Below are 57,468 nucleotides of genomic sequence, written 5' to 3'. Positions count from 1 at the left end.
GAGGATGACATGGGGATCGCCGCGGGATCGCTGCGCTTCATGAGCCAGACCCACTCCGACAGGGTCGCCGTTCTGGACGGGACGGCGGGTGCGCCCGACGCGGACGGCATGATCTCCCCGCACGGGACCGAGCCGCTGGCGGTGCTCGTCGCCGACTGCGTGCCGATCGTCCTCGCGGACGTATCGCTCGCCGAGGGCGGCACCGGCGCCACGGCCGTGGTCCATGCCGGCCGTGCCGGCGTCGGCAACGGGATCATCGAGGGTGCCGTCCGCTCCCTGCGGGGCCTGGGCGCGAGGGACCTGTCCGCCTGGATCGGCCCGTCCGTCTGCGGTGCCTGCTACGAGGTCCCCGAGGACATGATGCGCGCCATGGCACGCACCCTTCCGGAGGCCGCAGCCAGGACGAGGACCGGGACGCCGGCGCTCGACCTGCCCGCAGCGGTCCGGCGACAGCTCGAGCAGTCCTCCGTCCGGGTCGAACCGGTGCGGGGGGAGTCCTGCACCCTGGAGAACCCCGCCCTGTACTCCCATCGCCGCGAACCGGGGGCCGGCCGCATCGCCGGCCTGGTGTGGCGGGCGTGACCGAGGACGGACGCGTGCAGCACCACGGCACCCGGGCACGGGACCTCGAGGCCCGGCTCGGTGCGGTGCGGAAGCGGATCGCGACGGCGGCAGAGGCTGCGGGGCGGAGCGCACCGGAGCTCATCGTGGTGACCAAGTACTTCCCGTCCTCCGACCTGCGCATCCTCGCCGACCTCGGGGTCCGGGACGTCGGGGAGAACCGCGACCAGGAAGCCGCCGCCAAGGCGGCCGAGCTGGAGGACCTCGCACTGGCGTGGCACTTCATCGGTCAGCTGCAGACCAACAAGGCGAAGTCGGTCGTCCGTTACGCGCACAGCGTGCACTCGGTGGATCGCGCCGCGCTGGTGGCGGCGCTGGGCAAAGCCGTCGCGGCCGAGCAGGAACGGCGGACAGCCGCCGGGCTCGGAGCGCGGGACGACCTCGAGTGCTTCCTCCAGTTCACGCTCGATGCCGAGGCCACCTCGGGCGGCCGGGGAGGAGCCCTTCCCCGCGAGGCCGGTGCACTCGCCGAGGCCGTCACGGCGACCGCGGGCCTGCGCCTCGCAGGCGTAATGGCCGTGGCGCCGCTCGGCACGCCGCCCGCGGCTGCGTTCGAGCGGCTGCTGCGCATCGCCGACTCGGTGAGGGCCGTCGACCCGTCCGCCACGGCCGTTTCGGCGGGTATGAGCGGGGACCTCGAGGAGGCCGTCGCGGCCGGGGCGACACACCTGCGGATTGGTTCTGATGTCCTCGGTCCGCGTCCGGCCGTGGGGTAGCGTCGAGGCTGTAACGGCGGCACGACGGGTAGCCGGGTGCGGCATGCGGCACGCACCGGAGTCCACGATCCACTCTCTCTCAGAACAGGAGTCACCATGGCTGGCGCACTGCGCAAGACAATGATCTACCTTGGGCTCGCCGACGGTGACGAGCACTACGAGCCCGAAGCGAAAAGCGCGCACAGCAGGAACGAGGACTATTCAGTGGATTACGACCGCGACGAACGCCATCTCGAGCCGGCTCCTGCCGCCCGGGTAGCCCCCGCCGAGGAATACCGTGCCCCCGTCACGCCGATCAAGCGCGCGCCGTCGTCCCGCGAGGACTCCGCCGCCCTGCGCCAGATCACCACGATCCACCCCCGCTCCTACAACGACGCCAAGCTTATCGGCGAGAGCTTCCGCGACGGGATCCCGGTCATCATGAATGTCACCGACATGGGGGAGGCCGACGCGAAGCGTCTGGTGGACTTCTCCGCAGGGCTCGTGTTCGGGCTCCACGGCAGCATCGAGCGGGTCACCAATAAGGTGTTCCTGCTGTCGCCGTCGTATATTGAAGTCCTCGGCGAGGACCTGAAGGCCAGCGAAGCGCAGACCAGCTTCTTCAACCAGAGCTGAGCCCAGCGGCCGTCACGGTCGCGTCCGACCCATCAAGGCCCGAAGGACTGGAACCGCTCTGTGAGTTTGGTATTTGCCCTGATCTACCTGGTACTGATGCTGTTCCAGCTCGCCCTGATCCTGCGGATCATCTACGACGCCGTCCAGGGGTTCGCGCGCGACTGGCGCCCGCAGAAGCTGGCCCTCGTGCTTGCCTCGGGCGTCTACTCGGTCACTGATCCGCCGGTCAAGGGCCTTCGCCGGCTCATCCCGCCGCTGCGCATGGGCGGCGTGCAGCTCGACCTCGCATTCCTGGTGCTCTTCATCCTGGTGCTGATCCTGATGTCCGTGTCGGCGGGCCTCGCAGCCTAGCGTCCCTCTCCGTTTCATGATGAAGTTCCAGAAGATATACGCTGAATTCCAGTTCGACGTGAGTCCAGCGGTTCATGTCCACAGTCCGGTACCGCAGCTCGGCCCCGCCAGCAGGCGGGCCGGCTCCTATCAGTATGAGGTGACCATATGGCTCTGACGCCAGAAGACGTTGTCAACAAGAGATTCCAGCCGACGAAGTTCCGCGAGGGCTACGACCAGGACGAGGTGGACGACTTCCTCGACGAGATCGTCGTCGAGCTCCGCCGCCTGAACGCCGAGAACGAGGAACTGCGCAAGGCCGCGGGAGGCTCCTCGGACGTCTCGCCGACGACCGCCGTACCGTCGCCGGTCGCCGCCAGCACGAAGACCGACGAGGTCCCCGCCGAGGACAACGTGCCGGCGGTCGCCGCCGACGTCGAAGAGCCTACGCCAGCTCCCGCTCCCGCCGCGTCGACCAACACCGCCGAGTCCGCTGCCGGTGTCCTCGCCATGGCCCAGCGCCTGCACGACGAGTACGTCACCGCCGGTCTCGAGCAGCGTGACAAGATCATCGCCGAAGCCCAGCTCGAGGCCAATGGCCTGGTCAACGACGCCCAGGACAAGAGCCGTACGATCCTCGGCGAGCTGGAGGACCAGAAGTCCGTGCTCGAGAGCACCGTCGAGCAGCTGCGCGGGTTCGAGCGCGACTACCGCGCCCGCCTCAAGGCCTACATCGAAAGCCAGCTGCGCGATCTGGACGCCCGCGGGTCCCTCGCGACCGACGCGGCGGCTTCCTAGCAGGATGTCCCGCCCGGTTCCGGCCGGGCAGCAGGAGAAGGGCCGGTTGCCGGGGCGCACACCCCGGGGACCGGCCCTTCCGCCGTTCCGGCCGCTCCCGCGGCACACCACCCAGCACCTACACCTTGGACAGATCGTGAACGAGCACCAGCCCGCCGAACCCGCTCCCGAGCCGCAGACCGGATCGTCCGCGGTCCCGGACGCCCAGCCCCCGCACGCCCAGTTCCCCCACGCCCAGTCCCCGGACTCCGCGCCGAGTCCAGTGGTCCCGGGCACAGCCGGCCCGGGGTCCGCCTCCCCGGAACCTGCGAGTCCGGAACCTGCGAGCCCGGAACCTGCGAGCGCTGGCCCGGCGGGCGGTGCGACGGCCGCCGGCGCGGCCCCGGGGCGGAGCCATGCCCGCCGGGTCCCGGCCCGGTACGGCGTCGTGATGCTCCTCTGCACGCTCACCGCCTACGTCATCGATCAGCTCACCAAGGCCTGGGTGGTGTCGACGATGAGCGAGGGCCAGATCATCCCCGTGCTCCCGCCCCTGCTCAACTGGCGCTTCATCCGGAATCCGGGAGCGGCCTTCTCGATCGGGACGGACTACACCTGGGTCTTCACGATCATCATGGTGGTCGTGGCCGTCGCCATCGCGCTGCAGGTGCGGAACATCGCCTCCTGGGGCTGGTCGGTGGCGCTCGGCCTGGTCCTCGGCGGGGCGCTCGGCAACCTCACGGACCGGCTGCTGAGGGAACCCTCGTTCGGCCAGGGCCACGTCGTGGACTTCATCGCGCTGCCGAACTTCGCCATCTTCAACATCGCGGACTCCGCCGTCGTGAGCGGAGTGGTGCTCATCTGCATCCTGACCCTGCGCGGCATCGGCATGGACGGCCGGCGCAGCTCGGACACGCAGGCAGCCGGACGGGCGGCCGACGCGCCGGAGGGCAGGACCGCGGAGCGTGATGGCGATGGCCGATGAGCACCAGGAGGTCTTCGTCCCCGAGTCCGACGGCGGCAGCCGCGCCGATGCGGCCCTCGCCCGCCTGCTCGGCGTCTCCCGCTCGGCGGTCGCCCAGTGGTGCGCCGACGGCAGGGTGCTGCGCGGCGGGACCCGCCTCGCGAAGTCGGACCGCGTCCACGCCGGCGACCGCCTCGACGTGGACCTGCCGGACCCCGAGGACAAGCACCGTGTGATCCCGGAAGCCGTCGACGGCATGGGCATCCTGCTCGACGACGAGGACTTCGTCGTCGTCGACAAGCCGGTCGGCGTCGCCGCGCACCCGTCCCCGGGCTGGGTGGGACCCACCGTCGTCGGCGCCCTCGCCGCCGCGGGATACCGGATCTCGACGTCGGGCGCGCCCGAGCGCGTCGGCATCGTGCACCGGCTCGACGTGGGTACCTCGGGCGCGATGGTGGTCGCCAAGACCGAGCCCGCCTACACCGCGCTGAAGCGTGCCTTCAAGGAGCGGACGGTCGAGAAGGTGTACCATGCCGTGGTGCAGGGCCTGCCCGAGCCGCTCACGGGGACCATCGATGCTCCCATCGGACGCCATCCCCACCACGAGTGGCGCTTCGCCGTGATGGAGGGAGGCCGGGACTCCGTGACCCACTACGAGGTGCTCGAGGCGTTCGGCCGTGCCAGCCTCGTGGAGGTGCACCTCGAGACCGGCCGCACGCACCAGATCCGCGTGCACTTCTCCGCGCTCCGGCACCCCTGCGCCGGTGACCTCACCTACGGCGCGGACCCGCGCCTGGCAGCCGAACTGGGCCTCACGCGGCAGTGGCTGCACGCCCACCGGCTCGGCTTCGCCCACCCCCGGACGGGCGAGCCGGTCTCGGTCACGAGCCCCTATCCAGTGGACCTGGCCTACGCCCTGACCGCGCTGTCCAGGGGCCTCGTGTGACACGCCGGGGCGACCTCGGAGGATAGTCCCGCGGCGGTCCCCCGGGCGCCGGCGCACTAGACTTGTCCGGTGGCTACTCCTGCATCGACCGACTCGTTCGTCCATCTCCACAACCACACCGAGTACTCGATGCTCGACGGCGCGGCCCGCCTGACGGACCTGTTCAGCCACACCGAGGAACTCGGGATGAGCGCCCTCGCCACGACGGACCACGGGTTCGTCTTCGGTGCCTTCGACTTCTGGAGCAAGGCCAAGAGCGCCGGCATCAAGCCCATCATCGGCGTCGAGGCGTACCTCACGCCGGGGACCGCCCGGAACGACCGCACCCGCGTCCAGTGGGGCGGCGGCGGGCGCGACGACGTCTCCGGCGCCGGAGCGTACACCCACATGACGCTGTGGTCCGAGACCACCGAGGGCATGCACAACCTGTTCCGGATGTCCTCGCTGGCGTCCCTCGAGGGCTACCTCTACAAGCCCCGCATGGACCGCGACCTCCTCCAGACCTACGGCAAGGGCCTCATCGCGACCACGGGGTGCCCGTCCGGCGAGGTGCAGACGAAGCTCCGCCTCGGCCTGTACAACGAGGCGAAGCAGGCGGCCTCGGACTTCCGCGACATCTTCGGCGCCGAGAACTACTTCTGCGAGCTGATGGACCACGGGCTCGACATCGAGCGCAACGTCAAGGCGGACCTGATCAAGCTCGCCCGGGAGCTCGGCCTGCCGCTCGTCGCCACCAACGACCTGCACTACACCCACGCCGAGGACTCCAAGGCCCACGCGGCGCTGCTCTGCGTGCAGTCCGGATCCACCCTCGCCGATCCCAAGCGGTTCAAGTTCGACGCGGACGAGTTCTACCTCAAGTCGCCGGCCGAGATGCGGGCGATCTTCCGGGACTATCCAGACGCCTGCGACAACACGCTGCTCATCGCCGAGCGGTGCGACGTCGACTTCAACACCAAGGCCAACTACATGCCGCGGTTCCCGGTCCCCGAGGGCGAGAACGAGCAGTCCTGGTTCGTCAAGGAGGTCGAGACCGGGCTGCAGTACCGCTACCCGGCCGGCGTGCCGGATGACGTCCGCAAGCAGGCGGAGTTCGAGGTCGGCGTCATCACCCAGATGGGCTTCCCTGGGTACTTCCTCGTGGTGGCCGACTTCATCAACTGGGCGAAGAACAACGGCATCCGGGTGGGCCCGGGCCGTGGCTCCGGCGCGGGCTCCATGGTGGCGTACGCCATGCGCATCACCGACCTCGACCCCCTCAAGCACGGCCTCATCTTCGAGCGGTTCCTGAACCCCGAGCGCGTCTCCATGCCCGACTTCGACGTCGACTTCGATGATCGGCGCCGCTCCGAGGTCATCCGCTACGTGACGGAGAAGTACGGCGACGAGCGCGTGGCCATGATCGTCACCTACGGCACCATCAAGGCCAAGCAGGCCCTCAAGGACTCCTCCCGCGTCATGGGTTACCCGTTCTCCACGGGGGAGCGCCTCACCAAGGCCATGCCGCCGGACGTCATGGGCAAGGGCCTCGCCCTCGCGGACGTCCACAACAAGGACGCCAAGCGCTACTCCGAGGCCGAGGAACTGCGGGAGCTCCTCACGAGCGACGCCGACTCCGCGAAGGTCTTCGAGACGGCCCTCGGCCTCGAGGGGCTGAAGCGCCAGTGGGGCGTGCATGCGGCGGGCGTCATCATGTCCTCCGACCCCCTGATCGACATCATCCCGATCATGCGCCGTGAGCAGGACGGCCAGATCATCACCCAGTTCGACTACCCCACGTGCGAGGGGCTCGGACTGATCAAGATGGACTTCCTCGGCCTGAGGAACCTGACGATCATCACGGACGCCGTCGAGAACATCACGGCGAACAAGGGCGTGGACCTCGTCCTCGAGGACCTCGAGCTCGATGACAAGGAGTCCTACGAGCTCCTGGCGCGCGGGGACACCCTCGGCGTCTTCCAGCTCGACGGCGGGCCCATGCGCTCCCTGCTGAAGCTCATGCGCCCCGACAACTTCGAGGACATCTCCGCCGTCCTGGCGCTGTACCGGCCGGGGCCCATGGGCGTGAACTCACACACGAACTACGCCCTGCGCAAGAACGGGCTGCAGGACATCGAGCCGATCCACCCCGAACTCGAGGGACCGCTCGAGGAGATCCTCGGCGGGACGTACGGCCTCATCGTGTACCAGGAGCAGGTCATGTCGGCCGCGCAGAAGCTCGCGAACTTCACGCTCGGCCAGGCGGACATGCTCCGACGGGCCATGGGCAAGAAGAAGAAGTCCGAGCTGGACAAGCAGCAGGCGGACTTCTTCGCGGGCATGAAGGCCAACGGCTACTCCCAGGCGGCCATGGACAAACTGTGGACCGTGCTGGAGTCCTTCTCCGACTACGCGTTCAACAAGGCCCACACCGCGGCCTACGGGCTGGTGTCCTACTGGACCGCGTACCTCAAGGCGCACTACCCCGCGGAGTACATGGCGGCACTGCTCACCAGCGTCGGCGACGACAAGGACAAGCTGGCGATCTACCTGAACGAGTGCCGCCGCATGGGTATCACGGTGCTGCCCCCCGACGTCAACGAGTCGAGCGTCAACTTCACCCCGGTGGGCAAGGACATCCGCTTCGGCATGGGCGCCATCCGCAACGTCGGCGCGAACGTCGTGGGAGCCATGGTGGGCGCACGGGAGGAGAAGGGCGCCTTCACGTCCTTCAGCGACTTCCTGCAGAAGGTCCCCGCCGTGGTGTGCAACAAGCGCACCATCGAATCGCTCATCAAGGCCGGTGCCTTCGATTCGCTCCGCCACCCCCGCCGGGCCCTCGCGATGATCCACGAGGAGGCCGTGGACTCCGTGATCGTCCTCAAGCGCAACGAGGCGGCCAACCAGTTCGACCTCTTCAGCGCGTTCGACGACGGCCCGGACGCGGTCGGCGGCCTGTCCGTCGAGGTCCCCGACCTGCCGGAGTGGGACAAGAAGGACAAGCTGTCCTTCGAGCGGGACATGCTCGGGCTGTACGTCTCGGACCACCCGCTGCAGGGCCTGGAGGGGATCCTCAGCCAGCACGCGGACTCGTCCATCCCCTCGATCATCAGCGAGGAGGGACCGGCCGACGGCGCGATTGTCACGATCGCCGGCATGATCACGTCCCTGCAGCGCAGGATCGCCAAGAACAGCGGCAACGCCTACGCGCGGGCCGAGGTCGAGGACCTCGCCGGATCCATGGAGGTCATGTTCTTCGGGCAGGTGTACGGCCCCATCTCGGCGGTCCTGGCGGAGGACCTGATCGTGGTGGTCCGCGGACGCCTGCAGCGCCGGGACGACGGAGCCGTGATGCTCAATGCGCAGGAACTCACGGTGCCGGACCTCAGCGAGGGACACTCCGGGCCCGTGGTGATCTCGATGCTGCAGCACAAGGCCACCGAGACGGCCGTGACCGCGCTCGGTGACGTCCTGCGGACGCACCCCGGGACGAGCGAGGTGCTGATCCGCCTGAACGGATCCCGCACGGTCGAGGTGATGAAGCTCGGCGTCGACCTGCGGGTGAATCCGACGCCGGGCCTCTTCGGTGACCTGAAGGTGCTGCTCGGGCCCGCCTGCCTCGACGCCTGACGGGCGGACGGCGCCCTCGGCCGACGCCCTCAGATGACGCCCTCGGCCGACGCCGTCAGATGACGTAGTCGGTGGCCGTCGGTGTGCCGTAGCTGCCGCCGTGGTAGAGCAGGGGAGCGCCGTCCGGCCCGATGTTCCCCGCGATGACCTCGGCGACGACCACGGCGTTGTTCTCGAAGGACAGGCGCATGCTGATGCGGCCCACGAGCCAGCCGGCGACATCCCGGATGATGGGGACGCCCTCCGGTCCCGGCTCCCAGTGGTCGCCGGTGAAGCGGTCCTTCGTCCGGGCGAAGCGGTTGGCGAGGCCCTCGTTCTCCGTGCTGAGCATATGGGCCCCCACGAAATTGGTGTTCGCGACGGCGGGCCACGAGGACGACGTCCGGGCCATGTTGAACGAGAAGCGGGGGGGCTCGGCGGACAGCGAGGCGACCGAGGTGGCCGTGAAGCCGTAGGGGACGCCGTCGTACACCGCGGTGATGATGGCGACGCCTGCGGCGTGACGGCGGAAGACCTCGCGGAAGGACTCCCCGTGAGGCTCGGACGGGGACTGAAGGCCTGTCTGGGCGGGGCTCGGGTTGTTCACGTGGTTCCTCCGGGATCGACGTCGGCGGACAACGCGGTTGCGGATGGCCGGTCCGATGCTGACGGCCCTCTACGCTGCCACCACCACACTAGGCGCGCACCGCGCGCCGGGCGCGGTTTGTTAATGTAGAAGTCATGCATGCACGCCAGGAGCCGGACACCGGATCAAGCACGTATCCACCTCCGGTCTACGCCGTGGCCGAGGACCGGAGGTCCGTGCCGCCCCTGGGCGTGATCTGGTGGCTGGGATCCACGATCCTGCTCGGTGCCCTGGTCGGAGCGTCCTGGTGGCTCCTCGCACCCACGGGGCGCCTCTTCGGCGACCCCGTCTCCGCCGACCAGTGGCTGCTCCGCGACCTGACCCTCGCGGGCCTGGAGCTGGCCGCCGGCATCGCCGTCGGGACGGTCGTCGCCCTCCGCCTCGGGCTGCCCGGGGTGGTGGCCCGGATCCTCGCCGCCGTCGGCGGATCGATCCTCGGTTCCGTCCTCGCCCTGGTGGTCGGCGAGGGCTTCGCCCACCTCCTCGGCCCGCAGGGGCGCGACGACGTGCCCGGCTCCGCGTTCCTGCTGCAGTCCTACGGAGCGCTCGCCGTCTGGCCAGCCGTCGCCGCCGTCATCATCTTCTCCACCGCCCTTCTCGGCCTGTCGCGCCGACGGAGCTGACCGCGCGGAGCTGCGCGCTCCACGTCGGCGGAGCCGGGCTGACCCGGACTCTGCGCTCCCTGCCCTCCCGGTAGACTCTCAGGGTGAATCCAGCGCCCACCACCCCGACCGTCGGCTTCCGCACCATCGACCTGCGCGGCCGTACCCTGTCCCCGGGAGAGCTGAAGGGCGCCATGCCCCGGGCAGCCGCCAGCGCCTCCTCCTCCGAAGCGGCCGTCCAGGCCATCATCGACGACGTCCGGTCGCGTGGCCTCGAGGCCCTGCGGGACTTCGCGCAGCGGTTCGACGGCGTCGAGCAGGAGCACCCCCGCGTCCCCGCCGCGATCATCGAAGCGGCTGTCGCCGGGCTCGACGCCCCGGTGCGGGCAGCACTCGAGGAAGCAATCCGGCGCGCGCGTGTCTTCGCCCGGGCACAGGTCCCGGACGACGTCGAGGTGGAGGTCGCCCCCGGAGCCCACCTCACGCACAAGTGGATCGCGGTGGACCGCGTGGGGCTCTACGTCCCCGGCGGTCTGGCGGTCTATCCGTCCTCCGTGGTGATGAACGTGGTGCCCGCGCAGGCCGCCGGCGTCGGCTCGATCGCCCTCGCGTCGCCACCGCAGAAGGAGTTCGGCGGCTGGCCGCACCCGGTCATCCTCGCCGCGGCATCGATGCTGGGCATCACCGAGGTGTACGCGATGGGTGGGGCCCAGGCCATCGCGGCGCTCGCCTACGGCGTCGAGGGGGAGGCCGACGGGTCCGGGCAGCACGCCATCGATCCGGTCAACGTCATCACCGGTCCGGGCAACGTCTTCGTCGCCACCGCCAAGCGTCTGGTCCGCGGGCGGGTCGGCATCGACTCGGAGGCGGGCACCACGGAGATCGCGGTCCTCGCGGATGCCACCGCCGACGCCGACCTCGTGGCCGCCGACCTCGTGAGCCAGGCGGAGCACGATCCCCAGGCCGCGTCGGTCCTGGTGACGGACTCCGAGGACCTCGCGGCCGCCGTCGTCCAGGCCCTCCAGCGGCGCGCCGCCGCCACACGGCACGCCGATCGGGTCCGCACGGCGCTCTCGGGTCCCCAGTCGGGCGTGATCCTCGTCGACGACCTCGACCACGGCATCGCCGTGTGCGATGCCTACGCCGCCGAGCACCTCGAGATCCAGACGGCGGACGCCCGGGCCGTCGCGGGGCGGATCCGCAATGCGGGTGCCATCTTCGTCGGCAACTACAGCCCCGTCAGCCTGGGCGACTACTGCGCCGGATCGAACCACGTCCTGCCGACCAGCGGGACGGCGGCCTTCGCCTCCGGCCTGAACGTCACGACCTTCCTGCGTGCCGTCCAGCTCGTCGACTACGACCGCGAGGCGCTGCGCGAGGTGTCGTCCTCGATCGTCGCGCTGTCGGGTGCGGAGAACCTGCCCGCGCACGGCGAGGCGGTCACGGCCCGCTTTGACGACGCCCTCTGAGACCCCCGACGGACCTCGAGCACCACATCTGGTAATTACAGTGTTGTTGTTTCACCACATGTAGTCCTAAAATGAGCAGGACGATCGCCAGCGACGGGAGGGGAGCCATGTACTGTCCGTACTGCCGCAACCCCGACTCCCGGGTCGTCGACAGCCGCCTGGCCGACGACGGGTCGGCGATCCGCCGCCGTCGCCTCTGCCCGCAGTGCGGCCGCCGCTTCAGCACGGTCGAGACCACGAGCCTGAGTGTCATCAAGCGGTCGGGCGCCGGAGAGCCGTTCAGCCGGATGAAGATCATCAACGGTGTCCGCAAGGCATGCCAGGGCCGGCCGGTGACCGAGGACGACCTCGCGCTCCTGGCGCAGGAGGTCGAGGAGAACGTCCGTGCCAGCGGGGTGGCCGAGATCGACGCGCACGAGGTGGGACTCGCCATCCTCGGTCCGCTGCGCAAGCTGGACCAGATCGCGTACCTGCGCTTCGCGAGCGTCTACCAGGGCTTCGAATCGCTCGAGGACTTCGAAGAGGCCATCCAGACCCTCCGCCAGCAGGCGAAGGACAACGAGCGCGTGCCCAGCGGGGTACGGAGGCCGTTGACGGCGCACTAGCGCCCCCGGAACCCCGGTGGTGGCTGCGGAGGGGAAGCCGACGCCACCACCGGCACCACGTCAGCCAGTGGCAGAGCTGCCCGGCACGAAGAAGCCCGGTACGGCGTGCAGCCGTACCGGGCTTCTCCGTTGGTTCAGCCCAGGTCGTTCAGCCCAGGTCGGGTGGGGTCAGGGCGAGGGCGCCGGCCGGCGTATGGCGCTTGGTGCCCAGGAGCAGCGCCGCCTGCAGGGCGCCGCCCACGATGCCGGCGTGGTTCTTCAGCTGTGCCGGGATGATCGGGGTGCGCAGCTGGAGGGACGGCAGGTACTCGCTGCTCCGCTTCGAGATGCCGCCGCCCACGATGAACAGCTCGGGCGAGAAGAGGAACTCGACGTGCGAGAAGTAGCGCTGGAGCCGCACGGCGTACTCGTCCCAGTCGATCCCGTCCCGCTCGCGGGCCACGGCTGATGCCTTCGTCTCGGCATCGTGCCCGTCGATCTCCAGGTGACCGAGTTCGGCGTTGGGGACCAGCCGGCCGTCGAAGATGAAGGCGGAGCCGATGCCCGTACCCAGGGTGATGACCAGGACCGTCCCCAGCTTGCCCTTGCCCGCACCGTAGCGGACCTCCGCGAGCCCTGCCGCGTCGGCGTCGTTGATGACGTGGACGTCGCGTCCGAGGACCTTGGTGAAGAGGGCGTCGACGTCGGTGTTGACCCAGCTCTTGTCGACGTTCGCCGCCGAGCGGGCCACGCCGTGCTGGATGATGGCCGGGAAGGTGACGCCGACGGGCACGTCGGCGGCGGGCCCCTCGGGCCGCGAGGAGAGCTCGGCGACGATCTGGGCGACGACCTCGGCGACAGCCTCGGGCGTGGACGGCTTGGGCGTCGGGATGCGGTAGCGCTCCCCGACGATCACGCCCTTCTCGAGGTCGACGATGCCGCCCTTGATGCCCGTGCCGCCGATATCGACTCCGATGACCGTTGCGGGGAGCTTCTTCAATTTCTTCTTGTCCGTGTCCTTGGCCATGATTCTCCGTCGACGAGTGGTTGGGCGGCCGGCGCTAGCCGGACGGGGGGGGTGGTGCGGTGTGCGGGCAGGGTCCGCGGGGCTGCGCTAGGGCAGGGTCAGGATCTCCGCGCCGCGGTCGGTGACGACGAGCGTGTGCTCGAACTGCGCCGTCCTCTTCCGGTCCTTCGTGACGACGGTCCAGTCGTCCGCCCACATGGTCCAGTCGATGGTCCCGAGCGTCAGCATCGGTTCGATGGTGAAGACCATCCCCGGCTCGATGACGCGGTTGTAGGCGGGGGCGGCGTCGTAGTGCGGGATGATCAGGCCCGTGTGGAACGCTTCTCCGACGCCGTGCCCGGTGAAGTCACGGACAACACCATAACCGAAGCGCTTCGCGTAGGACTCGATGGTGCGTCCTATGACGTTGATCTCGCGTCCGGGCGCGACGGCCCGGATCGCGCGGTTGAGGGACTCCTGCGTGCGCTCGACGAGGAGGCGGGACTCCTCGTCCACGTCGCCGATGCAGAAGGTGTAGTTGGTGTCCCCGTGCACGCCGTCCTTGTACGCGGTGATGTCGATGTTGAGGATGTCGCCGTCCTGGAGCTCCGTGGAGTCGGGGATGCCGTGGCAGATGACCTCGTTGAGCGATGAACACAGCGACTTCGGGAAGCCCCGGTACCCGAGGGTCGACGGGTAGGCGCCGTGGTCCAGGAGGAACTCGTGGCCGATGCGGTCCAGGGAGTCCGTGGTGACGCCGGGTTTCGCGTGCTTCCCGACCTCGACGATGGCCTGGGCGGCGATCCTGCCGGCGATGCGGATCTTCTCTATGGTCTCCGGCGTCTTGACCTCGGAGCCCGTGAACGGTGTGGGCGCGGTGCGGCCCACGTATTCGGGGCGCGGGATGCCGGGGGGAACGGGGCGCTGGGGCGAGAGGGTGCCGGGGGTCAGGGTCCCAAGGGGAGCGGTGGGGGAGGACTGGGGCATACCCTTGATCCTATAGCGGCTCGGGTCACCGGCTGAAAGGCGCGTGATCGCCGGATGACACGGCCAGATGCCACGGATCGAGGAGGTCGCCATGACGGAGTACTGGTTCAACGTGCGCACGCACGAGGTCGAAGAGGACCGGCAGTCGGACTGGTCCCAGCTGATCGGGCCGTACGCGACGCGGGCTGAAGCCGAGAAGGCCCTCGAGAAGGTCCAGCAGCGCAACGATGCCTGGGACAAGGACGACGACTAGGGATCGTTCCGGCCCGAGCTCCGCCAGGTGCACGGGCCAGGTGCACGGGCCAGGCGTGCGGGGCCAGAGGTACGGGTCAGGGGTCCGGCTAGAAGGTGTGGTCGGGACCGGGGAACGTGCCCGCACGCACGTCGTCGGCGTAGGCGCGGGCCGCTTCGGAGAGGACGCTCCGGACGTCGGCGTACTGCTTGACGAACCTCGCCTGCCGGCCGCCGCGCAGCCCGGCCATGTCCTGCCACACCAGCACCTGGCCCGTCGTGCCCGGGCCCGCGCCGATGCCGATCGTCGGGACGCGGACGGCCGCGTCGACCGCGTTCGCGGTCTCGGCGGGCACCATCTCCATCAGCACGCAGAATGCCCCCGCGTCGGCTAGCGCGACGGCGTCGTCGACGATCCGCTGCGACGCCTCCCCACGACCCTGCACGCGGTAGCCGCCGAGCGCGTGCTCGCTCTGCGGAGTGAACCCGATGTGGGCCATGACCGGGATGCCCGCGCGAACGAGGGCCCGCACCGTGTCGGCGTAGGCCGCGCCGCCCTCCATCTTCACGGCGTGGACCAGCCCCTCCTTGAGCAGGCGCACGGAGGACTCGACGGCCTGCTGGGGTGAGACCTCGTAGCTGCCGAAGGGAAGGTCGGCCACGACGAGGGCCCGCGTCGTCGCCCTGCTGACGGCACGGCTGAAGAGGATCATCTCGTCGAGCGTGATGGGCAGGGTCGTCGCGTGTCCCAGGACGTTGTTGGCCGCCGAGTCACCGACCAGGAGGAGTTCGATGCCGGCCTCGTCGAAGACCTGCGCCGCATACTGGTCGTAGGCCGTCAGCATGGCGAAACGCCCGCCCTGGTCCTTGGCCTGCTGCAGGTGGTGGATCCTGATCCGGCCGGCCGGCTTCGTGCTTGCGGGGGCGGTCGCCTCCCGTGCCGGCGTCGTCGTGGCTGCTCCCTCTCCGTAGGGGGCTGGCAATTCCGCGGAAGTCATGCCATGAGACTACTGGACCCTCTGCCTGCGGTCCCCGGAGGCAGGTCCTCCGTGGGGTGGGCCGTGCACTGCGCGTAGCGTCTGCCAGGGATTACCGGCGCGCCGCAACAGGGTGGGCACGGTGCACCTCATCAGCGCGCGGGTCAGTAGAGTGTTGACGGCAGGCGCACGCGCGCACGAGGCGCATCGGCGCCCCGGGAACGGTGCAGCCGGACGCGCACGACGTCGGGCATGGACAGCCCGCTGCCCCGACCGGGTGGCCCGGGCGACGAGTCAAGGAATGAGGGTGGTCATGGACCGGCAGCAGGAGTTCGTACTGCGAACGATCGAGGAGCGCGACGTCCGCTACGTGCGTCTGTGGTTCACCGACGTCGTCGGCTCGCTGAAGTCGGTCGCGCTGGCTCCTGCCGAGGTCGAAGGCGCCTTCGAGGAGGGCCTCGGGTTCGACGGATCCTCCATCGAGGGACTCGCCCGGGTCTACGAATCGGACATGCTGGCCCAGCCCGATCCGACCACCTTCCAGATCCTGCCGTGGCGCGGTGACAAGGAACAGACGTCGCGCATGTTCTGCGACATCCTGACGCCGGACGGCCAGCCGTCCACCGCCGACCCGCGCGGTGTCCTCAAGAAGACCCTGGCGAAGGCTGCCGACATGGGCTTCACCTGCTACACGCACCCGGAGATCGAGTTCTACCTGCTGAAGTCGGCGGACGTCGGACCCGACGGCCAGCCCGTGCCGGTGGACTCGGCCGGCTACTTCGACCACGTTCCGGGCGGGGTGGCCCAGGACTTCCGCAGGACGGCGGTCGCGATGCTCGAGTCCGTGGGCATCTCGGTCGAGTTCAGCCACCACGAGGCCGGGCCGGGGCAGAACGAGATCGACCTGCGGTACGCGGATGCGCTCCAGACCGCGGACAACATCATGACGTTCCGGACCATCATCAAGGAGGTCGCGCTCACCTCCGGCAGCTATGCGACGTTCATGCCCAAGCCCTTCTCCGAGCACCCGGGCTCGGGCATGCACACCCACTTCTCCCTGTTCGAGGGGGACACCAACGCCTTCTTCGAGGCGGGCGCCGAGTTCCAGCTGTCGAAGACGGCCCGCCAGTTCATTGCCGGCATCCTGCGGCACGCGCCCGAGTTCACGGCCGTGACCAACCAGTTCGTCAACTCGTTCAAGCGCCTGTGGGGCGGCGGCGAGGCGCCGAGCTACCTGTCCTGGGGCCATAACAACCGCTCGGCCCTGGTCCGCGTGCCGCTCTACAAGCCCAACAAGGGCCAGTCCGCGCGCATCGAGTACCGCGGCATCGACTCGGCGAGCAACCCCTACCTCGCGTACTCCGTGCTGCTGGGTGCCGGGCTGAAGGGGATCGAGGAGGGCTATGAGCTGCCGCCTGCCGCGGAGGACGACATCTGGAGCCTGACCGCTGCGGAGCGCCGGGCGATGGGGCACGATCCGCTCCCGGCCAGCCTGCATGACGCCATCCGGGTGATGGAGGAATCGGAGCTCGTCGCGGACATCCTGGGGGAGCAGGTGTTCGAGAACTTCCTCCGCAACAAGCGCGCCGAGTGGCACGACTACCGCATCCAGGTGACGCCGTACGAGCTGCGCAGGAATCTCAACATCCTGTAGGCCTGCGTGCATCTCCGGTGCTTGGCTAGGGTTGGCCCATGAGCCTTACCCGCAAGCTGATCAGTTACGGGTTCACGGACCTGGAGAAGAGCAGGCGCTTCCTGGACGCGCCCGAGCTGCAGGGGCTGAACGACGACGCCCTGTTCGGCGGGATCGCTGCCGCCGCGAACCCGGACCTGGCGCTGCAGTCCCTCGTCCGCCTCCTTGCCGTCAACCGCAAGGCCTCGATGGCGGCCTTCTCCGACGAGGGCCGGCGCGGCCCCCTCTTCCGGCTGCTGGGAGCGTCCGAGGCGCTCGGCGAGTTCCTCATGCGCCACCCGGAGCACCTGGATGTCGTCCGCCCGAGCCCTGCGACCCTCCCGGACGTGGCACCGGACGACCTCCGGGCGCTGCTGCTGCGGTCGGTCGACGCCGAACCCGCCGATGTGAACCCGGTGGCCGGCAGGCTCGGTGTGGACGCGTACCAGAGGCTCCGCGTGACCTATCGGCGCCTCCTGACGGACCTCGCGGTCCGCGACCTCTGCCACCGTGCGCCCGTCGACTACCTGCCCGTCGTGTCCCGCGAACTCGCGGACCTCGCGGCCGCCGCCCTGGAGGCCTCCCTCGCCGTCGCCCGCGCCGAACTGGGGGAGGTGTACGGACCCGACGTCGTGGCCCGGGTGAAGCTCGCCGTGATCGCCATGGGGAAGTGCGGTGCGCGGGAGCTGAACTACATCTCCGACGTCGACGTCGTCTACGTCGTGGAAGGCGAGGACCTCGACGACACACTGCTCACCAGGATCGGGACGGGCCTGGCCTCCGGCATGTCCCGCGGGGTGTACTCGCCCGGGCCGGAACCGGCCCTGTGGGAGGTCGACGCGAACCTGAGGCCCGAGGGCAAGGACGGGCAGCTCGTGCGCACGCTGCAGTCCCACGTGTCCTACTACGAGAGGTGGGCCAGGACCTGGGAGTTCCAGGCGCTCCTCAAGGCCCGGGCCGTCGCAGGGGACCCGGACCTCGGCCGGCGCTACGAGGCGGCCATCGCCCCGTTCGTGTGGGCGTCCTCGCAGCGCGAGGGGTTCGTCGAGGCGGTGAGGGCCATGCGCCGCCGCGTCACCGACAACATCCCGCGCGACGAGGAAGCACGCCAGCTCAAGCTCGGCCCCGGAGGCCTGCGGGACGTCGAGTTCACCGTCCAGCTGCTGCAGCTCGTCCACGGTAGGCTCGACGAATCCCTCCGCGTGAGGGATACCGTGACCGCGATCGGTGCGCTGAGCTCCGGCGGATACATCGGTCGCTCGGACGCGCTGGACCTCGACGACTCCTACCGCTACCTGCGGGTCCTCGAGCACCGGATCCAGCTTACGCAGATGCGCCGGACGCACCTCATGCCGGAGGACAACTCCGCCCTGCGCGCCCTCGCCCGGTCCTCCGAGGGCTGCATGGTCACGGTGAGGCCGAGCGCGCAGAGCCTCGTCGACAAGTGGCAGCGGACCCGGAGGCTCGTCAAGCGGCTCCACGAGTCGATCTTCTACCGGCCCCTGCTCAACAACGCGGCGACGCTGCAGCCCGAGGACGTCCAGCTCACGGCCGAGGCCGCGCAGGCCCGCCTCGCCGCCCTCGGCTACCAGGACCCGCGCGGGGCCATGCGGCACATCGAGGCCCTCACCGGGGGCCTGCGGCGCCGCGCCATGCTGCAGAAGCAGCTGTTGCCCATCCTCCTGGCCTGGTTCGCCGACGGCGTGGACCCCGATGCCGGCCTGCTCGGGTTCCGCCGGCTCAGCGAGTCCCTCGGTGACAGCCACTGGTACCTGGGCATGCTCCGCGACTCCAATGCCGCCGCGGAGAGGCTCTGTGCCGTCCTGTCGAGCAGCCGGTTCATCACCGACCTCCTGGAGGTATCGCCCGAGTCGACACAGTGGCTCGGCTCCGACGCGGCGTTGGTCCCGGACACCTTCGACGCCCAGTGGCAGGAGATCCAGTCGAAGATGTCGCGGCACCCGGAGCCCGGTGAAGCCATCCGCCTGATCCGCCTGATCCGCCGCCGGGAGCTGCTGCGCATCGCCATCGCCGACAGCTCCAACCTCCTGTCCCAGGCGGAGGTGGGGGAGGCTCTCGCCGACGCGGACCGTGCCGCCGTCCTCGGCGCGCTGCACGTCGCGGAGAGCCAGGTGTTCGGGCAGGAGGAGCAGCTCACCGACGTCGTCGTGATGGCGATGGGACGCCAGGGCGGTCGGGAGATCACCTACGGCTCGGATGCGGACGTGATCTATGTGCACCGGCCGTTCCCGGGGGCCGACGAGGCCGCGGCGCAGAAGCAGGCCGAAGCCGTGGTGTCCCGCCTGGCTGCCCTGCTCACCCAGCCCTGCAAGCCGCCGGTCCTGGCCGAGCGGGTCCTGGAGATCGACGCGGCCCTCCGGCCGGAGGGCAAGCAGGGGGCGATGGTGCGGTCCATCGGCTCCTACCGCGAGTACTACCGGCGCTGGTCCCTCGTCTGGGAGGCGCAGGCTCTCCTGCGGGCCCGTCCCCTCGCGGGCGACGACGGGCTCGCCGCGGAATTCATCGATCTCATCGACCCGGTCCGGTACCCGCGGGAGCTCAGCGAATCCGACGTCCGCGAGATCCGGCGGATCAAGGCACGTGTCGAGTCGGAGCGGCTCCCGCGCGGAGCCGACCCCTCGAGGCACCTCAAGCTGGGGCGGGGAGCACTCAGCGACGTCGAGTGGCTCGTACAGCTGCTCCAGCTGCAGCATGCCTCCGCGGTCCCCGCCCTGCGGGTGCAGTCCACGCTCGCCGCACTGGACGTGATCGAGGCGGAGGGCCTGCTCCCCGCGGAGGACGTCGCCACGCTGCGGGCGAGCTGGAGCCTCGCCACCCGCATCCGCGGGGCGAACGTCATCTGGAGCGGGCGGGGTTCGGACCTGCTGCCGGCTCCGCGCCGGGACCTGGAAGCCGTCGCCCGGTGGTGCGGGTACGGCCCGGGCAGCGGATCGGACCTCGAGGAGGACTACCTCCGGATGACACGCCGGAGCCGTGCCGTCTTCGAGCGGCACTTCTACGGGTACTAGGCCCTCCTGGTGATCCTCGCGCCGCTCACCCGTCGGCTTCGGCGAAGCGCTGCGCGAGGACCGGCGTGAGGGACCGCATGTAGGTGCTGGTCACGTGGTTGGAATCGAAGTACACGTGCACTCCGCCGATCACCGAAGAGCAGCGTCCGTCCGGGCAGAACTGGTCCTGCAGGTCGAGGACCTTCACCATCGGTGAGTCCATCGCCAGGGCGGCCTCGGCAAGGGGGTCAGCGACAACGGCCTCCTCCGAAGGGAGCGAGCAGGTACGGGGCGAGGAAGCGTTGGCCGTGAGGCAGTCGGGTCCGAGCGTGTCGAGTGTGAGGGGAGTGTCCCGCAGGACGTAGACCCGCACACCGGCGTCGACCCAGGTGCTGATGCGAGCGGCGAAGGCGTCCCTGTACTGGCTGGCCTGGTCCCGTCCCGAGCCGTCGTCGATCACCTCGCGCGCGCCGAACGCCGAGGCGAAGACCAGATCCGGCTTCTCCGCGACGATGCGGTCGGACACCGCCTGGCTCCACCCGAGGCAGGCGTCCTGCGACGCCCTGTTCGAGGGCTTCCCGTTGAACTCCGTCCGGCGCACGCCGATGTACGGGCACCCGCCGACCAGGCTCTCCTGGAGGTGCCACCGGGACTCCCGGGCCAGCCCGTAGAGCGCAGTCTTCCAGTGTTCGGCGTGCGAGTCGCCGACGAGCCATGCCTCACCCGAGGCCTCGTCGGCGCCCGCGAAGTCACACGTACTCAGGCGGGCACCGCCACTCACCACGATGGGGTCACTCGCTTCGGTGCACTCCTCGCCGGTGAACCAGGGCGCCTCGTCCGGTCCCACCTCCGGGACCGCCGGTGGACCGAAGGGATCACCGCACTCGGCGTTCGAGAGGCTCTTGGCGCCGAAACAGGGACCGCCCGAGATCGCCTCGAGGGCCGCCTGCTGGCGGTTCCCGGCAGCACCGGCCGCGACCATCATGGCGGTCGCGAGGAGGACCACGGTCAGCAGAACCGACAGCAACAGGACCAGGCTCCTGCGGACACCGTAGCGGGGCAGCAGGGACGTCCTGCCCGGGTCCTCGATCAGCTTCTTGCTGGCGAAGGCGAGCACGAGGGCCCCCACCAGGAGGAACGCCGTGTCGATCGGCTGGAGCTCCCGCCCGAGACCCGCGGGCACGAGGAGCAGCAGGGGCCAGTGCACCAGGTAGAGCGAGTAGGAGATGTCCCCGAGGAACTGCACCGGTCGTGCCGCCAGGAGTGCGTTCGGGGACCAGTAGGGGGATGCCGGGCCGGAGGCGATGACCAGGACCGTGCCCACGACCGGGATCAGAGCGAAATAGCCCGGGAAGAGCGTGCGCTCCGAGAAGCCGACGGCGGAGAGCAGGATGAGCGCGTATCCCAGCACCTGCGCGACACCCGCGAGGGAGGGCCGGGTGGGCCGGGTGCTCCGGCTCCTCAGGGCCCGCACCGCGATGAGCGATCCCGCCGCGAATTCCCAGGCCCGCACCGGAGTCACGAAGTAGGCGGCGTTCCTGCTCGCGAACGTCATGGAGATGCAGAGGAGGAGGGAGAGGAGGAACACGGCGCCCAGGACCAGTGCGAGCAGGGCGTGGCGGCGGATCCCCTGCCGGCGGGCGAGGGCGACCGTGACGACGAGGAGGACGGGCCAGACGAGGTAGAACTGCTCCTCGACCGACAGCGACCAGTAGTGCTGGACGGTGGACGCGGATTCGGTCTGCGCGGAGTAGTCCACGGATTTCAGCGCCAGGACCCAGTTCTCGACGTAGAGATTCGCCGCCAGGGTCTCCTGCGCGAGACCGGCCCACCGGCTGAACGGGAGCACGATCCAGGCGGTGACGAGGGAGACCAGGGACACGACGAGGGCGGCCGGCAGGAGGCGGGCCGCACGCCGGGCGTAGAAGGAACCGAAGCGGATCCGCCCGGTGCGTTCCAGCTCACCCAGGAGGTGCTTCGTGATGAGGAAGCCGGAGATGACGAAGAAAATGTCGACGCCGACATACCCACCGGGCAGCAGATCCGGTGCGGCGTGATTCACCACGACGAAGGAGACGGCGAGCGCTCGCAGGGCCTGGATGTCCGTGCGTGGCGCCGCCCTGTCCGCCCTCCGGGCGGTCGAGGGGGCGCCAGCGAGCGGTCGGGCCGGCGGGGCAGCCGTGTCGAGATAGGTCATCGGTCCTCCTGGGACGCCTCGAGGAACCGCGTCAGGACTTCGTGATGGTCAGCTGCGTGGCGGGGCACGTGTCAGCGATCCGCACCAGGGCCGCCTTCTCCCGGGAGTCCACGGTCATGCCCCACCGGGACTTCACCACCACCCATCGCGCCACGTAGGCACACCTGTTGGCCGGGGGCATCCAGTCCTCCGGGCCCTTCGCCTGCTTCTGCTGGTTCAGGAGAGTGGTCTGGGCTGCGAGGGAGCCGGCGTAGCCGATGTCGTTGTAGAACGCCACGCGACGGGTCTGGGTCCAGTTCCTCGCCCCGGATCCCCAGGCCTCGGCCACGGGCACCGTGTGGTCGATCTGCACGGTGGTCGCGGAGGTGTGGATCTTGTTGTCGAACGTCGTCACCCAGCGCCCGGTCGCAACCGTGCAGCGACGGGTCGACGTGTAGGTCATCGCGGCCTTGGTCTCCGCGACGAGTACTTCGGCGCGGGTGTTCTGGCAGTCGCCGTCGGCGTCTTTCCAGTCGCCGAAATAGCGGGCCCGGTCATAGCCGGCGTTGTTCTCGGCCGCGAGGGGCAGAGCGCGCGCGGCTGCACGGAAAGTGGTTCCATAGGTGACTCCTGCCTCCGCAGGAGCGGCGAGGCCGGTGAACAGGAGCCCGGCTGTCAGGACGGCAATGAGCCCGGATGAGATCTTCATGTGTTCCCTCGAAATGATGGCGTCCCGTTTGAACGCCAGGAGAACTTTTGCACGATGTGTCACACATCGGCGGGTGCCATGCCGGGCCTTGGCTGAAATTCGGTCCATCCTGCGTCGAACGGGGATGGATCAGCACCCCTTCTCGCCGCCGGGTAGGGGCCGAACGACGAACGGAGGGTCCCTCGGATGTCATCCGAGGAACCCTCCGCGCACACCCGGTCCGGAGGCGGCCTACCCGCGCTTCCGACCCGTTCTGCTGCTAGACGCCGTAGTAGAGCTCGAACTCGTAGGGGTTCGGGCGCAGCGAGAGCGGCTTGATCTCCATCTCGCGCTTGTACTCGATCCAGGTGTCGATCAGGTCCTGGGTGAAGACGTCGCCGGCCTGCAGGAACTCGTTGTCGGCCTCGAGAGCCAGCAGGGCCTCCTCGAGCGACCCGGGAGCCTTCTGGATGTCCTTGGCTTCCTCAGCAGGGAGCTCGTAGAGGTCCTTGTCGATGGGCTCCGCGGGTTCGATGCGGTTCTTGATCCCGTCGAGGCCCGCCATGAGCTGGGCAGCGAAGGCCAGGTACGGGTTCGACGACGGGTCCGGCGCGCGGAACTCGATGCGCTTGGCCTTGGGGTTCGATCCGGTGATGGGGATACGGATACCGGCGGAGCGGTTGCCCTGCGAGTAGACCATGTTGACCGGGGCTTCGAAGCCCTTGACCAGGCGACGGTAGGAGTTCACCGTCGGGTTGGTGAAGGCCAGGACGGCGGAGGCGTGCTTCAGCAGGCCGCCGATGTACCAGCGGGCCATGTCCGACAGGCCGGCGTAGCCGCGCTCGTCGTAGAACAGCGGCTGTCCGTCGCTCCACAGCGACTGGTGGCAGTGCATGCCGGAGCCGTTCTCACCGAAGACGGGCTTCGGCATGAAGGTCGCGGACTTGCCCCAGGCGTCGGAGACGTTCTTCACGATGTACTTGAACTTCTGCAGGTCGTCCGCAGCGTGCGTCATGGTCGTGAACTTGTAGTTGATCTCGGCCTGGCCGGCACCGCCGACCTCGTGGTGCGAACGCTCGACCTCGAGGCCGGCCTTGTCCAGCTCGACGCAGATCGCGTCGCGCAGGTCGGCCTGCTTGTCCACGGGGGACACCGGGAAGTAGCCGCCCTTGAACGGGGTCTTGTTGCCGAGGTTGCCGCCGACTTCCTCGCGCCCGCTGTTCCAGGGAGCCTCGATCGAGTCGACCTTGTAGAAGCTTCCCTGCGGGGAGGACTCGTACTGGACGTTGTCGAAGATGAAGAATTCCGCCTCGGGGGCGAAGAACGCCGTGTCCGCGATGCCGGTGGAGGACAGGTACGCCTCGGCGCGCTCTGCGACGCTGCGGGGATCGCGGTGGTAGGGATCGCCCGTGCGGGGGTTGACGATGGAGAAGTTCAGCGCGAGGGTCTTCTCCGTCCGGAACGGGTCGATGAACGCCGTCGTCACATCCGGGATGAGCTGCATGTCCGATTCCGCGATGCCCTGGAAGCCGCGGATGGAGGATCCATCGAAGAGCTGGCCGTGCACGAAGAAGTCCGCGTCGACCGACTTGGCGGGAACGTTGAAGTGCTGCTGCACTCCCGGGAGGTCGGTGAACCGGACATCGACAAACCTGATGTCTTCGTCGGCGATGAACTTGAGGACCTCGTCCGCATTCTTAAACATCGATTCATGCTCCTAACGCATGGCTGGGGGAAAACCGGCGCCAGCGCGTGTCCCTGCGCCGCATGGGATATCACGGGCTCTGGCAGGCTGGTACGCTACCGCCGACTCGTCCCAACTGTATGAGCGGGCAGTTTCTCGCTGGTGTCGTCTTTGTTTCCGGGACGTTACATGACGTGAACTGCGCCTCCCACCCTAGCGGCCCCGGGAACGCGAAGGCATAATACGGCCGGGCCGGACCCTCGCGGCGCGCGGGTAGGCTGGGGGCGTGGTGAACAGGAAGAACATCGGGTCGTGGATGGAAGGCCCGCCGCCGTCGGGCGATCAGCAATGGCCGGGACAGCGACTCGGCCGGCCCGAGTCGGGGCCCGGGTCCATCGCCCGTTTCCCGCCCAGGGCCGGTGCGCTGCTGATCGACTGGGTTCTCTGCTCGCTGATCTCCGCCGCGTTCTTCGACTACGACGGCTTCGCGACGCTGTACATCTTCCTCGTGGAGCAGATCCTGTTCGTGGGTTTCTTCGGCTACAGCATCGGGCACCGTCTCCTGCGGATGCAGGTGCAGACGCTCGACGGAAGGCCGGCCGGTTACCTGACGGCCATCGTCCGCAGTGTGCTCGTCTGCCTCGTCATCCCGGCCTTCATCATCGACGCCGACCAGCGCGGTCTCCATGACCGGGCCCGGAACACCGGCCTGTTCCGTATCTAGCGCTGCTCTCCTTCCGGGAGATCCGATCCCGCACAGCGAAGAGCCCCTCCCGTCATCGGGAGGGGCTCTTGCGGTCAGCGCGGCCTGCGGTCAGCGCCCGCGCATCGCCTTGCGGTCGGGGCGGGCCTTGAAAGGATCCACGCCCTTGGGGATCGGAAGCTTGGTGCCCAGTGCGGCCAGGCGCTTGTCGACCGCGTGCACCTCCTGCTTGGTCAGCGTCTTCTTCAGCTTCTGCACGGTCTTCGGGACCTTGGAGAGGGGCACCTGACGGTCCCCGCGGCCCGTTTCGATCACGTGGATCGGCACGTTCGGGATGATTCTCGCCATCTTGCGCTTCTCACCGTCGAGGAGCTGCTTGACCCGCGTGGAGGGGCCCTCGGACACGAGGACGACACCCGGCCGGCCGATGATCCGGAACACGGCGTCCTGCGTCCGCGGGTTGACCGCGACCGGCTGCTCCTGCAGGATCCACCCGCGGCGGAGGACGCTCAGCGCGGCGCCGGCAGCGCCGGGCTTCCCTTCGATCTGGGAGAACGCCGCGCGTTCGGCCCGGCGGGACAGGATGAAGATGGCCGCCAGCACGGCCAGCGGGACCGCGATGATCATCAGCGTGATGACGTTGTTGATCAGGAGTCCGACGAGCAGGCCGAGCGCGATGATCCCGACGAACGCCAGCAGCATGAACCAGACGGCGCTCGGATCGTTGCGCCGGGTCATTTTGAAGACTTCGACAACCTGCTTCATCCGCCCGGCCTGCTTCGGCGCAGCCCCGGCTTTCGGTTTGCGCGAGAAGAGGCGGCGTTTGGGCGTGGGGGAGCCTGAAGGATCGATTGCGTGCGACATAGTACTTCGATTCTACGGGATGAGATCAGGATGACCGCCGGTTCACCGACGACGTGCTGGGGTTCCGCGGGCGGAGGTAGGCGCCCGACAGTACCTGCGTCAGCCGGCGAGGAGCGAGGTCGCTTCCTGGGAAGCTGAGCCGGAGTCGTCGAGGTGCGCGAGATCGGAGGGCAGTTCGAGGCCCTTCTTCCGCATGGCGCGCGCCCAGAGGCGGCCGGCCCGGTAGGACGAGCGCACGAGCGGGCCGCTCATGACGCCGAGGAAGCCGATCTCTTCCGCCTCTTCGCTCAGTTCGACGAACTCACCGGGCTTCACCCAGCGGTCGACGGGCAGGTGCCGTTCGCTGGGGCGCAGGTACTGGGTGATCGTGATGAGGTCGCACCCTGCGGCGTGCAGGTCCCGGAGGGCCTCGGAGATCTCCTCGCGCGTCTCGCCCATGCCGAGGATGAGGTTGGACTTCGTGACCATGCCACGGTCCCGTCCCTGGGTGATGACGTCGAGTGAGCGCTCGTAGCGGAAGGCCGGACGGATGCGCTTGAAGATGCGCGGCACCGTCTCCACGTTGTGCGCGAACACCTCCGGGGCGGCATCGCAGATCGCGGCGATGTGCTCGGGACGCCCGGAGAAGTCGGGAATCAGGATCTCGACGCCGGTGCCGGGGTTCATGCTGTGGATCTGCCGGATGGTCTCGGCGTAGAGCCAGACACCCTCGTCGGCGAGGTCGTCACGGGCGACGCCGGTGACCGTCGCGTAGCGCAGGTTCATGGACTTCACCGACTGGGCGACCTTGAAGGGCTCGCTGCGGTCCAGCGGCTGCGGCTTGCCCGTGTCGATCTGGCAGAAGTCGCACCGGCGGGTGCACTCGGAGCCGCCGATGAGGAAGGTGGCCTCACGGTCCTCCCAGCACTCGAAGATGTTGGGGCACCCCGCCTCTTCGCAGACGGTGTGCAGGCCCTCCTTCTTCACCAGGTTCTTCATCGCGACGAACTCGGGTCCGATGTTGACCTTGGCCTTGATCCAGTCCGGCTTGCGCTCGACCGGCGTCTCGGCATTGCGCGCCTCGATGCGCAGCAGGCGGCGGCCCTCGGGGGCAAGGCTCACAGTAAAGCTCCTTCTGGCTGGATGCCATGGGTGGCGCCGGAGGCGGCAGTGCCGGCGGCGCCGATCTGGGCGGCGTCGTCCTCGGCCACCAGCAATGCCTCATTCTTGCGCAGTTCGGCCTCGATAAGCGAAACGACGTCCGAGGGAGGCACGGTCCGGCCGCACTCGGCGGAGATGGACGTGACTCCGGCATCACTGATGCCGCAGGGGACGATCTGCTGGAACGGCGCGAGGTCGTTGCTGCAGTTGACGGCGAAACCGTGCATCGTGACCCGATTCTTCACACGGATGCCGATCGCGGCGATCTTCCGCGCGGGCCGGTCGTCCGTCGCCGCCAGCCAGACGCCTGACCGGCCGTCTATCCGGATGCCGTCGATGCCGAAGTGGCGGAGGGCGGTGATGATGACGTCCTCGAGGGTGGAGACGTAGTCCGCGACGCGTGCAGGATTCCGCAGGGCGAGGATCGGGTAGCCCACCAGCTGTCCTGGGCCGTGCCATGTGAGCTTCCCGCCGCGGTCCACGGGGACGACGGGCGTGCCGTCGAAGGGGCGCTCGTGGTCCTCGGTGCGCTTGCCCGCGGTGTACACGGGCGTGTGCTCGAGCAGGAGGACCGTACTGGGCGCGGCGCCCTCGACCACCTTTGCATGCAGGTCCTTCTGCATCTCCCAGCCCTGCGTGTACCCGATGTAATCCGGAGCGAGGCCGACGCGCGACAGCACAAGAGTCATGGAGCAATCGTAATCCCGTCCGCGACGTTCCTTCCCACCGGTTCCGCCGCGCCCGGGGGCCTAGCCGTACTGCTCAGGGACGTACTGCTCAGGAACGTACTGCCCAGGGACGAAGTGCTCAGCGACGAACTGCTCAGCGACGTCGAGCGCCGCGTCGCGCCGGACCAGGCGCCATCCCCGGTCGGCCCGCCGTACTTCGAAGCACGCCAGGGGCGAGACCGGATCGGCCTGTGCCCGGAACCGCCAGAAGTCGGCCCTCAAGCACCGCGTCGTCGGCGCCTCCCCGGCATGGAGGGGCACCACGGGCAGTGCGTGCCAGGTGGACCAGTGACGGCTGCGCCCGACGACGCGCCAGAGCGACCCGCGCCAGCGCAGGCAGGAGGGCTCGGGCGAGCCGCCGGTCTCGTCGAAGGTGAGCGCGACCGCTTCGTCGCACGGTCGCCAGGGGCCGGTCGTGTCGGGGAGGGGCTTCATGACGGTGCCTGTCTCGTAGGTGCCTGAGGATTAAAAATAGAACGTATGTTCGACTAAAGCAACGGGCACGAAGCAGTTGCGGGAGACCCTGTGGACAACGCAGGCCGCCCTGCTCCGGTGGTCTAGAACTGATGCATGAGCGAGGCCGCGCCGTCACTGCCCACAGGGGATCACCGGGGGACTCCTGCGGGCGAAGTCCCGCCGGATGCGCCGTCCGGTCCACTGCCGTCGCGTTCCTCCGCCGAGGACGTGCCACCGCCTGTGGTCCAGGGGCTGCGCGTGGGAAGGCTGCTCGGCAGGGGCGGGTGCTCCGCCGTCTGGCTGGTGACGGACGACGCCGGCCGGCGGTTCGCCCTCAAGGTGGCGTGTCCGTCCCGGACCGGCGAGGGTTCATCCAACCATCCCGTGGGCGCACCATCCGTCCGGCGCGGCCGTCGTGTCGCGCAGGCCCTCACCGGATCATCCGCGTCGGAACCTCCTGCCGTCGCGTCGACGGAGGAACAGCTCCAGGAGGCGGACGGGGAGCAGCCGGAGCCGGGAGTCGGGGCTGAGGACATAGTCCGGGAGCTCCGGCTCCTGCAGCGGTTCTCCCACGAACACCTTCTCAGGGTGCACCGCATGGTCCGGACCGACCAGGGGCCGGGCATGCTGATGGATCTGGCACCGGGCGGTTCACTGCTGGGCCTCGTCAGCAGCAGGGGCCCCCTTCCCATCCCGGAAGTCGTCACGGCCCTCGTGCCCATTGCGCAGGTGCTCAGCCACCTCCACGGCGCCGGAGCGCTGCACGGCGACGTGACGCCCGGAAATATCCTGTTCAGTGCCGAGGGCAAGCCGCTGCTCGGGGACTTCGGAACGGCGCGGCTGCTCGGATCCGACAGGGGCGCCACTGCGGGCACACTGGGTTTTCTCGATCCGACGCAGCGTGGTCCGTTCGATTCCGGTGCGGACGTCTTCGCGCTCGCGGCCGTGTCCTGGTTCGCCCTGACGGGCAGGGTTCCCGGTCCGACGGAGCAGCGGCCACCCCTCGTCCTGATCGTTCCAGAGGTCCCCCAGCAGCTCATGCAGCTCATCGAGGATGCACTGAGTTCCACCCGGGACCGCAGGCCCACGGCCGACCACTTCGCCCGCATCCTGCTGTCCAGTGCAGCGCCGGACCCCGTGAACCTCGTGCCGGCAGTCCACACCAGCGTGCTTCCCGAACTGGTGACGAGGCGCGCAGGCCCACGCCCTGCCGTCCAGCGGCCGGGGTGGATGCGGATCATCGGGGGGCGTGGAACCACCATGAAGGGAACGTCGGGAGATGCACGCCGACCGCCCCTGCGCGGGCATCCGGTTCCCTTCCGCGGCGCGGCTGCGGTCGCCCCTGCCCGCCGCGGGACAGGCCGACTGGGCGACCGGGTCAGGAACCGCGGCGCCGTGGCGGCAGCCCTGGCCGCCGTCGCGCTCCTGGTCGCGGGGATCGCCGTGACACTGGGCGGCTCCGGCGCACCGCACGCTGGCCCTCTCGGCCCGATGCCCGGCCCCGGTTCGAGCGCGGGCCCCGGTTCGAGCGCAGGTCCCGGTTCGTCAGCAGGGCAGGGGCCGGGCCGGGAGGGAGCCGACCCCGGATCGGAAGGACAGGTGGGGACTGAAGGATCCGGGGGAGCGGGGTTGCCGTCCGAGCCGCCGGCCGGGGCACTGCTGACCGGTGATCCTGTCACCGCGCTCAGGAGCCTCGCGGATCTTCGGGCATCAGCCTTTCGAACGGCGGACACGGCCGTCCTGGCAACCGTCGACGTCGAAGGATCCCCTGCACTGTCAGCCGACCGGAAGGCCGTGGCGGCGCTCGCGGACTCGGGCCGGAGGCTTCAGGACCTCTCGATTGACATCCGGGATCCCGTGGTGCTGGGCGAGGCCGACCTCCAAGCGACGCCGGCGGTCGGCAGCCTCCCGGGAGTCACCGGAGCGCCCGGTGGCACGCCGGTGTCCCTCATCCGGGCGACGGCCGCGCTCTCGTCGTACACGGAGAGGGCGGCGTCGACACCGCCGGCGCACGCCGAGCCGGGTCCGCTGATGGCTGCGGGCCAGCAGGAGCTCATCTTCATCCTGTGGAAGTCGGGCTCCGCCTGGCGGATCCACTCCGTCGTCTCCCCTCCGGGGTGACACGGTGCGCAACCGCTCCGAGTGCACGACGCGTGCCGATCCGAAGGCCGATCGGGTCCCGCCGCGCGTCCGGCCGGCCTACCGTTCGGTCGACCCGGCGGTCCGGCGCACCCACTCGGCGAGTGCCTCGGGCGTGGGCTCGTCGAACGCGAAGCCGGCACCGGTCAGGGCTCGGGGCTCCATGCGCTGACTCACGAGCAGGAGTTCGTACGCGAGCTGGCCGACGACCGATGTCAGGATGGCGGCGGGAACGCGGAACCACACGGGCCGGTGGAACGCCCTGCCGAGCTGCAGCGTGATGGTGTCCAGGGTGGCCGGTGCCGGAGCGCTCACGTTGACGGGACCGCGCAGGGGTGCGGTGAGGAGGAATTCGAGGGCCCGGACCTCGTCGTTCAGGCTGATCCAGGGCCACCACTGCCGGCCGGAGCCGAGGGACGTCCCGGCGAAGAACCGGATGGGGATCAGGAGGTTGGGTAGCGCCCCGCCGTCCCTGGCCATCACGATGCCCGTGCGGGGCAGCACCACGCGGACGGAATCGGGAGCGCGCAGCGCTTCGGCCTCCCACCGGCGGCAGATGTCGGCGAGGAGCGTCCCGCCCGACCCCGAGCCCTCCGTGAGGACCTCGTCGCCCCGGTCCCCGTAGTAGCCGGAGGCCGACTGGCTGATGAAGACCTCCGGCGGATTGCCGGCCCTGCGCATCGCCTGGACGAGGGTGCGGGTCGCCAGGATCCTCGAGGAGTACAGCGTCTCCTTGTAGCTCCTGGTCCAGAGACCGCCCGCGATGCCGGCTCCGGACAGGTTGATGACGGCGTCGGCGCGCTCGACGGCCGCGACATCCAGTTCACCCGCCGACGGATTCCAGCGGACCTCCCTCGGGCCCTTCGGCGCCCTGCGGACGAGGCGCGTGACCTCGTGGTTCTTCTCGAGCTGGCGGGTGAGGGCTGTTCCGATGGTCCCGGACGCGCCGGCGAGGAGGATGCGCATGGATCCATCGAACCACTTGTTCCGGGCGAAGGGTACCGGGGCATCCTCGCCGCAGGCTGCACCGGGCGCTCCTGGATCCCCGACGCCGTCGCGGTCACGGGGGCCCATTGCCGGGCGGCCGGCGTGCACCGCGGTATGCAGAAGGACTCCGGACAGTGTCCGGAGTCCTTCCCTGTCGTGCAGTGGGGCGGGTCAGCCGTGGAGCGTCGCGGTCAGGGAGATGTCCTTGACGGCGGCCAGGGCCTGCGACACGGGGCAGCCCTCCTTGGCGGCCTGCGCCACGCGCTGGAAGTCCTCCTCGGACAGGCCCGGCACCGTGGCGTCGAGCGTGAGGCGGATGGCGGTGATGCCCGTCCCCGGCTGGAAGTCGACTTCCGCCTTCGTCTCGACGCGTTCGGGGGTCTTGTCCTCCTCGCCCAGGGCGTGGCTGAAGGCCATCGAGAAGCAGGCGGAGTGTGCGGCGGCGATGAGCTCCTCGGGGCTCGTCTTGCCCTCGGACTGCTCGGCGCGTGCCTTCCATGTGACGTCATAGGTCCCGAGACCGGACGAATCAAGCGTTACCTGGCCCGAGCCGGAGGGGAGGTCCCCGCTCCAGACGGTGTGGGCTGTGCGAACGGTAGCCATGGTTCTCCTTGCTGTAGAACGGGCGCGGGTGTCGCGTCCGGTACTTCACCCCATCCTAGGGAGACCCAGGACGTAGTTCCATCGCCCGAGGCCCTCGCCCTAACCGTGGTAGGGGATCGGCCGGGCTCGACCCGACCGGGACAGGTGGGCGAACGCAGAGGAGCCGCCTCCCGGGCGGGAAGCGGCTCCTGTGCAGCCGGCCGAAGCCGGGGCGAACTACAGGCCGAGGTCGGCCTCGAAGGCGCCACCTTCGAGGCGTGCCTTCAGCGTCTGCAGGAAGCGGCCTGCATCGGCGCCGTCCACGAGGCGGTGATCGTACGTGAGGCTCAGGTACATCATGGAGCGGATGGCGATGGTGTCGTCACCGTCGACCCCCGTGATGACCACGGGGCGCTTCACGATGATGCCGGTTCCGAGGATGCCGACCTGCGGCTGGTTGATGATCGGGGTGTCGAAGAGGGCGCCGGCCGATCCGATGTTCGTGATCGTGAAGGTACCGCCCGAGAGCTCGTCCGGACCGATCTGCCCGTTGCGGGTACGTGCACCGACGTCGGCGATCTTCTTGGCGAGCCCACCGAGGTTGAGGTTGCCCGCATCCTTGATGACCGGAACGAGCAGGCCCTTCTCGGTGTCGACGGCGATCGCGAGGTGCTCGGCGTCGTGGTAGGTGACTTCCTTCTTCTCCTCGTCGAAGGAGGCGTTCAGCTTCGGGTGCTGCTTGAGCGCCTCCGTGACGGCCTTCGAGATGAAGGGGAGGAAGGTGAGCTTCGCGCCGTTCTGCGCCTGGAAGGTGTCCTTGGATGCCGCACGGAGCTTCGCGACGCGGGTCATGTCGACCTCGATCACCTGGGTGAGCTGTGCGGAGACCTCGAGCGACTCGCGCATGCGCTTGGCGATGGTCTGGCGGATCCGCGGAGCCTTCTCGACCGTACCGCGGAGCTTGGACGGCTCGACGGCGGGAGCCGCGGGCTTCGACGGCGCGGCGGGTGCCGACGCGGCCTGGGGCGCAGCTGCGGGCTGTGCCGCGCTCTGGGCCTTCCGGGCTTCAGCGGCCTCGAGGACGTCCTGCTTGCGGATGCGGCCACCGACGCCGGTCCCCTTGACGGTCGAGAGATCGACGTCGTTCTGGTTCGCGAGGCGACGGACGAGGGGCGTGACGTAGGCGGAGACGTCGGAGGCGTCGGAGTCTTCCGACGTCGAGGACTTCTCGGCAGGAGCGGACGGCTTTTCCTCCGCAGCGGCGGGCTGCGGGGCCGGGGCGCCGCTGGCATCGTCGTCGGGCTCGGAGGTGCCGGAGGCCCGCCCGGCTTCCTGGCCGGCGCCGGGCTTTTCCGTGGGGGCGTCGTTGCGCTCCTCGGACGGTGCGGCGACGAGGGGCTCACCCGAGGCTGCTTCGACCTTCTTCGGTGCGGCTGCACCGGACCCGATCACGGCGAGCACCGCGCCGACCTCTGCGGTCTCGTCCTCGTTGACGCGGATCTCCTGCAGCTTGCCCGCGACGGGCGAGGGGATCTCGGTGTCGACCTTGTCCGTGGAGACCTCGAGAAGGGGCTCGTCGACCTCGACGTCGTCGCCGACGGCCTTCAGCCAGCGGGTGACGGTGCCCTCGGTGACACTCTCGCCCAACGCGGGGAGTGTCACCTCCGTGCCCTCGCCGGACGCGTCGGAATCACTGCTTGCTGCGGGTGCTGCCTCGGCCTGCGGCGCTTCCTCGGCGGGCGCGGCCGGCTGCTCGGGCTCTGCCGGCGCGGGGGCCTCGCTGCCCGCATCACCGCTGCCCGCATCGCCGCTGCCTGAGCCGTCACCGATGCGCACGAGCGGGGCGCCGACCTCTGCGGTCTCGTCCTCCGCGACGAGGATCTCCTCGATGACGCCCGCGATGGGCGAGGGGATCTCGGTGTCGACCTTGTCGGTGGAGACCTCGAGGAGGGGCTCGTCGACCTCGACACGGTCACCGACCTGCTTGAGCCAGCGGGTGACGGTGCCTTCGGTGACGCTTTCACCGAGAGCGGGCAAGTTCACGGATTCAGACATAATGCGCCCGTTTCTCCTTCGTAGATCGTTCCTGGCAGCTGGTCGGCGAGCGGCGCCGGTCCAGCTGGAAATGCTTGACGTTCCTGCGACCGAGCTTAGTCCACGCCCTCAGGGCGTGGACCAGGCCGGTGGTGTGCTGGTGCCCGGCCTCAGCCGTGCAGCGGCTTGCCGGCGAGCGCGAGGTGCGCCTCGCCGAGGGCCTCGTTCTGCGTGGGGTGCGCGTGGATGAGGGGGGCGACGTCCTCGGGGTACGCCTCCCAGTTCACGATGAGCTGTGCCTCGCCGATCTGCTCGCCCATGCGGCTGCCGAGCATGTGCACTCCGACGATCGGGCCGTCCTTCTCGCGGACGAGCTTCACGATGCCGCCGGTGCCGATGATCGAGCTCTTGCCGTTGCCGGCGAGGTTGTACTCGTGCGTCTCGACGCGGTCGTCACCGAACTTCTCACGGGCGGCCTTCTCCGTGTAGCCGACGGAGGCGATCTCGGGATCGCTGTAGGTGACCTTGGGAATGTTCAGGTCGGCCACGACGACGGGCTTCAGACCGGCGATCTCCTCGGCGACGAAGATGCCCTGCTGGAAGCCGCGGTGGGCCAGCTGGAGGCCGGGGACGATGTCGCCGATCGCGTAGATGCTGCCGACGCCGGTGTGGAGGCGCTCGTTGGTGATGACGAAGCCGCGGTCCAGGGTGAGGCCGGCTTCCTCGTATCCGAGGTTCTGGGTGACGGGCCCGCGGCCGACGGCGACGAGCATGAGGTCGGCTTCGAAGGTCTTGCCGTCCTCGAGGGACACGACGACGCCGTTGTCGTTCTGCTGGACGGACTTGAACCGGGTGCCGGTGTTGAACTTGATACCGCGCTTCTTGAACGCGCGCTCGAAGTTCTTCACGATCGAGGCGTCCTCGTTCGGCACGAGCGAGGGGAGGGCCTCGATGATCGTGACGTCGACGCCGAAGGACTTCCAGACGGACGCGAATTCGCACCCGATGACGCCGCCGCCGAGGATGATGGCGGTCTTCGGCACGAAGTCCATCGTGAGGGCCTGGTCGGACGTGATGACCTTGCCGCCGATCTCGAGACCGGGGAGGCTGCGGGAGAAGGAACCGGTCGCCAGGATGATGTGCTTGCCCGTGTAGACCGTGCCGTCGACGTCGATGGTGTTCTGCGAGGCGAGCTTGCCGGCACCCTCGATGACGGTGATGCCCTTGGACTTGATGAGTCCCTGGAGTCCGCGGTACTTCCCGGCGATGATGCCGTCCTTGTACGCGTTCACGGCGGCCATGTCGATGGACTCGAAGCTGGCCTTGACGCCGTACTTCTCGGAGTCGCGGGCGCCGTCGGCGATCTCGGCCGAGTGCAGGAGTGCCTTGGTGGGGATGCAGCCGTTGTGGAGGCAGGTTCCGCCGAGCTTGCCCTTCTCGATGAGCCCGACGGTGAAGCCCAGCTGCACCGCCCGGAGTGCCGCGGCGTAACCGCCGCTCCCTCCACCGAGTACCAGGATGTCGAATTCTTGCGCAGTTGCCGATCCGGCCACTTGAACGCTCCCTCGCGTGGTCTGTTGACGCGCAGGGCGCGTCGGTTGATAAATCGATTGCTGATGCGGTCGCGGTGCGGTCGCAGGTGCTTGCTGGAATCTCGTTTTTCACCCTATCCCCAGAAGAAGCCTGCATCCACTTGAAGTGCATGTGGGACGCGCCATAGCGGCAGGATGTGCTCAGTCTCACGCGGCGCCCCTGCGGGCCGCGGAACGGCCGGGGGGAGGCAGCGGGGAGGGGCGGAGTCGCGGGCGAGCTGCGGGACGAAGGGGCGGGACGAAGGGGCGGGACGAAGGGGCGGGCGAAGGGGCGGGACGAAGGGGCGGGAAGGGCGCAGTGCCGGGTGGCACGGCGCCCTTCCCGCGGGGAACCTAGGCCGTGCGGGCCAGGACGTCCTCGACGTAGGCCAGCAGCGTGCGGACGCCGACACCGGTTCCGGCCTTCGGCGTGTACCCGTAGGGACCGCCCTCGTTGAAGGCCGGTCCGGCGATGTCGAGGTGGGCCCATGGGATCTTCTCGCCGTCGACCTGGCCGACGAATTCGCGGAGGAACACGGCAGCGGTCATCATGCCGCCGTGCCGTTCGCCGATGTTCGCGATGTCGGCGACCTGGGAGTCGAGGCTCGGACGGAGCTCCTCCGGCAGGGGCATGGGCCAGAACTGCTCACCCGCGCGGTCGGCTGCGGCCTTGACCGCGTCACGCACCCCGTCGTCGCCCATGACACCCGAGACGCGCGTGCCCAGGGCGACCATCTGGGCGCCCGTGAGGGTCGCGATGTCGATGATGGCGTCCGGCGCTTCCTCGCTTGCGGCGGCGAGGCCGTCCGCCATCACCAGGCGGCCCTCGGCGTCGGTGTTGAGGACCTCGACCGTGCGTCCGCCGTAGATGGTGAGGACGTCCTCGGGGCGCTGCGCGGTGCCCGACGGCATGTTCTCGGCGAGGCAGAGCCACGCCGTGACCCGAGCGGGAAGGCCGAGTTCGGCGACGGCGAGGAGCGTGGTCAGGACGACGGCGGCGCCCGCCATGTCGAGCTTCATGGTCTGCATGCCGGCGGCGGGCTTGAGGGAGAGGCCACCGGAGTCGAAGGTGATGCCCTTGCCCACGAGGGCGAGGTGGACGGCGGACCTGGCGGGCGTGTACTCGACCTTCACCATGCGCGGGGGCCGGGAGGATCCCTTGCCGACGCCGAGGATGCCGCCGTAGCCGTCACGCTCGAGGCGCTTCTCGTCCATCACCGTCACCTTGACGGGGAGCCCGCGGGAGAGATCCTTCGCGGCCTGCGCGAAGGTCTCCGGGTACAGGTGGCTGGGCGGCTGGTTCACGAGCGAGCGCGTGGCGTTGACGTTCTTGCCCAGGATGACTGCGCGCCGGAAGGCCGGTGCGAGGTCGGCGTCGTCGGCCGCGGACGTGTGGACGACGACGTTGCGGACGGCGGCCTTGTCCTTGGCGGGTGCGACGGTGCCGTCGGCCCGAATGCCCGACTTGTGGCCCTCGTAGCTGTAGGCACCGAAGGCGGCACCCTCGGCGACCGCCGTGGCCGAGGCGACCGAGGCGGCGGGGAAGGCGAGCACGACGGTCTCGAGGCCGGTCAGCTGGCGCACTGCGGCACCCGCAGCGCGGCGCAGGGTCTCCGGGTCGAGGACGTCCCCGGCCGGCGCCGCTCCCACACCGGAGAGCACGAGGGAGTCGGCTCCGGTCTCGGGCAGTCCCGGCAGGCGGCGGACCTCGTCGGCGGCACCGGTGATGCCGAGCACCTGGAGCGAATCTCCCAGGGCGCGCGCGGCCTTCGCCGGCAGCGGACTGTCGAGGAGGACCGGTCCGTCCGTCCCCTTGGCGACCGCGATCACGAGCGCGTCGCTCGGAATCTTCTTGAGGTCCTTCGCGGAAGCTGTCAGGTGTAGTTCGGTCGTCTTGATCACAGAATCTGTCTCCTCGTGTCCGGATGGGTTGTCCAGGTGCAGCGGTACTCGTGGTTCCGGTAGCTGGTGGCCCGGGAACCGTCCTGACGATCGTAGTCTCTGGCATGCCGCCGGCGGCGCGCGGCCCGGCAGCGGTGGGAGCCCGCCGGAACAGGGCCGGCGCTCCACCCGGGCAGTGCCGGTGCCGCGCGGAGCAGGGCCGGCGCCGGACCCGCAGGGGCCGGGACAGGGCTGCCGAACGGCGGGAGCACCCGGAATGAAGCAGGCCCGGGCGGTGTTGACACCAGCAGGACCCGACCGCGAGGAGAGAGCCATGCTGGATCCACGAACCCTGTACAACACGGACGCCGAGGTCTTCGGCGACCCGGAGACCAAGGGGCTTCCCCTGCTCGTGAGCCTCACCGGCTTCATGGACGCCGGGCACGTCGTCTCCCAGGTGAGCGAGGAGCTGCTGGAGATCCTCGACCACGACCTGGTTGCCGAGTTCGACGCCGACCAGCTCATGGACTACCGCGGGCGGCGACCGAAGATCACCTTCGCCGAGGACCACCTCACGGACTACCAGCCGCACCGGCTCGAACTGCACCGGCTGTACGACGGCCTGGGCGAGCCTTTCCTGCTCCTGACAGGCGTCGAGCCCGACCTGCAGTGGGAACGGTTCGCGAGCGCCGTCGTCGGACTCGTGGAGGACCTCGAGGTGCCCCTCATCTCCTGGATCCACGCCATCCCGATGCCGGTGCCGCACACCCGTCCGATCGGCGTGACGCTCCACGGCAACCGCTCCGACCTGATCGACGGCATGAACGCCTGGCGGCCGACCGCCGAACTGCAGGCGTCCATCGGCCATGTGCTGGAGCTCCGGCTCATCGAGGCCGGGCACGACGTCGTGGGCCACGTCATCCACGTTCCCCATTACCTCTCGGAGGCCGAGTACCCGCCCGCCGCGGTGGCCGGGCTCGAGTACCTGGGGGCCACAGCACGCCTGGTGCTGCCGACGGACCGGCTGCGTGAGACGGGACGCGACGTCGAGCGCCAGATCGCACGGCAGGTCGGCAACTCGGCGGAAGTGCAGTCCGTCGTCGCCTCGCTGGAGAAGCGGTACGACGAGTACGCGGAGGGAGCCGAGCGCCGGTCACTGCTGGTCAAGGAGAACAGCGAGCTGGCCAGCGCCGAGGAGCTGGGCGCCGCGGTCGAGGCGTACCTGGCGAGCCCGCAGGCGGAGGAGGAGTCCACCCTGCTGTGGGACACGGAGTTCCTCGGCACGAGCCCGATCGACTACGGCAGCCGCGGCGACCGCGAGGAGCCCACGACGCCCGAGGGACACGACGACGACGGACCGTCCGGTCCGGAGCCGCGCTCCCTGGCCTAGGGCGCCCGGACCCGTAGCCGGGACGCACCACCAGGGCGCACTCCCGCCGCGACCATCGAGCCCGCCCACCGCACCGGTGGGCGGGTTTTCCCATACCCGGGCTTTGACGTAACCGGGCGAAGCAGGAGCGGGGCGTCCGACGCGCCGCGCAATAATGGGGACGTGAATTCTTCGAGGGCGCTTCTGGTCTGGGCAGCAGGTGTGGCGGCCTACCTCGTCGCAGTCACCCAGCGCACCACCTTCGGGGTGGCCGGACTCGAAGCGACAGATCGTTTCGAAGCCTCCGCGTCGCAGTTGTCGGTCTTCACCGTGGTGCAGCTGCTCGTCTACGCGGGACTGCAGGTGCCCGTCGGTGTCCTCGTGGACCGGTGGGGTCCCCGTGTCCTCATCGTCACGGGCGGAGTGCTCATGGCCCTGGGCCAGGCACAGCTGGCCTTCGCGGACTCCGTGGCTGCCGGCATCGTCGGGCGCCTCTTCGTGGGCGCCGGGGACGCCACCACCTTCATCAGTGTCATTCGGCTGCTGCCCGCCTGGTTCGAGCCCCGGCGGATCCCGGTCCTCACCCAGTGGACGGGCATCATCGGTCAGCTGGGCCAGGTGGTCTCCGTCCTGCCGTTCGTGGCACTGCTGTCGACGTTCGGGTGGCAGACGGCCTTCCTCTCGGCCGCCGCCTTCTCCGCGCTCGCCGTCGCCCTCTCCGTCACCGTGATCCGCGACTCGCCGCACGTCAGCGAGCGGTCTCCGCAGACACTTCGACAGACCGGGATCTCGCTCGCGGAGGCATGGAAGCAACCGGGTACGCGTCTGGGGCTGTGGTCGCACTTCACCGTCCAGTTCCCCGGCACCGTCTTCGTCCTCATGTGGGGTTACCCCTACCTGGTGCGCGCCGAGAAGGTCGGGGAGGGCGTGGCCTCCGCCCTCATGACGCTGTTCGTCGCCGTGGGTATCGCCTGCGGGCCGCTCCTCGGACGCTACGTGGGCCGGCACCCCCTGCGGCGGTCCACCATGGTGCTCGCGATCGTGGCCCTGATGGCCGGAGCCTGGCTCGCGGTGCTGCTGCACCCCGGACCGGCGCCCCTGCCTCTCCTGGCGCTGCTGGTGATCGCCCTGGCGATCGGCGGGCCCGGCTCCATGATCGCCTTCGACTTCGCCCGCACCTTCAACCCCGCAGGCAGGATGGGAACGGCGACGGGCATCGTCAACATCGGTGGGTTCATGGCGTCACTCCTGTCCATGTTCGTCATCGGGATCATCCTCGACGTCCTCCTCGGAACCGGGTTCTCGCAGGGCGATCTCTACGCCCTCCCGTCCTTCCGGCTGGCGATGTCCGTGCAACTCGTCATCCTCGCGGCCGGGACCGCCGCCCTGCTCGTCGCGCGGCGGAGGGTGCGGCGGCAGATGGCCCAGCAGGGCGTGGTCGTCCCGCCCATCCGCGACGCCCTCGCCCGCGAGCGCCGGCGCCGCCGCGACCAGAAGGCCGGACGAAAGCCCCAGGGCGGCTGAGCTCGCCCCTGGGCCGCCTGCCCGGGACTTGTCCACATAGGGTCCGAAGGACGACCGCGCGCGGCGCAGGACCAGCAGGCTGGCGGCATGTCATCTCCTATGAGCCCCGCGCCGGACCACTCCCCGTCCTTCGCCGTCACCTCGCCGGCGGACATCCTGTCCTATATACCCCATGCGCTTGGCTTCATGCCCGACGAGAGCCTCGTGGTGCTCACGAGCACGGCCAGGAGACTGGGTGCGACCCTGCGGGTGGACCTGCCCGCCGACGAGGCGGATTCCTTCGGGTTCGCGGAGGGGGTGCTGTCCTTCCTGCAGGGTGACACCGGGGCCGACGGAACACTCCTGGTGATCTATACGAAGGAAAGCTGGCGGCGCCTGGAGCCACCACCGCGCAACGGACTGGTGGGGACCCTCGACGCCGTGCTCTTGGCCGCCGGCTTGCCGGTCCGGGCAGGATGGCTCGTCTCGCCGACCGGGTGGCGCGACCTCTTCTGTACCGACGAGGAATGCTGTCCGTGGCCGGGGCAGCCGCTGGACGCCGTCCTTTCCAGCCCTCTCGGCGCCGAGTTGATCTTCGGCGGAAGCGCGTTCGACGCATCGCCCTCCGAGGCCGTCCTCCGGGTGGCGCCCGCCGTCGGGGGAGAGGATACCGCACCGGGGCTACCGGCCGTCGAGGATGCCCAGGCACACTACGCCGCGTGCTGCGCCGGCCGGTGGACCGCACCGGCTCAGTTCCGGGCGACGTCCGCCGTGTGGGATGCCGTGATCCTGCGACCGGAGGTGTTCGAGGCGCGGGCCGAGCCCGGGATCGCGGGGTTCCTCCTGGCCAGTATCGAGTCACGGGCGGTCCGCGACTTCCTCCTGGTGAGTGCGTGCCTCGGGTCCGGTGCAGCGCTGGAGGGAGCGGCCGTCTGTGGTCTCCTGGGATCGGCTGATGCCGCTGCCGACACGTCGGATGGTGCGGCCCCACCCGACGGATGGATCCTCCCCGACGCGCGGTGCGCAGGGGGACTCCGCAGTGCGCTGGCAGAGGTGGCAGCGTCGATGGCGGAGCCGGCCGCGGTGCCCGCGACGGCGGCGACCACGACGGCGGCGACCACGACCGCGGCGACGCGGTCGCCGGCGACAGGGGGAGGTGCAGCAGTGCTTTACGCGGACGTCCTCGCCGGCCGGCACACGGGTGCCATAGCGTGGAATCGTGTCGACGCGATGACCTGCGTCCTGGCGCGGCTCGCCGCGGTGTCCGACGGCGAATCCCGTGCGGCTGCCCTCACCATGTCCGCCTGGTTCGAATACGCGCGAGGACGCGGTTCCAGGGCGGCGGTCTACCTGGAGGCGGCTGAGCGTGCGGTACCCGGCTACCGGCTGGCCCGCCTGCTGCATGAACTCCTCCGCCGTGGAGGCCTACCCGCCTGGGCCCGGAAGCGGTCGACCGCCTGGACGCCCGGTCCGCCCCCTGCACCGCCGGGTGCGGCGTGACCGGCGATTCGGGCCTTCCCTTCGGCGCGGAGGACATGCACCGAAGTCCATCGCGCATTTCCGGCGTGCGCCCACCACGTGAGACAATGGAGGTTGAGACCCGGTGGGGTCCGTGCATCAGAAAATCACCGAGCATTCCAGAACGGGCGTCGCGCACGAGCGATTTCCGGGGGAATAGCGAGGGCGGCAGGACCGTTCCCTAGGGAGTCGGTTCGGCCGGATTCGTCTGGAGATCAGCGCGGACTTGACAGGGTCATAGTGGTGTTGTCCCTCTGATTGCACCACACACCGCCGTACGAAAGGTTCTCTGTGCCGGTCAAGAAGACAGCAGTACCCGCGTCGACAGACGCTGGTACCACCACTACCAAGCGCCGGGTAGCGGCCAAGAAGCCTGCCACCAAGGCCGCTTCAGCCGCTGCGGCAGCAAAGGCTTCGACCTCGGACGCACAGGCCGCAGTGGACACGCTCGATGGAGCGGACCCCGCCCTGGACGTCGCCGCCGACGTCGACCCCGAGGACCTCAAGCCCGAAGCGGCGGAGGTCGGCACGACCACAGGCTTCGTCTACTCGGATGCCGATGACGACGACGCCCCCGCGCAGCAGGTCGTCTCGGCAGGCGCCACCGCCGACCCCGTCAAGGACTACCTCAAGCAGATCGGCAAGGTCGCACTGCTCAACGCCGAGCAGGAAGTGGACCTGGCCCTCCGCATCGAGGCCGGTCTCTTCGCTGAAGAGAAGATCGCCGCCGACCCGGACATGGATCCGAAACTGAAGCGTGAGCTCGAATTCGTCATCCACGACGGCAAGCGGGCGAAGAACCACCTGCTCGAGGCGAACCTCCGCCTCGTGGTGTCGCTCGCCAAGCGGTACACCGGGCGCGGCATGCTCTTCCTCGACCTGATCCAGGAAGGCAACCTCGGCCTCATCCGTGCCGTCGAGAAGTTCGACTACACCAAGGGCTTCAAGTTCTCGACCTACGCCACCTGGTGGATCCGCCAGGCCATCACCCGCGCCATGGCGGACCAGGCCCGGACCATCCGTATCCCGGTCCACATGGTGGAGGTGATCAACAAGCTGGCCCGCGTGCAGCGCCAGATGCTGCAGGACCTCGGCCGCGAGCCCACCCCCGAGGAGCTCGCCCTCGAACTCGACATGACCCCCGAGAAGGTCGTCGAGGTGCAGAAGTACGGCCGCGAGCCCATCTCCCTCCACACCCCCCTGGGCGAGGACGGCGACTCGGAGTTCGGTGACCTCATCGAGGACTCCGAGGCGGTCGTGCCGGCGGATGCCGTGAGCTTCACGCTCCTGCAGGAGCAGCTGCACTCGGTCCTGGACACCCTGTCGGAGCGCGAGGCGGGCGTCGTGGCCATGCGCTTCGGACTGACCGACGGCCAGCCGAAGACGCTGGACGAGATCGGCAAGGTGTACGGCGTGACCCGTGAGCGCATCCGCCAGATCGAATCGAAGACGATGTCCAAGCTGCGCCACCCGTCGCGGTCGCAGGTGCTGCGGGACTACCTCGACTGATCCGGCAGGATCCGTGAGAAGGGCCCTTCCTCCGGGAAGGGCCCTTTTTCGTGGCCGGAGCGGCCCGGGCAGTGTCGGCGCGGAGCGCGACGCCGCGGCAGGAGCGGCCCCGGACGCAGGAAGGGCCCCCTCCTGCTGGAGGGGGCCCTTCCTTGTATCTCAGCGCCTGTACACGGAGCGCTTGTTCGTCAGGTAGTGGGTGCGTCGATCGACGGTCAATCGCCGACGACGGCCGGCTTCTCGTGAAGCCGCTTCGTCTCGTCCTGCCACTCGGAAGTGAGCGGCTTCAGGTTTGCTTCGACGGCGCGCGCGTGGTGGCCGCAGAACAGAAGCTCTCCACCGGAGGACTGAAGGACTGCTCGAACGTAGGCCTGGGCGCCGCATCGGTCACAGCGGTCCAGGGCAGTGAGTTCGCGAGTTGCTACTGCAGTGGTCATGATTGCCTCCTCATGTGGATCGTGTACTCATATAACCACTATTCGTTGCCGGGCCCTCGCAGGTTGGGCCTCCTTTCGCTCCCGGCGTACCAGGGGTATGCGGTCTTCTCGGAGTACCGGGAATACGCGCCAGGACGCGCCGTCCGCTCCATGTCGGTGCTGCGTAATAAACTGAAGGCACTCTTTCCCCGCTATCACCCTCCTGACGCCTGTCCTGGATCGTGCCGTTCCGCCAAGGAGACTCTCCCACCGTGACACCCCCCACTTCGGACTACACAGCCCGGCACCTCTCCGTCCTCGAGGGCCTCGAAGCAGTCCGTAAGCGTCCCGGAATGTACATCGGGTCCACGGATTCACGCGGCCTGATGCACTGCCTCTGGGAGATCATCGACAACTCGGTCGACGAGGCGCTCGCGGGATACGGCCAGAGCATCACGGTGATCCTGCACGCCGACGGCTCCGTGGAGATCCACGACGACGGCCGCGGCATCCCGGTGGACATCGAACCCAAGACGGGCCTGAGCGGGGTCGAGGTCGTCTTCACGAAGCTCCATGCGGGAGGGAAGTTCGGCGGCGGGTCGTACACGGCATCCGGCGGCCTCCACGGCGTCGGAGCGAGTGTCGTCAACGCGCTGTCCTCCCGGCTGGACGTCTTCGTCGACCGCGGCAGCAAGACTTACGCGATGTCCTTCCGGCGCGGTGAACCCGGGATCTTCAAGGATGCGCGGACGCCGTCGCCCACGTCCGTCTTCGAGCCCTTCCTCGACGGTTCGCGCCTCGAGGTCGTGGGAACGGCCAAGCGCGGCGTCACGGGCACGCGCATCCGCTACTGGGCCGACCGCCAGATCTTCACCCCCGACGCGACCTTCTCCTACGAGGAGCTGCAGACGCGCGCGCGGCAGACCTCGTTCCTGGTGCCGGGCCTCCGCATCGCGCTGAGGGACGAGCGGAGGCTCCCGGGCACGCCGGGCGAGTCGGGTCCGGTGGAGGAGGTCTTCCAGCACGACGGCGGCATCTCCGAATACGCCGAATTCCTGGCACTCGACGCGCCGGTCACGGACGTCTGGCGCTTCCAGGGATCGGGCCGCTTCAAGGAGTCCGTGCCCGTGCTCGACGAGCGTGGACACAGCCAGATGGCGGAGGTGGAGCGTGACTGCGACGTCGACATCGCCCTGCGCTGGGGCATCGGCTACGAGACCACGGTCCGGAGCTATGTGAACATCATCGCCACGCCCAAGGGCGGCACGCACCAGAGTGGCTTCGAGCAGGCGCTGCTGAAGACCTTTCGCAAGGTCATCGAGGCCAACGCGCGCAAGTTGAAGGCCGGCACTGACAAGATCGAGAAGGACGACGTCTTCGCCGGCCTGACCGCTGTCCTGACGGTGCGCCTCGCCGAGCCCCAGTTCGAGGGCCAGACCAAGGAGATCCTCGGGACCTCCGCCGTCAAGGCCATCGTGGCGCGCGTGGTCGAGAAGGAACTGCAGGCGCGCCTGTCCTCCTCGGCGCGCAACGACAAGGCACAGTCGGCGCTGCTGCTCGAGAAGGTCGTCGCCGAGATGAAGTCCCGGATTTCGGCACGGGTGCACAAGGAGACCCAGCGGCGCAAGAACGCCCTCGAGACCTCGACCATGCCGGCCAAGCTCGCGGACTGCAGGATCGACGACCAGGAGCGGTCCGAGCTGTTCATCGTCGAGGGTGACAGCGCGCTCGGCACCGCGAAGCTCGCGCGGTCCTCCGACTACCAGGCGCTGCTTCCCATCCGGGGGAAGATCCTCAACGTCCAGAAGGCATCGGTGGGGGACATGCTGTCCAACGCGGAGTGTGCCGCTCTCATCCAGGTCGTCGGCGCCGGGTCGGGCCGGAGCTTCCAGCTCGATGCGCGGCGGTACGGCAAGGTGATCCTGATGACGGACGCGGATGTCGACGGCGCCCACATCCGCACACTGCTCCTGACGCTGTTCTTCCGGTACATGCGTCCCCTGGTCGAGGCCGGGCGGGTCTACGCCGCCGTCCCGCCCCTGCACCGTGTGGAGGTGATCAACGGTGGGTCGAAGGCCAACGAGATGATCTACACGTATTCGGAAGCGGAACTCACACGCCTCCTGGCCGCCATGGAGAAGAAGGGCAAGCGGTACAAGTCACCCATCCAGCGCTACAAGGGCCTCGGCGAGATGGATGCGGGCCAGCTCGCGGAGACCACCATGGATCCGCGGCATCGCACCCTGCGGCGCGTGCGGATCCAGGAAGCCGAATCGGCCGAGCGGGTGTTCAACCTGCTGATGGGGAGCGATGTCGCCCCCCGCAAGGACTTCATCGTCGCGGGCGCCTCGTCCCTCGACCGGGACCGCATCGACGCCTGATCTCCCACGACTTCTGGGCGGCCGAGCCGCTTCGGTGCTGTGGGGCGGAACCGGACCGTCCCGCGGGTGTCTCCCGTCCGGGCGCGGTACGGCGTGCATCGCCGGCGCCGGCCCCGAGACCGGAGGGGCGGCGCCGGCGATCCGCTACGGAGCCTCCGGGCCGAACCCCTCGGGGTAGGGGAACTTGTGTCCGTTGCAGAATTCGCCCGGGCTCGGGAACTCGGCCTTGAGCCCTTGCCTCACCAGCTGTCCGTAGGACTGGACGCGGCCACCCTCCGGGAAGGCCTGCTCAGGATTATCATTCAGGCCCGAGAACGAACAGATGGAGTTGGCGTGCTCGGTGCCTCTCTCCACCTGGCCCGCTGCGAATGCCGGGGACGTGCTCAAGCCTGCCAGTGCCAGGGCGCAGACTGCGGCGCCGAGTAGTGATGTCTTGCGCATGAAAGTGCCTCGATCTCTAGAAGTGCTCCTGCTTCCAGGTCGCTGACGCACGCGCGCGGTAGTGGTTGCAAACCACGACACTGCCCAGCGCAGGTCTGCTCCCTACGAGCCCACCGAGGCCCGTGCCGGGAAGTTTACGCAGGACCAGAACCGGGCGGAAGAGGGGTGAGGAGGACGTTTTCCGCCCCCTCTGCCCACCCGATGCCCACGATCGACGCGGAAAGGGCGGCGCCTGGCCTTCGAAAGGGAGGGCGGGTCAGCCGAGGAGTTCGGGAGCCACCAGCAGGACAGGTGGAACCACCAGCAGCAGGCCCGCGGCGGACAGGGCTGCGGCCTGCTGGATCCTGCTGAGAGGCGGCAGGGGAGTGAGCAGCCGTCGCAGCCGGTGGGCGGTCGACTGCGCATCCGTGGTGCCGCCGGTCACGGCCGCCGTCCCGTGCGCAGGACTCGGCCGGCCCTCCTCGCCGAGGGGATCCTCGAGCGCGTCCTGCGGCGAGGAGGACGACGGCAGGGCACCGGAGCCGACGATGGCGATGGCCCGTACGAGCGTCGGCTCGTCCACGGTACGGAGGGCCTCGTCGTCGGCCAGCATCTCGATGAGTTCGCTCACCGCCCGCTGTGCCAGCTGCGACGTCGGCAGCCACGGCAGGGCCGACCGCCACGCGGCGAAGGCCCACAGCAGCAGGTGGTGGCGTTGGTGCAGGTGCGCGCTCTCGTGCAGGAGGACCGCGTCGAGCTCGGCACGGGACAGGAGGCCCATGAGGCCGTCGGACATGACCGTGACGGACCGGGCCCCGCCGGGGAGGCAGTAGGCCACCGGCGCGGGATGACTGATCACGAGCGTCGCGGGCTGATCGGCCGCGGGAGAACTCAGCAGGGTGAGCATGTCCCGGTGGCGACTGCGCTGTCGCCGGATCCGGATGAAGGTCAGGACCAGGGTGAAGACGAGATGCCCGAACAACAGGGTGGCAGCGCTGATCGCGAAGACGTGGATCACGCCGAGTGTCTGGGCCGACTCGTCATCGATCAGGATGTTGAAGAACCCCGCCGATGCCGACACGAGGTTGTCGCCCAGTGGCTGGAGGCCCCAGACGAGCATCGCCCCGATCATGGACAGACCACCGGCGAGCGCGATCGACTGCCAGAGCACCATGGCGGTGAAGGGTGCGCGTGCGGGCCAGGAAGCGCGTGACAGTGCGATCGGGGCGGGCCACGCGAGGATGATCGCGAGTGCCGCGAGCAGGTACGAGGCCCAGAACACGGACGGGTCAGCTGCCGCCGAGCAGCTTGCGGAGGGTTTCTGCTTCCGCCTCGGAGACGCTGCCGATGAAGCGGGCCAGGACGGCTTCGCGGTCCGGCGCCGTCACGAGTACCTCGTGCATGAGTTCGGCCGTATGGTCCTCGCGGCTCGTGACGGACCTGTACCGGTGCGGGCGGCTGTCGCGCTCCCGCTCCACAAGACCCTTCTTCTCCAGGCGCGACAGCACCGTGAGCACCGTGGTGACGGCGAGTTCCCGTCCCACTTCTCCCATCGGCGCCTCGGCGATGGCGTCGCGCAGTTCATTCGCCGTCAATGCCTCCGGCGCAGCCCACAGCAGGTCCATCACTGTGCGTTCGAGGTCTCCGAGCGTTGCCATGTTCTTCCTTCAATCAAAACGCGATCCCGATCCGCCTCGGATCCGGACCCGCTCCCACCGGGAGCCAGAAGCGTGGTGCATCCAACGTACAACGTCGCGGCCAACATTTCTACTCCACGTAGAAATGAAGGGGAATTTGTTCTACGATGTGTAGAAGAAGTTCTTCTACGGCATGTAGAAGTCCCGCCGTCGCCGACGCCCGGCGCTGCTGAGAGGGCCCGATGGAAGCCTTGGAAATTGCCAGGTGGCAATTCGGAATCACCACTGTCTACCACTTCCTCATGGTCCCCCTGACCATCGGGCTGGGGCTCCTGGTTGCCGGGATGCAGACTCTGTGGCACCGCACCGGCAAGGAGGCCTACCTCCGCATGACGAAGTTCTGGGGAAAGCTCTTCCTCATCAACTTCATCATGGGCGTGGCCACGGGTCTGGTGCAAGAGTTCCAGTTCGGTATGGCGTGGAGCGAATACAGCCGCTTCGTGGGCGACGTCTTCGGGGCGCCCCTGGCCATGGAGGCGCTGCTCGCCTTCTTCGTCGAGTCGACCTTCCTGGGCCTCTGGATCTTCGGGTGGGGCCGGTTGCCCCGGCTCGTCCACCTGCTGTGCCTCTGGGCCGCCGTCCTGGCCTCGGTCCTCTCCGCCTACTTCATCCTCGTGGCCAACTCCTGGATGCAGCACCCCGTGGGCGTCGAGATGGTCGACGGCCGGCCGGTGATGGTCGATGCGTGGGCGGTCTTCACCAACAACACGGCCCTCGTCGCCTTCCCGCACACCGTCTTCGGCGCCCTCGCGGTCGCCGGGGCCTTCCTCCTCGGCATCAGCTGGTACCACCTGTGGAAGCGGCGCCGCGACGGACTCGACACCCTCGGCGAGGACGGGACCGTCGTCGTCGGCGACCCGGCCGGTGCCCGGGGTGCGGTGGACCACGCGGTATGGCTCCGCTCGGCCCGGGCCGGCGCCGTCGTCGCCATGATCGCCTTCGCGGGAACCGGGATCACGGGCGACCTGCAGGGCAAGCTCATGTTCGACCAGCAGCCCATGAAGATGGCCGCCGCGGAGGCCGCCTGCCACGACGGGACGGGCTTCTCGATCCTGTCCGTGGGCAACCTCGGTGCGCAGAGCTGCGATGACATCACCGCGGTCATCGAGGTACCCGGCGTGCTGTCCTTCCTCGCGAACGGAGACTTCACCACGGAGGTCAAGGGTGTCAACACCCTCCTGCCCGAGTACCAGGAGAAGTACGGCACCACGCTCCCGGACGACCCGATGTACGGCGAACGTGCCGGCACCGCGATCGACTACCTGCCCGTCATGGAGGTGACCTACTGGGGCTTCCGCATCATGATCGGTTTCGGCGCGATCGCCGCAGCAGCCGCCGCCGCAGCCCTCTGGGTCCTCCGCCGGGGGACCGTGCCGGAGTCCCGGTGGCTCATGAGGCTCGCGGTGTTCGGCATCCTCGCTCCCTTCGGAGCGAACTCCGCGGGCTGGATCTTCACCGAGATGGGACGGCAGCCGTTCGTCGTCGCTCCCAACCCGGATCCCTCCGGTATCGACGGTGTCTTCATGTTCACCGCGGCGGCCGTCTCACCCGGCGTGTCGCTGGCCGAACTCGTCACCTCACTCGTCGCCCTGACGGCCGTGTACGCCGTCCTCCTCGTGGTCGAGGTCCGGCTCCTCTTCACCTACGTACGCGGCGGCACGGCGTCGGCCATGCCCGAGCTGGCGCACGCCGCCGGCCCGCACGACGACGCGGACCCCGACAGGAAGGACGACGGCGATGTGCTGTCCTTCGCCTACTGACCCGGCTGCCGCGACCGCTGCACCCGTCCCCGCACCCGTATCCCCGACCTCCCCGAACGCCTGGAAGGTTCTCCGATGACCGAGGAACTGCCTACCGTCTGGTTCGTCCTGATCGCCGTGCTGTGGGCCGGCTATCTCTTCCTCGAGGGCTTCGACCTCGGAGTGGGGATGCTGATGAAGCTGATGGCCCGCAACGACACCCAGCGCCGCGTCCTCCTCAACACCGTCGGCCCCGTGTGGGACGGCAACGAGGTGTGGCTCGTGACGGCCATCGGCGCGATGTTCGCCGCCTTCCCGCACTGGTACGCCTCCCTCCTGTCGGCGCTCTACCTGCCCTTCCTGCTCGTGCTGCTCGGCCTGATCTTCCGGGCCGTCGCCTTCGAATACCGCGGCAAGCGGGACAGCGACGCCTGGCGGAACCGCTGGGACTGGGCGATCGCCCTCGGTTCCTTCACAGCTGCCGCAGGCATCGGCGCGGCCCTCGCGCTGACGACGACGGGACTGCCGCTCGACGCCGACGGCAACCGCGTGGGCGGGGCCTTCGCCTGGGCCACCGGCTCCGCGCTCCTGGGAGCTGCCGGCGTCGTCCTGTTCTGCCTCGTCCATGCTGCGGCCTTCGTCGCGCTCAAGACCGAGGGGGGAGTACGGGTGCAGGCGGACCGCCTGTTCCGCCGCCTGCTGCCGGTCGCGATGATCCCGTTCCTCGGGTGGGCGCTCCTCGTCCAGCTCGACACCGGGTCGGTGGTGACCTGGCTCGCCGCCGTCCTCGCCGTCGGAGCCCTCGCTGCCGCCTACCGCTCCTCCGTCGCGGGCCGCGACGGGCGCGCGTTCGCCGCGCTTGGAGTCGGGATGCTCGCGCTCGTGGGATCGATCTTCGGTGCGGCGTTCCCCGTGGTCCTGCCCTCGACCCTCGACCCGGCGTTCGACCTGACGGTGCAGAACGCCTCCTCCTCGCCCTACACGCTCGGCCTGATGAGCGTGGTCGCGTGCTTCGGAGTTCCGCTCGTCCTCGCCTACCAGGCCTGGACGTACTGGGTCTTCCGGCAGCGCGTCTCCGAGGCCAGCATTCCCGCGGCGCACGCCGTGACAGCCCTGTGAGCGGAGCCACCAGGACGCCCGTGCCCGATCTCCCCAGCCCCGCCCCGGCCGTCGCCGGGACCAGCGGACCGGTCGCCGGGACCAGCCGATACGAGGCCGGACACGAGGTTGGACACGAGGCCGCACAGGAGGCCCGGCCCGAGGCCCGCCGGGTGTCGCCGATGGCCGTGCTGAGGTCCGGGGGGCCGGCGGGAGCCGCCGGCTCGGCGTCGGCGGTCTATCTTCTCGGAGTCCTCGCCGCCGCCCGCGCCGGAGGGCTGGTGCTCCTGGCCCAGGCCCTCGCACTCGGTATCGCGTCCGTAGCCACCGGATCCCTCGACGCCAGCGCCGTCCTGCTGCAGGGAGTCCTCGGCGCCGCGCTGCGGACCCTCGCCGCGTGGGGCCAGGACGCCACCGCCGCCCGCCTCGCGCTCGGAGTCAAGGAGCGGCTGCGCGAGGCCGCCCTGCTCCGCGTGCTCGACGACGGCGGCACCACGCAGGCAGCGCCGGCCGGCAGCGGGCAGGGCTCCCTCGCCGTGCTCCTCACCCGGGGGATCGACGGCCTCGACAAGTACTACACGCAGTACCTCCCTGCGCTCATCACCTGCGCGGTGGTCCCGCTCCTCGTGGGTGCGCGGATCCTGGCAGCCGACTGGGTCAGCGCCCTCATCATCGTCCTCACGGTGCCGCTCGTGCCCGTCTTCATGGCGCTGATCGGCCTCCACACGCAGGAGCGCACGCAGGAGGCCGCCGCCGCCCTGGGGCGCCTGTCCGACCACCTGCTCGAACTCGCGAAGGGCCTGCCCGTCCTCGTGGGTCTGGGCCGCGCCGCCGAGCAGACGCGCGCCCTGCGTGACATCGCCGGCACCTACACCTCGCGCACCATGACGACGCTCCGCACCGTCTTCCTCTCATCGCTCGCGCTCGAACTCATCAGTACGATCTCGGTCGCCGTCGTCGCCGTGTTCGCGGGCGTGCGCCTCATCCACGGGGACCTCGGTCTGGAGACGGCCCTCGTCGCGCTGATCCTGGCGCCCGAGTGCTACGGGCCCCTGCGCGACGTCGGTGCCGCCCACCACGCCAGCGAGGACGGCGAGGAGGCCGGCACCCGGGTCCGCGCGGTGATCGACGCCCCTGTCCGCCCGGCGGTCCCCCCGGTGGAACAGCTCCCGGCCGGCCCGGGCAGCATCCGCGTCGAGCGGCTCTCCGCCCGCTACGACGGCGTACTCGCGCCCGTCTTCGAGGACGTCTCGTTCGTGCTCGAGCCCGGCTCCGTCACCGCCCTCCGGGGCCCGAGCGGTTCCGGCAAGTCCACCCTCGTGCGGGCGCTCGCCGGGGCAGCGGCCGTCCCGGCAGGGCTCCTCCTGGAGGGGCGCGTCTCCGGGCTCGACGGTGGCATCGCCTGGGTCCCGCAGCACCCGCAACTCCTGATGGGGACGGTCCGTGACGAGCTCGCCCTGTACGGCGGGCTGCCCGCGGATTCCCCGGCCATCGAGGAACATCTGGCTGCCGTCGGCGGTGCGGGACTCGCAGTGCGGCGCAGCGCGGAGCTGAGCCCCGGCGAGGTGCGGCGGGTCGCCGTCGCACGCGCATTGCTCAGCGCCCAGGACCCGTCGGTCCGGCTCCTGCTGCTGGATGAGCCGACGGCGCACGTGGACGCGGAGGCATCCCGTGCCATCCGCGAGGCCATCCGGTCGCGCCGGCCCGGCCTGACCGTCCTCCTGATCGCGCACGACGACGAAACGGCGGACGTCGCGTCGGCCGAGATCCGCCTCGGGCACGGTCCCGCCGGACAGGCGGCCCCGGGCCGCCCTGACCCGCAGGCATCCCCGGCGATCGTCGCCGGACAGCCGGTCTCACCCGACGGGCTCGTGCCGCAGCGGCGGTCCCACGACACGACCTCCTGGTTCCGCCGAGCCAGGGAGGTGCTGGCCCTCGTCCGACCCTGGGACCGGCGGTTCCTCGCGGCGGCCGCCCTGGGCCTCGGTGCCTCGGTGTTCGCCGTCGCCCTCACCGCGCTGAGCGGGTGGCTGATCGTCCGGGCCGCGGAGCAGCCGCCGATCCTGTACCTCCTCACCGCCATCGTCGGGGTGCGCTTCTTCGGCATCGGGCGGTCCCTCCTGCGGTATGCGGAGCGCCTCTGGCTGCATCGAGCCGTGTTCTCCCGGGCCGACGACACCCGGCTGCGGCTCTGGACCGGACTCCTCCAGGCCGGCCGCTCCTGGCGCACGATCGCCCGCGGTTCCGGGGGGATCGAGCGGCTCGTCGGAGATGTCGACGAACTGCGTGACCTGTCGTCGCGCGCCGTCCTGCCGGTCGTCACGGCCGTCCTCACGGGAGGAGCGGCGCTGGTCACCACCGCCGTGCTGCACCCCGCGTCCCTCGGCTGGCAACTCGTGTCCGTCGGCGGTGCCCTCGTGCTCGCCCCGGCGATCGCCGTGGCGCGTGAGCAGGCCGCCGGTGCTGCCGGCGTGCAGGTGCGCGCGGAGGCGCTCGAACGCGTCGCCGGTCTGCTGAGGGCAGCGCCCGGCCTGAGGGTGAACGGCGCCCACCGGGCCGCCCTCGACGCGACGCGGCGCCTGGACGGCCGTGCCGCGGCGGCTTCCCGCCGGTCGGCGGGCGCTGCCGGGGCCTCGACCGCGGTCATCGTCGCTGTCTGCTGCGCCGCGTCGCTCGGGATCCTGCTCGGTGCTCCGGGCCTGCCCGCCGATCTCACGGCCGTCCTGGTGCTGATGCAGCTCGCCCTGATCGAACCGTTCGTCGCGGGGGCGTCGGCCGTCCAGCACTGGGGTCCGCTGTCGGCCGTGGCCCGTCGCATCACGCCCTGGCTCGGCACGTCCGACGACGGGCAGGCGGGCAGGCAGGCGGGCGGGCAGGCGGGCGGCAGGAGCCGCGCGGGGCACACCGCCCCGCCGGTGCGGACCGTCTCCCTGGAGCACGCCGGCGTCGGCTACGAGCCGGGCCGCCCCGTGGTGAGCGACGTCGCCCTCGACCTCCGCCCAGGACGCTGGACCGGGCTCACCGGGCCCTCGGGCAGCGGCAAGTCGACCCTGATCGGGGCCCTGCTGGGGTTCCTGCCGCTCGACAGCGGGAAGCTCGTCGTCGACGGACGGCCTGCCACCCCTGGCGAGGCGCCGCGCATCGCCTGGTGTCCCCAGGAAAGCCATCTCTTCAATTCCAGCCTGCGCTCGAACCTGCAGCTCGCGCGCCCGTCCGGTGACCCTGCGACGGACGAGGAGCTCCACGCCGCGATCCGCGCCGTCGGGCTGGCGGACATGGTGGCGGGCCTCGCGGAGGGGCTGGACTCGCAGGCGGGAGCGGGCGGTTCGCGTCTCTCCGGCGGCCAGCGCCAGCGGCTCGCGGTGGCCCGGGCCCTGCTGACCCGGTCCGGCGTCGTCCTCCTCGATGAGCCGACGGCCCACCTCGATGCCCACGGCGCCCGCTCGCTGCTGGCCGACCTCCGGAGTGGACTCCCCGGCACGGCGGTCCTCCTCGTGACCCACGACCGGGACGAGGCGGCGCTGTGCGACGAGGTGGTGGCGCTGGGCGCCCGAACGTCCGCGCCCCTGGCGAGCGCAGCAGTACGCCGGCCCTGAGCGGGGCACGCCGTCCGACCCGCGGACGGGTTCACGCCCCTGCGCGCGCCCTGCCCTACGCTGGCGTCATGAATACGCGCGAGATCCCCGGACAGGACGCCGATGCCGGCATGCAGCCACCCGCGGCGCCGGCCCTTCCCGACCTCCTGGAGTGGCGGCCGCTGGGTTACCCGGACATCGAACCCTGGCTGGCGTTGATCCGGCGCATCGCCGCAGTGGACGAGCCGGACTGGGTGGAGCAGCGCGCCGACCTCGAGCAGGCCCTGGGGGCGTCGAAGAACGACCCGCGCCGCGACACCATCGCCGGCTTCGACGGCGACGGCGTGCCGCGCGCCTTCGGGCGGCTCTCCATGAACCGCGGGTCCTCGCTCGTGCACGGTGCCGGCGGTGTGGACCCGGCGTGGCGAGGTCGTGGCCTCGGCCGGGCCGTCCTCGCCTGGCAGACCTGGCGCGCCGGGATGCGCCTGCGGGAGACGGGCCAGGCGACGGGCGTCTTCCGGAACTACGTCGAGGAACGCAACGCCTCGCACCTGGCATTGCTCCGGGCAAGCGGCAGCACGATCGTCCGGTACTTCACCGAGATGACGAGGCCGCTCGACCAGCCGATCCCCGACCTGCCGTTCCCTGCGGAACTGGAACTCGTGAGCTTCGCGGAAGGCGCCGGCCGGAACATCGCCGAACTGGTCCGGCTCGCGCACAATGACGCCTTCCAGGACCACTGGGGGAGCGAGCCCCGCGACCAGGAGTCATGGCAGTTCACGGTCAGCCATCCCGAGTTCCGGCCGGACTGGAGCCTTGCGCTCGTCGACCCGACGAAGGGCGAGGTGGCGGCGTACCAGCTTGCGAGCTACGACCCGCACTCGAAGGAACTGCTCGGCCACTCCGAGGGGTACACGGACCTGTTGGGCGTGCGGCGGGCCTGGCGCGGCCGCGGACTGGCGCCGGCCCTGCTCGCCGAGGCGATGAGGCGCTACCGATCCGCGGGTATGGACAACGCGGGGCTCGGCGTCGACACGGAGAATCCTTCCGGCGCGCTCGGGCTCTACGAGCGGATGGGCTACGAGCCCACCCAGCGGTCCATCGTCTTCGACCTCCCGCTCGCCGGCTGATCCAACCACTGAGGCTTTTCCGCCCGCGGGCTGATCTCGCCGCTGGAGCGGGACCTACGAGGCCAGCCGCTCGGGCGCACCGGGGTTCGACGCAGTCGGCTCGGCATCCCGTCGAGGCTGGTTGATCTCGGCCCACACCGCATCGAGGGAGAGGCCCAGCACGTCGGCGATCGCGGCGATGGTCGGGAAGGCGGGGGTCGCCACGCGCCCCGACTCGATCTTCCGGAGAGTCTCCGGCGACACCCGGGCGTCGAGCGCGGTCCCGAGCATCGAGCGCTCCCCGCGGGCTCGCCGCAGCAGGGCGCCGAGGCGCTGCCCGCGCTCGACCTCGTCCGGAGTGAGCGGCAATCTGACCATGGCTCCGATTCTAGTACCGGGATAATATGGCCGGTATAGTTATTGGTCGCGTACGAAGGGCGCCGCACATGATCGAGATCCTGAACCCCTCCGAGCTGGCCCGGGCTCGCGATGCCGGTGCCCTGGTCGCCGACATCCTGCAGACCGTGAAGAGCCGCACCACGGTGGGTACGAACCTCCTGGACATCGACGCGTGGGCCGGGACCGTGATCGTGGAGGCCGGAGCGCAGTCCTGCTACGTCGACTACGAGCCGTCCTTCGGACGCGGGCCGTTCGGCCACTACATCTGCACGTCCGTCAACGACGCCGTGCTCCACGGCCTGCCGCACGACTACCCGCTCGCGGACGGCGACCTGCTGACGCTCGACCTCGCCGTCTCGCTCCGCGGGATCGCTGCGGACTCCGCCATCAGCTTCGTGGTCGGTGCGTCGAAGCCCGCGGAGAGCATGGCGATGATCGGCGCGACCGAGCGGGCGCTGGCCGCAGGAATAGCCGCTGCGCGACCCGGAGCCCGCATCGGCGACCTCTCCGCCGCCATCGGCGCGGTCCTCGGCGAGGCGGGGTACCCGATCAACACCGACTTCGGGGGTCATGGCATCGGATCGACGATGCACCAGGACCCGCACATCCCCAATACCGGACGGCCCGGCCGGGGCTACGTCCTGCGCCCCGGGCTGCTGCTCGCACTGGAACCGTGGATCATGGCGGACACGGCGAAACTGGTCACCGACGCCGACGGGTGGACGCTGCGCAGCGCGACCGGCAGCCGGTCCGCCCACAGCGAGCACACCATCGCCATCACCGACGAGGGAGCCGAGATCCTCACCCTGCCGCGACCGTGACGCAGGCCTGGTCCGGTTAGAGCAGCGTTCCCTGCGCGTCGTCGTCCCCGGCGCCCTGCGCCGGCGCAGAAGCCGGCGCGACGGCCTGTGCATCGGACAGCGGACCGCCCGCCGCGGGAACCGACGGGCGGGACGCCTCGATGAGGCCGAGCAGGCTGGGGCCGACGGCGTCGATCTGCTGCGTCAGGGCAACGCCGGAGCCGTCGCGCCGGCCGTGCTCCGTGGGCAACGCCCGGGCCACCCCGTTCGCGGAAGCAGCCCGCGCGGGACCGTGACCGGCCCATGCCAGCGACAGCGTCTCCTCGCCGCGGAGGAAGCGGTGCGCCCGCACGCCGGCCGTGGCGCGTCCCTTCGCCGGGTACTCGGAGAATTCCGTGACCTTCGCCGATCCCGCCGTCGTACCGGGCAGTGCGTCACCGGCTGCGGCCACCGTCACCACCACGCCCTGGTCGTCGTTCCGCGCGACGGCACCGAAGTGCAGGACGGCATCCCCGGCGGCGAGCTTGATGCCGGCCATGCCGCCCGCGGTGCGGCCCTGGGGC

48 protein-coding genes (2 of these 48 cut by a window edge) are annotated in these 57,468 nt (G+C 69.7%); 26 read left to right on the top strand and 22 right to left on the bottom strand.

What is annotated here, in order from left to right:
• The 8 genes from ACX80I_RS08770 to dnaE form a co-directional block, all read left to right on the top strand.
• On the top strand, positions 1-582 hold the 3' portion of the coding sequence (locus tag ACX80I_RS08770; protein ID WP_459344720.1) for a purine nucleoside phosphorylase YfiH/LACC1 family protein. Its footprint begins 159 nt before the window's first position; 582 of the gene's 741 nt are visible here — the last part of the coding sequence; the start codon falls outside the window, past its left edge; its stop codon occupies positions 580-582.
• Complete coding sequence (locus ACX80I_RS08765; RefSeq protein ID WP_459344719.1) at positions 570-1,337, top strand: YggS family pyridoxal phosphate-dependent enzyme; 768 nt, start codon at positions 570-572, stop codon at positions 1,335-1,337. Before ACX80I_RS08770 ends, ACX80I_RS08765 begins: the two co-directional genes overlap by 13 nt.
• Before the next feature lie 96 nt (positions 1,338-1,433).
• A complete protein-coding gene (locus ACX80I_RS08760; protein WP_301228464.1) occupies positions 1,434-1,952 on the top strand; it encodes a cell division protein SepF in 519 nt (172 codons plus the stop codon).
• 60 nt (positions 1,953-2,012) lie between these two features.
• Positions 2,013-2,303, top strand: coding sequence for a YggT family protein (locus ACX80I_RS08755; RefSeq protein ID WP_087073684.1), 291 nt, complete (start codon positions 2,013-2,015; stop codon positions 2,301-2,303).
• A 147-nt stretch (positions 2,304-2,450) separates the two neighbouring features.
• Positions 2,451-3,080: a DivIVA domain-containing protein gene (locus tag ACX80I_RS08750; protein WP_459344718.1), complete on the top strand. Its 630-nt coding sequence runs from the start codon at positions 2,451-2,453 to the stop codon at positions 3,078-3,080.
• 262 nt (positions 3,081-3,342) lie between these two features.
• Positions 3,343-4,044 carry a signal peptidase II gene (lspA, locus tag ACX80I_RS08745; protein WP_459344753.1) on the top strand — a complete coding sequence of 234 codons (702 nt, stop codon included), beginning with the start codon at positions 3,343-3,345 and terminating at the stop codon, positions 4,042-4,044.
• Complete coding sequence (locus tag ACX80I_RS08740; protein WP_459344717.1) at positions 4,028-4,969, top strand: RluA family pseudouridine synthase; 942 nt, start codon at positions 4,028-4,030, stop codon at positions 4,967-4,969. The genes lspA and ACX80I_RS08740 overlap by 17 nt, the downstream gene beginning before the upstream one ends.
• A 69-nt stretch (positions 4,970-5,038) precedes the next feature.
• The gene (gene dnaE / locus ACX80I_RS08735; protein WP_459344716.1) at positions 5,039-8,578 is read left to right on the top strand and encodes a DNA polymerase III subunit alpha; all 3,540 of its coding nucleotides are present in this window, start codon (positions 5,039-5,041) and stop codon (positions 8,576-8,578) included.
• A 55-nt stretch (positions 8,579-8,633) separates the two neighbouring features.
• On the opposite strand, the gene ACX80I_RS08730 is transcribed toward dnaE, so the two are convergent.
• Entirely contained in the window at positions 8,634-9,164 is a 531-nt protein-coding gene (locus tag ACX80I_RS08730; protein ID WP_459344715.1) for a flavin reductase family protein, read from the bottom strand.
• 134 nt (positions 9,165-9,298) lie between these two features.
• Between ACX80I_RS08730 and ACX80I_RS08725 the strand changes: the two genes are divergently transcribed.
• The 3 genes from ACX80I_RS08725 (at position 9,299) to nrdR (ending at position 11,879) form a co-directional block, all read left to right on the top strand.
• Complete coding sequence (locus ACX80I_RS08725) at positions 9,299-9,826, top strand: hypothetical protein (RefSeq protein WP_459344714.1); 528 nt, start codon at positions 9,299-9,301, stop codon at positions 9,824-9,826.
• An 83-nt stretch (positions 9,827-9,909) separates the two neighbouring features.
• Positions 9,910-11,274: a histidinol dehydrogenase gene (hisD, locus tag ACX80I_RS08720; RefSeq protein WP_459344713.1), complete on the top strand. Its 1,365-nt coding sequence runs from the start codon at positions 9,910-9,912 to the stop codon at positions 11,272-11,274.
• Between the two features lie 107 nt (positions 11,275-11,381).
• Positions 11,382-11,879: a transcriptional regulator NrdR gene (nrdR, locus tag ACX80I_RS08715; RefSeq protein WP_459344752.1), complete on the top strand. Its 498-nt coding sequence runs from the start codon at positions 11,382-11,384 to the stop codon at positions 11,877-11,879.
• A 148-nt stretch (positions 11,880-12,027) separates the two neighbouring features.
• Here the strand turns inward: nrdR and ppgK are convergent, their stop codons facing one another.
• Together ppgK and map (ACX80I_RS08705) are read right to left on the bottom strand one after the other, a co-directional pair.
• Positions 12,028-12,885 (bottom strand): polyphosphate--glucose phosphotransferase, encoded by an 858-nt coding sequence (gene ppgK / locus ACX80I_RS08710; protein WP_459344712.1) that lies wholly within the window; start codon positions 12,883-12,885, stop codon positions 12,028-12,030.
• An 87-nt stretch (positions 12,886-12,972) separates the two neighbouring features.
• A complete protein-coding gene (map, locus tag ACX80I_RS08705) occupies positions 12,973-13,851 on the bottom strand; it encodes a type I methionyl aminopeptidase (protein ID WP_459344711.1) in 879 nt (292 codons plus the stop codon).
• Positions 13,852-13,942: 91 nt separating this feature from the next.
• Between map (ACX80I_RS08705) and ACX80I_RS08700 the strand changes: the two genes are divergently transcribed.
• On the top strand, positions 13,943-14,104 hold the full coding sequence (locus ACX80I_RS08700) for an SPOR domain-containing protein (RefSeq protein WP_140395032.1): 162 nt from the start codon (positions 13,943-13,945) through the stop codon (positions 14,102-14,104).
• An 88-nt stretch (positions 14,105-14,192) separates the two neighbouring features.
• On the opposite strand, the gene panB is transcribed toward ACX80I_RS08700, so the two are convergent.
• Entirely contained in the window at positions 14,193-15,080 is an 888-nt protein-coding gene (panB, locus tag ACX80I_RS08695; protein ID WP_459344710.1) for a 3-methyl-2-oxobutanoate hydroxymethyltransferase, read from the bottom strand.
• Between the two features lie 292 nt (positions 15,081-15,372).
• On the opposite strand from panB, the gene glnA (ACX80I_RS08690) reads away from it, so the two are divergent.
• Positions 15,373-16,713 carry a type I glutamate--ammonia ligase gene (gene glnA / locus ACX80I_RS08690; RefSeq protein ID WP_459344709.1) on the top strand — a complete coding sequence of 447 codons (1,341 nt, stop codon included), beginning with the start codon at positions 15,373-15,375 and terminating at the stop codon, positions 16,711-16,713.
• Between the two features lie 38 nt (positions 16,714-16,751).
• Complete coding sequence (locus ACX80I_RS08685) at positions 16,752-19,760, top strand: bifunctional [glutamine synthetase] adenylyltransferase/[glutamine synthetase]-adenylyl-L-tyrosine phosphorylase (protein ID WP_459344708.1); 3,009 nt, start codon at positions 16,752-16,754, stop codon at positions 19,758-19,760.
• A gap of 25 nt (positions 19,761-19,785) precedes the next feature.
• Here ACX80I_RS08685 and ACX80I_RS08680 read toward each other — a convergent pair whose 3' ends face one another.
• The 3 genes from ACX80I_RS08680 to glnA (ACX80I_RS08670) form a co-directional block, all read right to left on the bottom strand.
• A complete protein-coding gene (locus ACX80I_RS08680; RefSeq protein WP_459344707.1) occupies positions 19,786-21,936 on the bottom strand; it encodes an acyltransferase family protein in 2,151 nt (716 codons plus the stop codon).
• A gap of 31 nt (positions 21,937-21,967) precedes the next feature.
• Positions 21,968-22,624 (bottom strand): HNH endonuclease family protein, encoded by a 657-nt coding sequence (locus ACX80I_RS08675; RefSeq protein ID WP_459344706.1) that lies wholly within the window; start codon positions 22,622-22,624, stop codon positions 21,968-21,970.
• 259 nt (positions 22,625-22,883) lie between these two features.
• A complete protein-coding gene (gene glnA / locus ACX80I_RS08670) occupies positions 22,884-24,308 on the bottom strand; it encodes a type I glutamate--ammonia ligase (protein WP_087073666.1) in 1,425 nt (474 codons plus the stop codon).
• A 265-nt stretch (positions 24,309-24,573) separates the two neighbouring features.
• Here glnA (ACX80I_RS08670) and ACX80I_RS08665 point away from each other — a divergent pair, with 265 nt between their 5' ends.
• On the top strand, positions 24,574-25,011 hold the full coding sequence (locus ACX80I_RS08665) for an RDD family protein (protein ID WP_459344705.1): 438 nt from the start codon (positions 24,574-24,576) through the stop codon (positions 25,009-25,011).
• A 90-nt stretch (positions 25,012-25,101) separates the two neighbouring features.
• Here ACX80I_RS08665 and ACX80I_RS08660 read toward each other — a convergent pair whose 3' ends face one another.
• The 4 genes from ACX80I_RS08660 to ACX80I_RS08645 all read right to left on the bottom strand — a co-directional run bounded on the left by ACX80I_RS08660 (position 25,102) and on the right by ACX80I_RS08645 (position 28,157).
• Positions 25,102-25,854, bottom strand: a complete 753-nt coding sequence (locus ACX80I_RS08660; protein ID WP_459344704.1) for a DUF4191 domain-containing protein — start codon at positions 25,852-25,854, stop codon at positions 25,102-25,104.
• 99 nt (positions 25,855-25,953) lie between these two features.
• Complete coding sequence (gene lipA / locus ACX80I_RS08655) at positions 25,954-26,955, bottom strand: lipoyl synthase (RefSeq protein WP_459344703.1); 1,002 nt, start codon at positions 26,953-26,955, stop codon at positions 25,954-25,956.
• Positions 26,952-27,683 (bottom strand): lipoyl(octanoyl) transferase LipB, encoded by a 732-nt coding sequence (gene lipB, locus ACX80I_RS08650; protein ID WP_459344702.1) that lies wholly within the window; start codon positions 27,681-27,683, stop codon positions 26,952-26,954. Before lipB ends, lipA begins: the two co-directional genes overlap by 4 nt.
• Positions 27,684-27,743: 60 nt before the next feature.
• Complete coding sequence (locus ACX80I_RS08645; RefSeq protein ID WP_459344701.1) at positions 27,744-28,157, bottom strand: hypothetical protein; 414 nt, start codon at positions 28,155-28,157, stop codon at positions 27,744-27,746.
• Positions 28,158-28,292: 135 nt separating this feature from the next.
• On the opposite strand from ACX80I_RS08645, the gene ACX80I_RS08640 reads away from it, so the two are divergent.
• Complete coding sequence (locus ACX80I_RS08640) at positions 28,293-30,299, top strand: protein kinase domain-containing protein (protein WP_459344700.1); 2,007 nt, start codon at positions 28,293-28,295, stop codon at positions 30,297-30,299.
• Positions 30,300-30,377: 78 nt separating this feature from the next.
• Here the strand turns inward: ACX80I_RS08640 and ACX80I_RS08635 are convergent, their stop codons facing one another.
• From ACX80I_RS08635 to ACX80I_RS08615, 5 genes are all read right to left on the bottom strand, one after another.
• Positions 30,378-31,283, bottom strand: coding sequence for a TIGR01777 family oxidoreductase (locus ACX80I_RS08635; protein WP_459344699.1), 906 nt, complete (start codon positions 31,281-31,283; stop codon positions 30,378-30,380).
• Between the two features lie 192 nt (positions 31,284-31,475).
• Positions 31,476-31,907, bottom strand: a complete 432-nt coding sequence (locus ACX80I_RS08630; protein WP_459344698.1) for an OsmC family protein — start codon at positions 31,905-31,907, stop codon at positions 31,476-31,478.
• A gap of 216 nt (positions 31,908-32,123) precedes the next feature.
• The gene (gene sucB, locus ACX80I_RS08625; protein WP_459344697.1) at positions 32,124-33,941 is read right to left on the bottom strand and encodes a 2-oxoglutarate dehydrogenase, E2 component, dihydrolipoamide succinyltransferase; all 1,818 of its coding nucleotides are present in this window, start codon (positions 33,939-33,941) and stop codon (positions 32,124-32,126) included.
• 149 nt (positions 33,942-34,090) lie between these two features.
• Positions 34,091-35,473: a dihydrolipoyl dehydrogenase gene (gene lpdA / locus ACX80I_RS08620; protein ID WP_301228420.1), complete on the bottom strand. Its 1,383-nt coding sequence runs from the start codon at positions 35,471-35,473 to the stop codon at positions 34,091-34,093.
• 372 nt (positions 35,474-35,845) lie between these two features.
• Positions 35,846-37,393, bottom strand: a complete 1,548-nt coding sequence (locus ACX80I_RS08615; RefSeq protein ID WP_459344696.1) for a leucyl aminopeptidase — start codon at positions 37,391-37,393, stop codon at positions 35,846-35,848.
• Between the two features lie 313 nt (positions 37,394-37,706).
• Here ACX80I_RS08615 and ACX80I_RS08610 point away from each other — a divergent pair, with 313 nt between their 5' ends.
• From ACX80I_RS08610 to ACX80I_RS08595, 4 genes are all read left to right on the top strand, one after another.
• A complete protein-coding gene (locus tag ACX80I_RS08610; protein ID WP_459344695.1) occupies positions 37,707-38,762 on the top strand; it encodes a proteasome assembly chaperone family protein in 1,056 nt (351 codons plus the stop codon).
• A 162-nt stretch (positions 38,763-38,924) separates the two neighbouring features.
• Positions 38,925-40,265: an MFS transporter gene (locus ACX80I_RS08605; protein ID WP_459344694.1), complete on the top strand. Its 1,341-nt coding sequence runs from the start codon at positions 38,925-38,927 to the stop codon at positions 40,263-40,265.
• Positions 40,266-40,352: 87 nt separating this feature from the next.
• Positions 40,353-41,744: a DUF4192 domain-containing protein gene (locus tag ACX80I_RS08600; protein WP_459344693.1), complete on the top strand. Its 1,392-nt coding sequence runs from the start codon at positions 40,353-40,355 to the stop codon at positions 41,742-41,744.
• Positions 41,745-42,053: 309 nt separating this feature from the next.
• The gene (locus ACX80I_RS08595) at positions 42,054-43,271 is read left to right on the top strand and encodes an RNA polymerase sigma factor (RefSeq protein ID WP_459344692.1); all 1,218 of its coding nucleotides are present in this window, start codon (positions 42,054-42,056) and stop codon (positions 43,269-43,271) included.
• A gap of 215 nt (positions 43,272-43,486) precedes the next feature.
• Here the strand turns inward: ACX80I_RS08595 and ACX80I_RS08590 are convergent, their stop codons facing one another.
• Positions 43,487-43,708, bottom strand: coding sequence for a DUF7455 domain-containing protein (locus ACX80I_RS08590; RefSeq protein ID WP_087073639.1), 222 nt, complete (start codon positions 43,706-43,708; stop codon positions 43,487-43,489).
• A gap of 251 nt (positions 43,709-43,959) precedes the next feature.
• Between ACX80I_RS08590 and ACX80I_RS08585 the strand changes: the two genes are divergently transcribed.
• Complete coding sequence (locus ACX80I_RS08585) at positions 43,960-46,068, top strand: DNA gyrase/topoisomerase IV subunit B (RefSeq protein ID WP_459344691.1); 2,109 nt, start codon at positions 43,960-43,962, stop codon at positions 46,066-46,068.
• 144 nt (positions 46,069-46,212) lie between these two features.
• Here ACX80I_RS08585 and ACX80I_RS08580 read toward each other — a convergent pair whose 3' ends face one another.
• From ACX80I_RS08580 to ACX80I_RS08570, 3 genes are all read right to left on the bottom strand, one after another.
• Positions 46,213-46,509 (bottom strand): hypothetical protein, encoded by a 297-nt coding sequence (locus ACX80I_RS08580; protein WP_459344690.1) that lies wholly within the window; start codon positions 46,507-46,509, stop codon positions 46,213-46,215.
• A 256-nt stretch (positions 46,510-46,765) separates the two neighbouring features.
• A complete protein-coding gene (locus tag ACX80I_RS08575) occupies positions 46,766-47,770 on the bottom strand; it encodes a M56 family metallopeptidase (RefSeq protein ID WP_459344689.1) in 1,005 nt (334 codons plus the stop codon).
• A gap of 7 nt (positions 47,771-47,777) precedes the next feature.
• Complete coding sequence (locus ACX80I_RS08570; RefSeq protein ID WP_459344688.1) at positions 47,778-48,146, bottom strand: BlaI/MecI/CopY family transcriptional regulator; 369 nt, start codon at positions 48,144-48,146, stop codon at positions 47,778-47,780.
• Between the two features lie 221 nt (positions 48,147-48,367).
• Here ACX80I_RS08570 and ACX80I_RS08565 point away from each other — a divergent pair, with 221 nt between their 5' ends.
• From ACX80I_RS08565 to ACX80I_RS08550, 4 genes are all read left to right on the top strand, one after another.
• A complete protein-coding gene (locus tag ACX80I_RS08565) occupies positions 48,368-49,945 on the top strand; it encodes a cytochrome ubiquinol oxidase subunit I (RefSeq protein ID WP_459344687.1) in 1,578 nt (525 codons plus the stop codon).
• A gap of 75 nt (positions 49,946-50,020) precedes the next feature.
• Positions 50,021-51,043 (top strand): cytochrome d ubiquinol oxidase subunit II, encoded by a 1,023-nt coding sequence (gene cydB, locus ACX80I_RS08560; RefSeq protein WP_459344686.1) that lies wholly within the window; start codon positions 50,021-50,023, stop codon positions 51,041-51,043.
• A 20-nt stretch (positions 51,044-51,063) separates the two neighbouring features.
• A complete protein-coding gene (gene cydD / locus ACX80I_RS08555) occupies positions 51,064-54,618 on the top strand; it encodes a thiol reductant ABC exporter subunit CydD (protein ID WP_459344685.1) in 3,555 nt (1,184 codons plus the stop codon).
• A 68-nt stretch (positions 54,619-54,686) separates the two neighbouring features.
• Positions 54,687-55,727: a GNAT family N-acetyltransferase gene (locus tag ACX80I_RS08550; protein ID WP_459344684.1), complete on the top strand. Its 1,041-nt coding sequence runs from the start codon at positions 54,687-54,689 to the stop codon at positions 55,725-55,727.
• A gap of 54 nt (positions 55,728-55,781) precedes the next feature.
• Here ACX80I_RS08550 and ACX80I_RS08545 read toward each other — a convergent pair whose 3' ends face one another.
• Positions 55,782-56,084, bottom strand: coding sequence for a helix-turn-helix domain-containing protein (locus tag ACX80I_RS08545; protein WP_459344683.1), 303 nt, complete (start codon positions 56,082-56,084; stop codon positions 55,782-55,784).
• Between the two features lie 68 nt (positions 56,085-56,152).
• Between ACX80I_RS08545 and map (ACX80I_RS08540) the strand changes: the two genes are divergently transcribed.
• Positions 56,153-56,926: a type I methionyl aminopeptidase gene (gene map, locus ACX80I_RS08540; RefSeq protein ID WP_459344682.1), complete on the top strand. Its 774-nt coding sequence runs from the start codon at positions 56,153-56,155 to the stop codon at positions 56,924-56,926.
• 16 nt (positions 56,927-56,942) lie between these two features.
• On the opposite strand, the gene ACX80I_RS08535 is transcribed toward map (ACX80I_RS08540), so the two are convergent.
• Positions 56,943-57,468: the 3' end of a DNA gyrase/topoisomerase IV subunit A gene (locus ACX80I_RS08535; protein WP_459344681.1), read on the bottom strand. It continues 2,078 nt past the right edge of the window; 526 of the gene's 2,604 nt are visible here — the last part of the coding sequence; its start codon lies off the right edge, out of view — the gene reads right to left on this strand; it ends in the stop codon at positions 56,943-56,945.

It is taken from the genome of Arthrobacter rhamnosi, from assembly GCF_054510855.1.
This window is presented reverse-complemented; position numbering and strand designations above follow the sequence as displayed.

Bases quoted from the DNA above. Each gene is read 5' to 3' on its own strand.
- ACX80I_RS08760 (WP_301228464.1), top strand. From the start codon at position 1,434: ATGGCTGGCGCACTGCGCAAGACAATGATCTACCTTGGGCTCGCCGAC.
- ACX80I_RS08660 (WP_459344704.1), bottom strand. From the start codon at position 25,854: ATGTCGCACGCAATCGATCCTTCAGGCTCCCCCACGCCCAAACGCCGC.
- glnA (WP_087073666.1), bottom strand. From the start codon at position 24,308: ATGTTTAAGAATGCGGACGAGGTCCTCAAGTTCATCGCCGACGAAGAC.
- ACX80I_RS08570 (WP_459344688.1), bottom strand. From the start codon at position 48,146: ATGGCAACGCTCGGAGACCTCGAACGCACAGTGATGGACCTGCTGTGG.
- ACX80I_RS08725 (WP_459344714.1), top strand. From the start codon at position 9,299: ATGCATGCACGCCAGGAGCCGGACACCGGATCAAGCACGTATCCACCT.
- cydB (WP_459344686.1), top strand. From the start codon at position 50,021: ATGACCGAGGAACTGCCTACCGTCTGGTTCGTCCTGATCGCCGTGCTG.
- ACX80I_RS08685 (WP_459344708.1), top strand. From the start codon at position 16,752: ATGAGCCTTACCCGCAAGCTGATCAGTTACGGGTTCACGGACCTGGAG.
- ACX80I_RS08640 (WP_459344700.1), top strand. From the start codon at position 28,293: ATGAGCGAGGCCGCGCCGTCACTGCCCACAGGGGATCACCGGGGGACT.
- ACX80I_RS08635 (WP_459344699.1), bottom strand. From the start codon at position 31,283: ATGCGCATCCTCCTCGCCGGCGCGTCCGGGACCATCGGAACAGCCCTC.
- ACX80I_RS08700 (WP_140395032.1), top strand. From the start codon at position 13,943: ATGACGGAGTACTGGTTCAACGTGCGCACGCACGAGGTCGAAGAGGAC.
- panB (WP_459344710.1), bottom strand. From the start codon at position 15,080: ATGACTTCCGCGGAATTGCCAGCCCCCTACGGAGAGGGAGCAGCCACG.
- map (WP_459344682.1), top strand. From the start codon at position 56,153: ATGATCGAGATCCTGAACCCCTCCGAGCTGGCCCGGGCTCGCGATGCC.
- ACX80I_RS08550 (WP_459344684.1), top strand. From the start codon at position 54,687: ATGAATACGCGCGAGATCCCCGGACAGGACGCCGATGCCGGCATGCAG.
- ACX80I_RS08545 (WP_459344683.1), bottom strand. From the start codon at position 56,084: ATGGTCAGATTGCCGCTCACTCCGGACGAGGTCGAGCGCGGGCAGCGC.
- map (WP_459344711.1), bottom strand. From the start codon at position 13,851: ATGCCCCAGTCCTCCCCCACCGCTCCCCTTGGGACCCTGACCCCCGGC.
- ACX80I_RS08680 (WP_459344707.1), bottom strand. From the start codon at position 21,936: ATGACCTATCTCGACACGGCTGCCCCGCCGGCCCGACCGCTCGCTGGC.
- sucB (WP_459344697.1), bottom strand. From the start codon at position 33,941: ATGTCTGAATCCGTGAACTTGCCCGCTCTCGGTGAAAGCGTCACCGAA.
- ACX80I_RS08645 (WP_459344701.1), bottom strand. From the start codon at position 28,157: ATGAAGCCCCTCCCCGACACGACCGGCCCCTGGCGACCGTGCGACGAA.
- ACX80I_RS08675 (WP_459344706.1), bottom strand. From the start codon at position 22,624: ATGAAGATCTCATCCGGGCTCATTGCCGTCCTGACAGCCGGGCTCCTG.
- ACX80I_RS08590 (WP_087073639.1), bottom strand. From the start codon at position 43,708: ATGACCACTGCAGTAGCAACTCGCGAACTCACTGCCCTGGACCGCTGT.
- ACX80I_RS08610 (WP_459344695.1), top strand. From the start codon at position 37,707: ATGCTGGATCCACGAACCCTGTACAACACGGACGCCGAGGTCTTCGGC.
- ppgK (WP_459344712.1), bottom strand. From the start codon at position 12,885: ATGGCCAAGGACACGGACAAGAAGAAATTGAAGAAGCTCCCCGCAACG.
- ACX80I_RS08565 (WP_459344687.1), top strand. From the start codon at position 48,368: ATGGAAGCCTTGGAAATTGCCAGGTGGCAATTCGGAATCACCACTGTC.
- ACX80I_RS08600 (WP_459344693.1), top strand. From the start codon at position 40,353: ATGTCATCTCCTATGAGCCCCGCGCCGGACCACTCCCCGTCCTTCGCC.
- ACX80I_RS08630 (WP_459344698.1), bottom strand. From the start codon at position 31,907: ATGGCTACCGTTCGCACAGCCCACACCGTCTGGAGCGGGGACCTCCCC.
- glnA (WP_459344709.1), top strand. From the start codon at position 15,373: ATGGACCGGCAGCAGGAGTTCGTACTGCGAACGATCGAGGAGCGCGAC.
- ACX80I_RS08740 (WP_459344717.1), top strand. From the start codon at position 4,028: ATGGCGATGGCCGATGAGCACCAGGAGGTCTTCGTCCCCGAGTCCGAC.
- lipB (WP_459344702.1), bottom strand. From the start codon at position 27,683: ATGACTCTTGTGCTGTCGCGCGTCGGCCTCGCTCCGGATTACATCGGG.
- ACX80I_RS08750 (WP_459344718.1), top strand. From the start codon at position 2,451: ATGGCTCTGACGCCAGAAGACGTTGTCAACAAGAGATTCCAGCCGACG.
- nrdR (WP_459344752.1), top strand. From the start codon at position 11,382: ATGTACTGTCCGTACTGCCGCAACCCCGACTCCCGGGTCGTCGACAGC.
- ACX80I_RS08580 (WP_459344690.1), bottom strand. From the start codon at position 46,509: ATGCGCAAGACATCACTACTCGGCGCCGCAGTCTGCGCCCTGGCACTG.